This is a genomic window from Brevundimonas sp., from assembly GCF_016463295.1.
Classification (GTDB): Bacteria; Pseudomonadota; Alphaproteobacteria; order Caulobacterales; family Caulobacteraceae; genus Brevundimonas.
On sequence record NZ_JAEMRO010000011.1, the window covers coordinates 1 to 50,762 of the forward strand.

The window sequence follows — 50,762 nt, forward strand, 5'->3', positions numbered from 1 at the left end:
GCCTGAAAGCTTCCCAAGCTTTTCGTGCGGGTTCGATTCCCGCCGCCCGCTCCAACACTTAGCCGGATTTGCCCCTGCGGTTTTGCTTACGGTTTTGCAGAGGCTGTTCCGGCGGCGTTCCGATTTAGCTTCAGGATCATGCCCTGGGCGATGGCCTTGCGACCCACGTATCGGCGAATGATACGGTCGACTCGGGCTTCATCCCAGGCCAACAGTTCGGCGATTTCGCGGTTGGATAGGCCGGTTAGGTGCGCGCGGGTCGCGAAGGTGCCGCGCAGATCATGGAAATGCAGGTCGCGACCCGGCAGGGCCGTTTCTCGGGCGGCGCGGAAGCCGCTGCCGTTCGGGCCGTCCTTCCAGGGTCGGCCTTTTTCGTTCGTCAGGACCGTGGTCGATCGTCGCGGGATTTCCTTCAGAGCGTCGCGCAGGGCGTCATACAGCGGCACGAAGGCAGAGCGCCCGCCTCGGCTCTTGCTGGTCGGGATTGTGATCTCGAACTCGCCGATGTGGTTCCAGGACAGCCGGCGCAGGTCCTCGGCGCGGAAGCCGGTCAGCGAGGCCAACAGGACGCCCCGCCACACCTCGGGCGACGCTTCGGCCTTGAAGGCCGCGAGGTCATCATCGCTCCAGATCGTCTCGGCCCGATCGACTTCATAGAGGCTCTTGATCCCCTCGCAGGGATTGGCGCTGATCCGGTCCAGATCGACAGCGTGGGTCATGACACGCGACAGGACCTGGATGGCATAGTCGGCGCTGCGCGGGCGGTCTGCCCAGGTGTCGCGCCAGCGTTTGATGATGGGCCGGATCTTCTCGGGATGATCGAACAGGCCGACGCGATAGTCGCCGAAGCGCTCGACGACCTTGTCCAGCCATCGCGTCCAGATCTTGCGCGTTGTCGGCGCGAGGCCGGTGAATGCTGGCGAGGCCTTGTAGTGCGCGACCAGCCCCCTGATCTTGCCATCGTCGGCGGTTCGCCGTGAGGCCACGGCGTCGTTGAAGCTGGCGATGAACTCGGCCGATCCGGGTTTCCCTTCCAAGCGCGGACCGCCGCGCCAAGCGTAGTAATAGTTTCGGCCCTTGGCCGTGACCTTGACGACCCCCTTAAGCACGACGCTGACCATGACGTTCCTCTAGCGCGGCGAGTTCGCGATCGACCGCGTCGTCATTAGCCGTGCCAGGAGGTCCGAAGTCAAAAGTGAAGCCGCCATCGACCGCCACGGTCAGACCGCGCACGGCCAGACCGTTCTCGGCGGCAAACCGATAGGCGGTGTCCAGATCGCCCTTGCGCAGGACGTGACGGCGGGAGCGCTTTACGGTCATGTCAGCCTGCCGAGGCGCTCGGATAGGCATCGTGCAGAACGCCGTCGAGTAAGCGGCCGTTCGTTTCCTTGCCGAGACGCTGCATCAGTCGGCAAGGGACGTCATCAGGCAGTTCGGTGACGTGCCTGAACGTCCGACCGTCGGCGCTCAGGAAAGCGCGTTGATCCGCCGGCACCGAATCCAGAAGTCGCTTGGCTGCTTCGCCGCGCGCATCGACGTCATGGACGCTGGGTCCATCTTGATCGTGGCGAAACTCCTTCCAGGTGCCCCACTGTTTAAACAGGAACGGGATGCCCGCTTCTGCGCACTGATCTCTGAGCTGCCGGGCCCAGTCGGGGTGCATGGGGCGAGCGCTAGGGCCGCTTTCGCCCCCGGCTACAACCCAATGCAGGCCCCTCACCCCGTCATATTGCTCAGCCAGAGAACGGGAGCGTTCGGTGCGTCGATCGGCGATCTGACCGGCGTAGTCATGCCACTTGGCCCAGCGTAAGCTGACCGGGGCAAGCAACGGTTCCACCGATAGCCATCGGACGGCGGCCGGGGTTTCCAGCAAGAGCGGAATGCGTTCGTCGGCTCGTGTCTGATCCTCGACCGACACGCCCAGCCATACGTTTGGCAAGGGCCACCACGTTGCGCCTGGTTCAAGATGGGGAAGCGGCCCAACGACCATGTCGCGATCGCCGCGTTCACGCCGCATCCGGATGATGGTGTCGGCGATGCGGCCTAACGCTTTGCCGATATAGATCTTCATCCGCTCCGGACGCTTGGTTAGCACCTGGAAGGTGTGTTGCGGGCAGAGGGCCATGACGGCGAAGATCTGGTCCAGCTGAACGTCCGTGACGCCTTCATGGAAGAGATCGCCATGGGCCGCGACGAAGATGCGGCGGGGTTTCTTCCAGCGCAGGGGTTGCTGCAGCCAATCGGCGTTGAAGCGCACTTGGCCGTTCCAGACGGGCCCGGCCTTGGAAGCGACAGTCAGGCCAGCCCGGCTGGGATGATCGCGCAAGCGGGTGCCAGCCAGCTTCATCGCATAGCAGTTCGTGCATCCCGGAGAGACGACGGCGCATCCGGTGACTACGTTCCAGGTCGCGTCGGTCCATTCGATGTGGGTGTGATCAGCCACGCGACGCCCCTATGCGTTCGAGGACCGCTCCGACCATGACGTCAAGGAAGGCGTTCGCCTGACCTCCGTTCGGCCTGTAGTACAGCATCAGCCCGAACACGACGCTTTCCAGCAAGGCGAAAGCGTTGGCCTCCCCGTCCGTTTCCTCGACTATCTGACGAACGATCGCGGGGGCGAGCCGGTTGTGGATTTGGGCTTGCGTCTCCGAACGAGGAGCGTTGTCCGAGGGCTGGGCGGTGAGGGCTTCAAGCTGCTTGCGCGCTTCCGCATGCGGGTCCCCTTCCCAGTCGGCTTCCTCGGCCGCTGCGACCCATGGCGCGGCGAACAGTCGGATGAGCGGTTCGGTGATTGCGCCGCCGTGCTTGGCCCATGTCAGGCCCGCTTCGAGGCGTTCATGCTCGATGCCGTCCGAGAACCCGATCAGGACGTCTTCGAGGGCGAGGAAGCGGCGCAGCTGCGCCGAGGTGTCGATGCTGGTCATCAGGCCCTCCCGACGCAGGACTGCGGCACATAGGCCTCGCGCGGGCCGACCCAGCCGTTGGCGCGCAGGCGGGCATAGGCACGGCGGGCTTGCAGCGGTGAGCTGTCGCCAATCGGGCCGCTAGCCGTGCGACTGGTGGCGGTCATGCTGGCCCGACGCAGTGCGGCCTTGAGGACTTCCAGGCCACCGCCATTCAGCCACGCCCATCCGAGGCAGCGATCGCGTGACCCGTCCAGCATTGTGGTCCAGACCTGGACGCCACGATCGCGGTTCTCTGCCGGCGGATCGACGTCGGCCCCGCCGCCCTCGGCGCGCCAGAGGAAGTGCAGATCTTCAACCTCGGTCATGTCGAGGCCCTGACCGCCCCGGCTGCGTTCGATGTAGGCCGCGAGGGCATTGGCGTCCGGAAAGACGATCGGCTTGGTGACCGCGTCCAAGCGCGGCAGGATGGCGAAGGGGGCGGATTGCATGGCGTGGCGGCTCCATATGGACGGGCGATAGTTGGGCGGGGGTGGGGAGAAGCCTGCGGCCCCGATCAGGGCTGTGGCTTCGGACCAGGGCGGACGCATCAGCAGGACCCGGCGACGGGGCCGCGAACGGCGTTCGCGTCGATGGCATCTGCACTGTGGCGGGCGTCGGCGAGGGCTTCGGCCTCGGTGCTGCCCAGGCCGCTGACGGCATAGCCCTGGGTGAGCGGGACATAGTCCGGCGATGACACGACCGCGTGAAAGACGGGGCCCTGTTTGCGGACGAGCCAGTTCCAGTGCGGACGCGCACGGGTCAGGGCCATGACCTCGGCGGCGAACCTTGCGGCCCGGTCATAATCGGCCTGGCTGTAGGGTGCGGGGCGGAGGCGGTGAAGAGTTGCGGTCATGGTCATCCCTCCCGCGTCGTAATCGGCAGGGCGGATTCAGGCGTAGCGACGTGCTGGCCGTCTTCGGGCGTGCGGGGCGGCTGGATGCCCGAGGTCGGGGCCGCATGGCGGGCCCGCTGGCATCCGTGGCAATCGCAGCCCAGGCGGTGGGGTGCGGTGAAGCGCAGGGGGTCGCGCGACATCACTGACCTCCCATCACGCGGTTGATGGCGCGCGCGATCAGGATCTCCAGCGCGCGGACCCGCTCGTCCGGAAGCTCGTTGTGTTCGTCGATGGTCAGGGTCGTGATGCCCCGGCCCTCGGAATCGCAGAGGTTGACCCAACCATCGCTATCAACGGCAGCTGAGGCGATACCGAGCGATCGGAAGGATTCCAGATCGCCCAACCCACCCTCGACGAAGCCGTTGGCAACCGAGTCCTCGATCGATTTCAGCAGGGCCTCATCGGCGGTGATCTGTTCCAAGGTGCGGTCCCAAGGGTCCTGGTTCAGATCGCCCTGGATGCGGGCGGGAGGTTCGGCTTGCTCTGGAGCCGGAGAGGCGACATTGCGCAGCCAGTCCGTCGCATAGCCCTTGCCCTCATTGATCTGACCGGCACCACAAGCCCGCTGGGCGTCCGACACGACATAGCCATCAGGCGGCAGGGCGACGTCATTGTCGCCGAACCAGGCGACGCCGGCGGGCGTGAAGATGGCCAGCGGCGGGGTGCCGCCCTTCTGATGGCCGGCTCCGATCAGGCGCAGGCTGGAGAGTTCGTTGAAGGTCTGATCCAGCCAATAGCTGCCGACGCTGCACCCGAAGGCCAGATAGTCGGCGATGCTGTCGCCTATCCATGCCGACGGTTCGGCGGGGTCGCGAGGGCGTTTCTCGGCAGCGACCTTGTGCGCCAGTTCCAGCATGACCAGCCGCTGGCGCTTGGTCAGAGTGGTATCGGATGTGGCGGGGGCAGACGAACCCGATGCGCCTCGGTCGCTTGCGGCAGAGCCGTAGTTCGGCGTCGGACGCTTCTCCAAACCCAGGTTGTACCGTGCTTCCTTAGCACGGCTGGCGTTGAAATAATCGACGCCGTTGACGACGTAGGGCCCGATCGGAGCCTTATCCTCCAGGACGAACAGTTCGTCTTCGCTGGCTTTGAACAGCTTGCGGAACCGAGGCGTGTCGCCTTCCCATTCGACGACGACTTCGTTGATGTAGGACTCGTTCCTCTCCAGCTTGCCGTCATCGATCCGGCGCAGGATCAGCGACCATGCTTTGCAGCCAAGGGTGTCGTGACAACTGGCGCTTTGCACCTCGTAAGGACCTGTCCCGTAGCTGGTTCTGATCTGGGTGCCGGGTTTCAGCAGATCGCCCACGGTCGGACGCGAGGCGTCTTCGATGCGGAACTCGTCTCCGTCACTTGCTGCCTGCGGTTCCGCTGGTGCCGTCTTCTCCGGACGCAGAAGATCAAGCGCCTGGTGCATGGGCAGCGTGCCATTCGCCACGCGGGCCTGATCGTCGGCGGACAGCTTGATCAGTCGCCGATGCTGCTGGACGAACTCGGGCGTGCGGCCCACGGCCTCGGCGATCTCCCGGTTGGAGCGTCCGCCCTGGATGGCCATGCGTTCGAAGGCCTGGCCCATTTCCATGTGATTGAGGTCGGACCGCTGCATGTTCTCGACCACGGCGGTTTCGAAAGCATCAGCTTCGTCGTCAGGTGTCGCGATCCGGACGGGTACGGTGCGATCGTCCGGCCATTCGCCGGCGGCGACGATCTTCATGCAGGCGCGCCAGCGGCGCTCGCCCGCGATGATCATGTGCGCCTCACCGGGATACGCGTCGTCCCTGGGATCGACCTGTGCAGCCGGGCGGGCGAGAATGGGCAGCAGCACGCCCTTGTCCGCGATTGACTGGGCCAAGGCCTCCAGTTCCGCCGGGTCGAATGCCTTGCGGGGCTGGTCCGGATCGGGGCGCAGATGCGTCGGATGCAGATCGACGACGTCGCCGGGGTTTGCTGCGGCCAGTGGAGCCCGCCCTTCGGCCACGTCTAGTCCGGCCAGAACGCGCTGGCCCAAGGGCGTGAGGCCAAGGCCCTCGACCGTGCCTTCCGACTGCATGATCTTGATGGTGCGGCGCGTATTGGAAGGGTCGCGCGACAGTTCGGCTGCCAGGGCGGCGAGTGTCGAGACGGGTGAGGCCGCGTCGCCGAGGCGACGCAGGATGTCGGGATTGGAGAAGCTGACGGCGGTCATTCGCGGTGTCCGGATTGGAGGGTGAGAAGGCTGCGGGCGGTCGCCTCGGCCATGGCCTTGGCGATCAGGGCTCGCTGGCGGGTGGCGGAGTTGTCAGTGGCGCGCGCGGCGAGCCGGGCCTGCTGGGTGGCCTGTCCGCGCGCCCAGGCGATCTGGTTTGCGAGCGTCGGGCGGCGCCGCGGTGAGGTGTGTCCGGTCATCGGCATCAGGCGGCGAGCCCCCCGGCGGACGACATGCGGTCGATGGCGGCGCGAAGGGCCTGGGGGTCGGCGGCATCGTCGCCGCAGGTAAAGCCCAGCCAGTCATGGTCCTGGACGTGCGCTGTCCAGCCGTCCGGCAGTTTGCGAACGGTGGGCTTGACGGCGAAGACAGCGACGACCGGAAACTCTTCCGCTCCATCGCAGCTACATGACTGGGCCAACAGTTCCAGTTTGCGGCCCGGGCGCTGGCGCAGCAGGTGCAGGGCCAGGGCGTCGATCGACGGGAACGGTTGGGGCGCGGCGCGGCCCGAGGCGAGAAGCGAAGGGCCCATGTCAGTGCGTCCCTGCCGATGCCGCGACAGTGGCCAGCACCGTGAGGACCGTGCCGGCGATCATCGCGATCGACAGGGCGCGGAAGGTGAAGGCGACGAAGGTGCGAACCCGCGCCAAAGCGTCGAGCATCGGGCGGGGATGCGGCATCCACACCACGCCAGCCCATGGATCAGGGTAGTGCCACGAACGGCGTTCGTGAGAGGTCGTCGGTTGCGTTTTCATCAGCTCGCTCCGCATAGTGCCAAGGCACCTGTCCGGACGACATTGAGCATAATGTCCTGACACTTTGTCAATACAGAATGTCAGACGGCACCTGAGGCCGGGCGCGTTACGATGGCCCGCGAGCGCATCGAGCTAGGCGGGGATTGGCGATGGTTGACGAGAAGGATCTGGAGATCGCGCGGCTCAAGGGCGCGCTGGAGGCCACTCAGGCGCGCCAGGGATCGGTCGCAGGGGGCACACTGAAGGTCGTCGGCACGCTATTGGCACTCGGTGCCGCCGTGCTGCTGGTTCTGGTGATTCTCGGGAACACGATCGCCAAGCCGAAGCCCTACGCAGAGCAGATCGCGGACTGCGAGACGCAGAATGCGGGCTTTGATCAGCTGGAGCTGGATTGCAAGATCAAGGTCACGGCGGCCGAGATGGACCGGAACCGCTAGCTTCTGCCGACGACGCTATGGATCGATGAAATGTCGCTGAGCAGGACGTCGATGTCCTTTGCCGGGTTCAGCTGGCGCAGCACGATCTTCTCGGCGTCCCTGGTCACATAGCGCTTTAGCAGGCCCTCGCCTTCGATCGTGACCACGACGCAGTCCTGGTCACGGGCCGGCCAGCGGTTCGGTGCCAGATAGACGATCTCGCCCGGCTCATAGCGCGGCGACATGCTGATGTCGTTCACTTCGAGGGCAAAGGCGTCCCGGACGTGCTGCTGGCCGGGATGCATGGCGACGTACCCTCTCAAATCCTGCTCGGCGAGGGTGAGGCGCCCAGCGGACGCGGCACCGACCCAGCCGTAAAGAGGAACCATGTGGGGCATCGGTACGACATTATTGGTCGCACCCTTGGGCGTTTGCCCGAGCCACTCCTCGATCTTCTCCATCTCGTGCCGCTGGATGCGGCGCTTACCGTTGAAGATGCGATTGACCTGAGAACTGTCGAGGCCCAGCAGGCGACCGAGGTCGGCCTGCGTCTTGCCTTGATCCTTCATGAGAGCGCGCACGGCGAGAACGTCAGCATCCATACGGTGGATATCTGACAGAACGTCAAGGCACGGTCGTTGACGTTGTGCGCGAATCAAGTGCGTTACATGTCCTGACAAAATGTCAGGACGATATGTCATGCCTCAAGCCGCCTGTCACGCTGAAGTTTCCACCGAGCCGGTCGCCGATGACGACGCGCCGCCTGCTGATGCCCGCGATCTCGTGATCAGGGTGCTCACAGTGCGCCGCATCGCCGGCTGGTGCTGCGTGTCCGAAGGGGCCGTCCATCAATGGCTTTGCCGGGGTACGGACGATGCTCCGATCCCGGCGAAGCGGGTTCCTGTGATTGCGGCGGGTGCTGCAAAGAGTGGCCTGGACTTCGATGTCGGGATGCTGTGGCCGGCGATGTCCGGAATGCGGGCAAAGGCTTTCGGCGGTCTGCGCGCAGGAGCCGCTCAATGACCCATCGCCACGCCTTCCGGCGCGGCGTCGCGCCCCGGCCATCGGAGAAGGATCTGCGTCTGTGGGGTCGCCTTCTCAAGCGCGCGGAAGCCATCGGCGACTGTGGCGCCGCGCGGGCACAGGCTTTCACCGTGGCGGCGGAGAAGGCCGCAAAGGCCATCGCGCCGATGGGTCATCAGCGGGTTGACAGCGCCTTCGTGCAGCTGGTCCGCGTCGGCCAGGGTTTCCTGCGGTTGTCGGTCGATGACCGGCGCGCGGCTTCATCGCGGATCGCCACCCTGACTGCGGATTGCCGCGCGGTGCTGGACGGCGATGGTCCGGGCCGTCCCGAGCGTCCCGAGCGTAAGGACATCTTCGGATGACCGAGCATGAACGGGGGATGCTGCTGTCGTCCATGTCGGACGACAGCGTTGCCAGGACGCTGGGGCGCTCGCTAGCGTGGGTCAAACGTTGCCGGGCAGCCGTCGCCGAGGCGGTCCCGCCCAAGGCTGTGGAAGCGGTCCAGGCCCGTGTTGCCGTCAAGCGGGAGCGTTGGACGCGGGCGGCGATGTCGGCGCCGGTCAGTCCGAAGCGAGAGGCATCATTGCCGGGAAAGCCCGTGTCGCCGGACATCCTGCGCTGGGCGAGGTGGTTCTTAGATGCCCAATGGCCGCTGACGACGGTGGCGGACCTGTTCGACGTTTCGGCGGCCTCCCTGATCAAGGGGCTGAATGCATGAGTGCGACGCCGCGACGCCACACGGACGGAATCGTTTATAGCCGCCCGGCCATCATGCCGCCGTGCCCAGCGGAGGTCGCGGCCCGATCCTATGAGCGCACCCAGATCGCGCGGGGCATCGGCTGGTTCGCCTTGGCCCAGATGACCGGGCGCACGGTGCATGACCTGCGCCGCGACCACGACGCGGGATACAAGCCGTGCTGACACCTGCGGAGCGCATTCAGCGAAGCTGTATCGAAAAGGTGCGTCAGCCGGACGAGGCGACGGCCCGCGCTCGCGCGATGGGAATGCTGCAACTGGGCATCACCAAATCCAAAAGGGCCTGGGTCTATCCCTGCCGGGAGTGCCGGGGCTGGCACATCACGACGTCGGCGGGTGGCAATCACGCCTTGGCGTCGGTGTCGGCTACGGACCCCTATGTCCCGCCGAGGTGGCAGGCATGAATGCTCCAGCCAATGCCATGGCGGTCATGGCCCATCGCGTCACACCGCAGGCCGACGACGTCGATTTTTTCCCTACGCAGCCTTGGGGTGGTCGGGCCGGTGCGGAGATCATCAAACAGGTTCTGGACCCGTCCGCAGCCATGGCGTGGGAATGCGCTTGCGGGCCGGGGCACATGGTCCATGCCCTGCGCGACTATTTCCCCGCCGTCGTCGCCTCGGACGCCTATCTGTACGACGGCAACCGGATCTATGATTTCACCAGTGACGCACCGCCGCCGTTTGAGGCCGACTGGATCGTAACCAATCCGCCTTTCTCCAATATCGAGGCGTTCATCACCCTGGCGTGCCAGCGGGCCCGGCGCGGGGTGGCGATGTTGTTGCCGGCGCGTTGCCTTGAAGGGGTCGGGCGGCATGGGCTGCTGTACGGCTCGGCCCAGCTGACGGTCGTGGCGCCGTTCAGCGAGCGCCTGCCGATGCACAAGGGCGTCTATGACGCCGATCGGTCGACGGCGGCCTTTTACGCCTGGTTCTTTTTCCTCAAGCCGGTGCTGCGCCCGCGCCGATTCATGGCGCGGATCGGCGGGGATTATCGGCCCGGCGTCCTACCGATCGCGCCCGGAACCAAGACGCGGCTGTTCCGAACGTCGGACCTGAAGTTCGCCGCCGGCGGACAGGCCCGCGAGGTCCTGGCGCGCCTGAGAGCCAACGGCGACACCCTGTCCGGCGGTCATCTGGATGTTCTGGAGGCCGTGGCCATGGATGCGGGTGCGCGAGGCGTGACGCCGCATCCGGTGACCTATCCGGCGGGCTTGCTGGCCTCGCTGCGCATGTTCGGCCTGCTGGAGCATGCACCCGAACTCAAGGGCGACTTCGGCGACCGGCGGTTCCGCCTGGCCGACGACGGGCGGGCGCTGCTGATCGCGGTGGGGCGGCTCTGATGGGCCGTCCGCTAGTCTTTTGCGCACAGGGCTTTGAAGTCACCGAAGGCGCGCTTGTATCCATTGTAGAGGTCTGCCGCGTCTTCGACGTCCTGGCTGGTCACCTTGCCTCTCTGCGCAGCGGATACAGCAGTATGGGCAAATCCTTTGCCGTGAAGACCGGCGGTACGGCATGCGAGAACGGCTTTCCAAGAACCAACGGATTGGACGTTCACGGCCAGCAGTTCGTCGCCGAAGATGTCGTTCGAATCTCTGCCCAGTCGGCTCCGCAGCTTGGCACCTTCAGCTTCTGCCGTTCTGAGAGTGATAAGGGTTCGGCTAAGCTCAATCAGTCCCTGGTCCATCATGGCCGCCAGATAGAGGCGTGCCTCACGTTGCTCTTGGCGTCGGTGCCTGTGGCTAAGGGCGTTAGAGGCCGCAACATACAGGAACCCAGCCGCCACGGCGATGATAGTCCCCCAAGCCTGAACCCAATCTGGATCACTGAGCGCGCCCCAGTCAGGAGGGTGCGAAGCCATCCATGGGATCAACATGATGGCGCAGAGGATCAGGACTGTGCGGACGATCGGGCTCATGCGCCGCTAATTAGCATACTGACGAACGCCGTTTGCCCCCTGCTGAGGGCTGTCGATGTTTGATCGCTCTCTCTTTGAAGCCGCGCGTGGTGCCATGTCGGTGGAAGGCTTGGCGGCGCAAGAAACGGACCTGCGCCGGGCCGGGTCGGAGCAACGCGGCCAGTGTCCGCTGTGCGGTGCCGGCAGCAAGAAGTCGGCTTCGGCACCCTTTGCGGTCCATCCCGGCAAGCAGACCTGGAAATGCTATGTCTGCGACCCGCGCGGGGGCGACGTCGTCGATCTGGAGCGCGCTCTGCGCGGCGGCTCGCCGGTCGAGGCGGCGCGTCGTCTGGCCGGGTCGGGGCCGTTGCCGGTCCGGACGGCCAAACCGGTCGCCAGGGCCGCTGCGCCATCCGGCCCCTCGGTGTCGGACAAGGTCGCCCTGGAACTGTGGCGCGAGGCCCGCCCGATCGCCGGGACGCTGGCCGAGCGGTATCTGAGATTCCGTGGGATCGCCGCCGAAGTCATCCAGGCCGCGTCGTCCGCCCTGCGTTTTCACCCGTTCGCCAAATGGGGCTGGGACGAAGGCGCGCGGGAATGGATCAAGGCTCCGGCCATCCTGATTCAGATCGTCGTGCCGGATGGGGACGGCCTGCCGCTGCCCACGGGCGGGGTGCATTGCACCTACCTGGCCCGCGACGGGCGCGGGAAGGCCCCGCTCGACCCGGCCAAGCGGATGTGGGGTCCGCAACAGGTCGATGGCCGCGTCGGCTTGGCCTGGCTGACCGGCGACAGCCGTCCCGCGCGGGACCGCACCCTGACGACGGGTGAGGGACTGGAAACCGTCCTGTCGGTCCTGACGATGATGCTGCGGGGGACCCGAGGCGTCGTGGGCCCGTCCTGCGCCGCCCTGTCGCTTGATCGCCTCCAGGGCGGGCTTTTGCGCGACAACGAGGGTCGGATCGATCCGTATGATCCTAAGGCCAATCCGGAGCGGCCCGCCGTGGTCTGGCCGGGCCCGTGGGGCGAGGTGACGATCGCCGTCGATCGGGACATGTCGCCGCTGAAGGTCAAGGCGCGGACGCCGCGCGGAAAGACCTGCGATTTCACCTTCGAGCCGGAAGCGAGGGCGCGGCTGTGCGCGCGTCTGGCCGCTGCGGCGTGGAAGGCGGCGGGAGCCATCCGGACCCGCGCCATCGCGCCCTCGCCGGGGTGCGATTTCAACGATGAACTGCGCCGCTACCAGGCGCGCCAGACGACCGACAAGGGTGGTGTTGCGTGAGTATCGAAGAGCCTATCGATGTGCTGAGCGAGGCCGATCCCGATACCGAGCGGCGGCTGGGGGCGTTCCCCAATCCGTCGCTGGCGGAATGCCCGGTCGTGCCCCTGGGGTTCGACGGGGGCAAGGTGATCTTCGCCATGCCGGAGGGTGAAATCCGGGTCGAGATGGCGTCCAAGATCGCGGGCATGCTGCGCCCCGACATTTTCTGCTGTCAGGCGGGGCAGTCGTTCCTGGGCTATTGGCGCGACAGCGAGGATAAGTTTCAGCGCGACCTGGCCACGGTCTGGTTCAATCGGAAGTGCCGCGAGGCGGGCAAATGGGATGCCAATCGGCCGCAACGGTCGCTGGGCGTCTGGCCCGGCGAGGGCGGGACAATCGTGCTGCACAAGGGCGACGAGATCTGGCGCTATCCGCTGGAAGGCGAGGTCGAGAAGCTGTCGATCGCCGATGCCCTGAGGGAGAAGCGGGGCGCGCTGTATCGCCTGCGCCCCCCGGCCCCCGCGCCGGGCAAGCCCGCATCGTCTGCGGACGGGGCGTGGCTGCGGGACCAGCTGGACATGTGGCGGTTCGAGGCGATCGGGGACGACGGCTTGACCGGCGGCGACGTCGTGGCCGGGTGGCTGATGGCGGCGCTGCTGGGCGCGGTCGCGCCGTTTCGGGGGCATCTGCTGATCCATGCCCTGGCCGGATCGGGCAAGACGACGTTCCTGATGCTGATCGAGGCCGCGCTGTCGGCCCTGGCCGGGGAGATCATCAACAGCTTCTCGGAGGCGGGTTTCCGAGCAGACATATCGGGCATGGCGCGCCCCGCCGTGGTCGATGAGGCGGAGTCGTCGGGAGGCGACAACGGGCCGGGCCCGGTGGAACAGGTCCTCAATCTGCTGCGCCTGATGGCCACCGGTGCCGGGGCCAATCGCAAGATGGGCGATGTCGGCGGAGGGGCGATAGCGCAGACTGCCGTCGGCTCAGTCCTGATGGCGGCGGTCCTGCCGCCGAAGATGGATTCCGCGCTGGCCACGCGGGTGGCGGAAATCCGGATGCTGCCGCTGAATGGGTCGGACCTCGATGTGGATGAGGTGCGACCCGCCCTCGCCACCGATCCGACGATCAAGGCGGCGATCGGGAAGGCGCGCGAGCTGGCCCCCGCGCTGCTGGGGCGGGCTCTGACGCAGGCGCATCGATACCGCGCCGATGCGGCGGCGGTGAAGGAGGCGCTGATCGCGGGCAATGAGGCCCCTCGCACGGCGGACCTGATCGCCATGCTGGCGGCGGGGCGGCGGTTGCTGATGTTCGACACCCCCTTGACCCCCCAGGAGGCCACCGAGGAGGTGGCGTTCTGGCGTCCGCTGCTGGATCAGCGTGCGGCGTCAGAGGCCGTGTCCAACCCCGGTGCGGATGCCCTGGCGCACTGGATGAACTGGCCGTCCGGCAAGCATATCCGCGACCGTCAGGAAACGCTGGGCGAGATCGTGGCCCGGCAGTGCGGGACGGAGCGGGAGTACGACGCCCTGCTGAAGGCGCATGGTGCCAAGGTCTATGCCGGCGCGGGCAAGGATGGGCGCGAGGGGCCGTGGCTGCTGATCGCCAATCACCACCCCGTGCTGGACCGCATCTTCGGACGGACCCAGTGGAAGGATTACCGCAAGACCTTGGCCTATCTGGACGCCATCGGGCCGGAGCATCGGACCTGGGCGACCGTGCCTCAGACCTTTGGCGTGGGCGTCAAGCAGCGCGCCATCGCCATCCCCCTCACCCCCTGGTTGGAGAAAGCCAGTCGGGGCGTTCCGGGGAGCGTTCCCTCTAGCGTTCCGGGGGAAGGCCATGAGTTCTAAGCGGAAATCGCCCACCGGAACGGTCGGAACGGTCGGAACGGTCATATGGCCCAGATGCGGGCGCAGGCGCCTGGGGGCGCACGACGCCACAGGTGCGTTCCGTGCGTTCCGACCGTTCCGCTGTCTCTATTTCTATAACAGTTTCAATAAGAAGGACTGGAACGCTGGCCGGAACGCCAGCGGAACGGTCGTTGCGGAGGCCTTTCGATGACCGAGATCGCCCATTTCATCGAGCGCGGTAAGGACGAGCCGCTCGCCATGCACCTGCACCGCAATGCTGACGTCCTCGGTGCCAGCCGTGACCAGCGCGCCCGCCTGCGCCGCGCCGCTGCCCTGACCGGTGGCGGCACGGAAGATCGGATCGAGGCCGGACTGATCGCCGCCTCGGTGCGGGATGAGTTGAAGGTGGCGATCGACGAAGTGATCTATGCCGCCCAGGCGCGGGGCGAGGCTGTGTCGGATTACAACACCGACGGTGCCAAGCGGATCAAGGGTCGTGACGGACTGTGGTCGCTGGCCGACAGCGGCGGGCTGAGCGAGGCCCAGTTCAACACCGGCCTGATGTACCGTGGCCTGTATGAGCGGGTGATGGTCGGCGGGATCGGATCGCAGATGTCGTCGGTCGGAGAGCTGCGTGCGACCAAGGCCAGCACGGCGGGACAGATCGGGCAGGGCCTGCACCGCGCCTATGCCGGGGTCAGGCTGACTGCGGCGGAGACCTCGGTCCGGTGTGCGGAGAAGGTGGCCTTGCTCCGCGCCGTGGCTGGCGAGGGCCGCACCATCGGGTCGCTGTCGTCCAGCGGGCACCGGCGCAAGGTGCTGATCACCAGCCTCGGCATCGCCCTGGATGTGGTGCGCATCTCGCTAGGCCAGACCGGGGGCTTGCGAATCACAGGCAGTTAACTTCATAAGAAGCGCAGTCGCTGAACTTGTGACACCAGCCCGCCCGACACCCGTCGCGGCGGGTTTTTCGTGTCCGATCAACGGCTTGGCAGGCCGTGGGTCCCTACCAGCCGGGGGTGCCCGTATACGGTGGGGCTGAGCGCGACTTCGCGTTAGTGGCGGTTTCCGAAACATTCTGAACTCGGTGAAGTCATGCCCCTGCTGATGAAGAAGGACTTCGCGGCACGGCATGGGGTTGGGGCCTCGGCGGTTTCGGGCTGGGCCAAGCGGGGATTGCTGGTTTACGCGCCGGACCCGGCGCGCCCAGGCAAGGTCCTGATCGATGCCGAAAAGTCGGACCTGCTGGTTCGCGGCACGATCGATCAGACACGGGGCCGACCACGCACGGCGGAGGCTGCGCCTTCATCTGGCGATGCGCCGGTTGCGGCAGAGGCTCCGACGACTCGGGTGCAACAGATGTCCGGCCCCGAGGCGGTGCGGATGGAAGAGGCCCGCGAGCGGATCATCGGGCGTCGCCTGGAGAATGAGAAGAACGCTGGACGGCTGGTCGCCATCGATGTGATCGAGCGGCAGGCGGCTGAACGCGGGCGCATGATCCGCGAACGCGTCGCCGCCGTCGTCCGGTCGCAGCAGGAGAGGCTCGCGGCTGAAACCGACCCTCGCGTCATCGGCTCGCTGCTGATCACCGAGTTCGATGCCGTCTTCGAACGGATCGCCGATGAGATTGAAGCCGAGGCGAGGGCCGAGGCGGATGTGGACGCCGTGCTGAGCACGATCCCTGAAACTGATGGGGAGGCAGACGAGGAAGCGGAGGCTGCATGATGGAGCCCGCCCGTTTCGAAGGCGTCACCGCCGACATCCTGGCTGCGAACGCCGTTCGTGCCGACAGGGCTTTGGCACAGGGTCTCAGGCCTCCGCCCAGGATCAGCGTTTCGGACTGGTCCGAGCGGCATCGCTGCTTTGCCGACGACGCCCCGCATCCCGGTCCGTTCAAGAACGACAAGGCCCCGTATCTGATCGAGCCGATGGACAGGCTGTCGCCGCACGATCCCTGTGCGGAGGTGCCGATCATCAAATGTGGTCAGTCGGGCGGATCGGTGACCGGTGAAAACTGGATCGGCTATGTCGCGGACATCGCGCCTGGTCCGATGATGTACGTCGGCCCGACGATCACGGCGGCGAAGGATTGGCTGGCTGAAAAGTTCTGGCCGATGGTCGAGGCATCGCCTCGGCTGAACCCGAACCGCCGCGACGGCATCGTGCAGCCCAAGCGGTCACGCGACGGGAACGGCACGACGGCGCTGCGCGTCCGGTTCCGCAAGGGCGGCTGGATGCTGATCGCCGGGGCCAACTCGGCGGCGACGCTTCGGCAGCACTCGATCCGCTATGCGATCGAGGACGATCTGGATCAGTTTCCCGACGACCTGGATAACCAGGGCTCGCCGGAGACGATGGTCGATACCCGCCTGACCGTCTTCACCCGACAGGGGACGGCCAAGCGGCTGAAGATTTCGACACCGACGAACAAGGGATCGTCCAAGATCGGTCGGGCGTATGCCGCCAGCGATATGCGGCGTTACTACCTCAAGTGCCGGCACTGCGGCGACCGGTTCGACCCCATCTTCTCGGATCTGCGGTGGCCCGAGGGCCAGCCCGACCGCGCCGAGCTGATCGCGCCATGCTGTGGCTCGCCGATCGCTCACTGGGAAAAGGCGGAGATGTCCCTGCCGGACGGCTGGTTGCCGACGGCCGAGATCGACGGCGAAAAGCCGACGCGGGTTCTGAGCGAGGAAGCATTTCAGACAGCGCGGCAACGCGATGTCCGGGGACGCAATCCCGGCTATCACATCACCGGGATCATCTCGGCCTTCCTGACCTGGTCGGATCTCTGCACCAAGTTCATCGCCGCCCAGGGCGACGTCAACAAACTGCGCGGCTGGACAAATCTGCAGCTGGGCGAAGAGTTCGTCCTGAAGGGCGACGCGCCGCCGGCAGCCTCGCTGGCGATCCTGAAGGAACAGGACTGGGGAAAGGGCCAACTGCCGTGGGGCCCGCTGATCTTCACCCTCGGGTGCGACGTGCAGGGCGACGGCATCTATGTCGAAGCCCTGGGCTGGGCACATGGCCTCGAAAACTGGAGCCTCGATCACAGGTTTCTGCCAGGCAAGACAGACATTCCCGGCCAGGGGGCCTGGGCTTTGCTGGAAGGTTACGCATCGCAAACCTTCACCCTGCCCGGCGGCAAGACGTTCGGTTTCGACATGATCTGCGTCGATGCCGGTTACAACACCGATGCGGCCAAGGCCTTCGCGAGGAAGTCGTCGAAGCGGCTACCGGTTTTCGGACGCTCGGGCTGGACGCTGCCGATCCTCGGTCGCGGTCAGGCCATCCATTTCCAACCGGGCAATGGCCCGCGCGGAAAGCGCCGCAAGGTCGCGGGCGAGGAAGCGCACCTGGTCGGGACCTATGGCGCGAAGCTCAGCTGGTTCGGATTTCTGAAGGCGTCGATCCAGCAGGCCGAGGCCGAGGCCAGAGGCGAACGACCTGACGCCATCAAGGGGCGCGTGCACTTCAGCCGGGATGCGACGGACGACTATTTCGACATGCTGACCAGCGAAAGTGTCGTGGTTCGCATGAAATCGGGCCAACCCACGCGGGTCTGGGAAGTCGAGACGGGACGGGAGAACCACTGGCTCGACTGCCGCATCTACAACCGCGCTGCCGCCGAGGCGCTGGCGCTGGACCTCCAATCCGAAGCGGACTGGCGCAAGGTCGCCGAGTTCCGCAACGCCGCCGCCAACCCGGTCCAGGGCGATCTGATCGCGCTGGCCAATCGCCCTGTTCCGGACACCGGGTCTGCGCCTGCGGGCGGGACGGTGTCGGAAGGGTCCGCGCCTGCCACGCCCGTTGCGCAGTCAGGCGCGGACAACCCACCTGCCGCACCAGCTGACAGCTGGATCGGCGAAACCGAGGGATGGTTCGACCGATGAGCAGTCCCGACTATTCGACGAAGATCGCCGCGCTCGAAGCCGCCCTGGCGTCGGGCGAACTGACCGTCGAATCCGACGGCGACCGGGTCACCTATCGATCGGTGAAGGATCTTACGGACGCCTTGTCCTACTTCCGGTCACGGCAGGATGCCCTCGCCAGTCCCCTGGGTGCGCAAGCGCCGTTCGGCTTCTCAGCCGCCAGCTTCTGTCGGGAGTGAGACATGGTCGATCGCCCGACAGACCTGACCACGCGTTTCATCGACGGACTGATCGAGCGCCTGTCACCCCAGGCGGCTCGCCGACGCATGGCCGAACGCCTCGCGCTGAATGAAATGCGCCAGTACGACGCGGCGGGGCATGGTCGCCGGACGTCGGGATGGCGTCGCTCCGGCGGCAGTGCCGAGCGGGAAGTGCGTTCAGGCCTGATCGGGCTGCGGAACGGCGCCCGCGAGCTGGTCCGGAACAACAAATATGCCGCCGCTGCCCTGCGTCAGATGACGGCCAACGTCGTTGGCGACGGCATCACGGCCCGCATGACGCACGCGGACGAGAAGATCGCCAAGCGCGCCCAGGAGGAATGGGACCGCTGGGCCGAAAGTCGGGTCGATGGTCGCGAAGATCATTATGGTCAGCAGAAGCTGCTGTTCCGATCGGTGGCGGAGGGCGGGGAAGGTCTGGCCATCTGGTCGCCCCGCAATGGAGAGCCGGACAGCCGCTGCGACATCGTCGAGGGCGATCTGCTGGACCATACGAAAGAGTTCGAGGGGACTGACAAACGGATCGTCCAGGGCGTCGAGTTCGACCGTCAGGGCGATCGGGCGGGTTACTGGCTGTTCGACAGCCATCCCGGCGACTTCCGTGGCTTTCGCGGGACCAGCCGTCGCTATTCTGCCGAACACGTCGATCACGTCTTCGAGGCGCTTCGGCCCGGTCAGCCGCGCGGCGTGTCCTGGTTCGCGCCGGTCGCCATGACGCTGCGGGATCTGGCGGATTATGAGGAAGCCATCCTCATGAAACGCAAGGTCGAGGCCTGCCTCGCCCTGATCCTGACGCCACCCGACACCGCCACCACACCGACGCCTTTCGCGGAAGCGGGCGTCGGCGGCGAGGGCGGAGAAGGCCAGACGGCAGGCGGGCCGACGAACCGTCAGCGCGGTGGCGACATGCTCCGCCCGGCGATGATCATGCGGGCCCGCCCCGGCGAAACCGCGACACAGGTCAATCCATCCTCCGGCGGCGACGGCGTCGAGTTCGCCCGCCAGCAGCTCATGGGCATATCTGCGAACCTCGCCCCGTACTTTCTGATCAGCGGCGATCCCAGCCGCACCAACTATTCCAGCCAGCGCGCCCTGATGCTGGCCTTCTGGTCCAACCTCGACGACTGGCAGCAAAACATGATGCTGCCGCAGTTCTGCATGCGAGCGACCGAGCGACGTAACCGCTGGCTGGCCGTGAAGACGGGAGACCGTCGATTCCTCGAGGTCAAGCCGCAGTTCGCCATGCCGCAGCGCCGCCTGCTCGATCCGGGTCGCGACATGGAAGGGCTGGAGCGTGAGTTGCGTCTCGGTGCGACCAGCTATCCTGCGATGCTGTCGAGTCGGGGCATCAACCCGGACAGCCACCTGGCCGAAATCGCTGCCTTCTACGAGAAGGCCGACAAGCTGGGCCTCGTTCTCGACGGCGATCCGCGCCGCACCGCCCGCTCCGGCAGCCTCCAACCTGCCACCGGCTACGTCCGTCCTCGCGACGACGACTGAGGGACCTCGACATGACGAACACGATTCAAACCCGGCGCGCGCCGGACCATCAAACGCGCCGGGATGCCCGCATGCCCGTCGCGCGCCTGGCGGTGACGCCGCGCAGCTACGACGCCGAGGCGCACACCGTCGAGCTGGTCGCCGCGACGGGCTACCCGGTCCGTCGCTATGACTGGGAGGCAGGGACTTACTATTTCGAGCGGCTCGAAATCTCGACCGAAGCCATTAATGGCGAGCGAGTCGAGAAGGGCGTTGCCCCTCTGCTGGACGCGCATTCGTCGTGGGCCATCGCCGACCAGCTGGGCCGAATCGAAGAGCAATGGGTCGAAGGCGGCGAACTGATCACCAAGGTGAAGTTCGGCACTTCGACGCGTGCGGTCGAGGCCGAAGGCGAAGTTGCTGCCGGCACCTGGCGCGGCGTGAGCATCGGCTATCGCCGCGACGAAATCCGCAAGGAACTGGCCACGGCCACGACCCTTCCGACCTACACCGTCACCCGCTGGACGCTTCTCGAAGTGTCGATGGTTCCCATTCCTGCCGACCCGGACGCAGGGGTCCGGTCGGAGGAGAGTTTCCACCCCTGTTCCATCATCGAAACCCGAGAGGTGACCGACGCCGTCGGCACCGTCACCCCCCAAGAGGACGAAAACATGAACCGCTCCCGCCTGATGGGTGGCATTGCCGCCGCCGCCTTCGAAGCCCCCGCCGATCGCGGTGCCGCGCCTGCTGCGCCTGTCATCGAAAACCGGTCGGAGCCTTCCGCACCGGCAGCACCTGCCGTGGCAGCCGAGCAAGAGCGAGCGGCCCCCGCCGCGAACGGCGTTCGCCTCTCGGCAGTGGAGGCCATCGACTTTGTCGAGCAGGCCCGCTCGTTCGGCATCCCCGCGACCGATGCCCGTGGCTGGGTCGAGACGCTGACGCCCGACGCGGCCCGCTCGCAACTGCTGGCCCGTGCCGCCGAAAACCAGAGCCGCGACGCGCCGCGCCAGGCGGGTCAGTCGACGGCGCGGATCGTCACGGACGAACGGGACACGCACCGCTCGGCCATGGCCAATGCGCTGGAGCATCGCCACAATCCCTCGGTCGAGCTGACCGACGCGGGTCGCCAGTATCGCGGCATGACCCTGATGGAGATGGCCCGCGCCAACCTGGAGCGGAACGGCGAGCGGGTCGGTGGCCTCGGCAAGCGCGAGGTCGCCGATCTGGCCCTGCGCCAGCACTCGACGTCCGACTTTCCGAACGTGCTGTCCAATGTGACTCGCGCAACCCTGCGCCGGGGCTATGAGGAGGACGCCCAGACCTTCAAGCGCTGGATGCGCCGCGCCAGCGTGCCGGACTTCCGTCAGGTCTCGCGCCTGCAGATGGGGGCCGCGCCGTCGTTCCTGCTGGTTCCCGAAGGTGGCGAGTTCAAGATGGGCTCGATCGGCGACGGCAAGGAGGTCTATTCGCTGGCGACCTATGGCCGCCGCTTCTCGATCACGCGCCAGACGATCATCAACGACGACGTCGATGCCTTCACTCGCGTGCCCCAGATGATGGGCGCTGCCGCCGCCCGCTTCGAATCCGACGCAGCCTATGCACCCCTGCTGGCCAACCCGAACATGTCGGACGGCAATGCCCTGTTCAGCGCCGCGCACGGCAATCTGGCCGGGTCCGGCGGCGTCCCCTCGGAGGCGACGGTCAACGCCGCCGAGATCGCCATGGGCAAGCAGACGGGCCTGTCGGGCGAGATCCTCAACATCACGCCGAAGTACGTCATCGTCGCCCGCAAGGATGGCCTGGCAGTTCGCAAGTTGCTGACGGCGGTCCAGGCGACGCAGACTTCCGGCGTCAACGTCTATGCCGGAGAGTTCGAGCCGATCGTCGAGTCGCGGCTGAACCGCGCGGCCGGTGCCACGCCCTGGTTCATGGCGGCTGATCCCAACCAGGTCGATACGATCGAATATGCCTATCTGGAAGGCGACGACGGCGTGTTCCTGGATGAGCGCGTCGGTTTCGAGGTGGACGGCATCGAGTACAAGGCCCGTCTGGACTTCGCGACCAAGGCGATCGACTGGCGCGGCCTCTACATGGACCCCGGCGTCTAAGTCTCTTCCAGCACCGGCAACCTCCGAAGGGCGCTCTCGATCAGAGCGCCCTTCGGCTTTCCGCCGCAGGCTGGCCGACGCATCGCCCGATCGATGCGCCGCCCTGCCTTCGCCGGGCATGTCCGCACGGCTCAAACCAGCAGAGGAACCTGCACCATGAAGACCAAGATTTCGTCTGGCGATGTCATCGACATCACCGCTCCCGCCGGTGGCACCACGTCCGGTGTCGGCGTCAAGATCGGCTCCCTGTTCGTGATCCCGGTCACGTCCAATGTGGCCGGCGATACTGTCGCCGGGCATCGCACCGGCGTCTTTGACCACACCGCTGAAGGTGCCGGTTCCGGTCAGGCTTGGGCTGTCGGCGACGACATCTACTGGGACGACACGGCCAAGCGCCTGACCAAGACCACGACCAGCAACACCAAGGTCGGCGTCGCCGTCGCGGCAAAGACCACGACCGCCACGCTCGGTCGGATCGTTCTGGTCCCCGGTCTCTGATCGGGCATTTGCACACGCATCCTGGGCGGGAGCGGCGACGCTCCCGCCTGTCGGGCGATCACATCAAAGCGCCGGTCCGATGCGGGCGGACGCTCTGATGTCTTCGCCGGAGACACCCCCGGCGGCCGGTCGCGTTCGCGTGAACCTGAGCGGCTCAAACCAGCAGAGGAACCTGCATCATGACCAAGACGACCCTTCTGATGTGCGCTGCCGCCCATGCGTTGGCATTCGCTTCTCCGGATACCGGCTCCGGCACAGGCGCAGCTCCCGGCGGTGCCGATCCCATCGACAAGGCCGATCCGGCACCCGCTCCGCAGGATGCGACCACGACCGCGCCGGCAGAACCCCACGCCGATCCCAAGGCCGCGCCCGTCGGCAATGCCAAGGGCGCTGATGTCAGCCCGCCGAACACGTCGGCGACCGCGAACAAGGTCGGCAAGCGCGTCTATATGGTCTGGGTGCAGCCCGGCCATGAAACCCTGGGCGTCGGCCAGCTGATCGCGGTGCCCAAGGATTCGGGCGAAAGCCTGCGGACGGCGGGACGGGCACGTTTCGCCTCCGACGCCGAGGTGAAGGCCGCGAAGGCGGGCGAGGCCGATACTCCGGGCCTGATCCTGACCCTGGACGGGGTTTGAGCCATGGGTTTCGCCGGGGTGCGCGATCGGCAGCAGGCGGCTGTGTTCGCGCGCCTCGGCGAGCCTGCCGAGTGGAGCGGCTATGCCGAGCCGGTTCCGGTCCGCTTCGCCGAAGAGGATGAGGTCGCCGGTTTCGGGGACGGGTCGCGCCTGATCATGGGGGCGTTGATGCTCAAGGTTCGGAGGTCGAATATTGCGACGCCCGCGATCAATGACACGGTGCATCTGATCGACACAGGACGACGTTTCCGCATCACGTCCGATGCCCAGCTGAACCGGAACGGGGCGTGGCTGTGCCCAGTCGAAGAGATCTCGGGCTGAGATGCGCCATTCGGTGTCGGGATCGTCGGACCTGGACGGCCTGGTCAAGGGGACCGAGGACGACATAGCGCGGTTCGTGACGGGTGCGATCGCCGAAGGTGCCGAGGCGCTGAAGGCGGATTGGCGGGATCAGATCGAGGCTGCGAAACTAGGGCCGCGGCTGGCCCGGACCATCCGGTCCCGCGTCTACCCGTCAGGGCAGACCAGCGTCGATGCGGCGGGTCTCGTCTGGACGAAGGCTCCGCGCATTCTGGACTCCTACGCTCGCGGTGCCACGATCGTTGCCCGCAACGGGGGCCGCTTTCTCGCCATTCCGACGCAGGACGTGCCGCGCAAACGTCAAGGCAATGCGCTGACGCCAGCAGAGGTCGAGGCGCGGTTTGGGCGGCCCTTGCAGTTCATCAGCCCATCGGATCGCGGCTTTTCCACTCCGAGCATTCGGCGCAACGGCGTGGCGTTTCTAGTTTTGAAGGGGCTGCGCATCCGCAAGGCGACAGGGCGGTGGCGGAACGCCTCGGCCAGCGAGATCAAGCGCCGCAAGGAAATGAGCGCGGTCGTGATGTTCATCCTGGTGCCGAGGGTCAGGGTATCCAAACGCCTGGACCTGAACGCCTTAGCGCTGGCCGCTGAGGCCCGTCACCCGGGGCTGCTCAGCAAGAACTGGAGATAGGATGGCCAGTCTTCGCGAGCGCGTCATCCTGGCCGTGGTGGCTATGGTCGAGGCTGCGCTTCCCTATGCGACCGTGAGGCGGAACATCGACACACCGGATCGTCCGGAGGCCGGGGGACTGGTGATCGTCCGGGACGGCGATCCGGGCGAGCCGGAACTGTCCTTTTCGCCGCTGCTCTACACCTACAATCACGCCGTCCGTCTTGAAGTGGTCGCGCCTGCCGCGACCGAGGCGCGCTCGGAGGTCCTGGACACCATGCTGTCCGCCATCGGCCTTCGCATCGAACTGGACAGGACGCTGGGCGGTCTTTGCGACTGGCTGGAGCCGACCGCGCCGGACACCGACGACATCAATCCGACGCACACCCAGCCGGTGCGCTGGGCCGCGCTGGACGTCGTCGCCGTCTACGTCACCTCGAACCCGCTGATCTGATCAGCATCCACCTGCCTCTGTCCTGGTCGTTGGCCCCTCGGGACCCTTCGAACCTGTACGGCCTGCCCTTCAACGGAGAACGATCATGTCTCGCGCACGCGGTGCCAACGCCCTGATGGCGATTGCCTTCGAGCCTTCCTATGGCATCCCCCCGACGTCGGGCTTTTTCGGCATGCCCTTCGTCAGCTCCAACCTCGGCGAGGAACAGGGACTGATCGAGAGCGACGTGCTGGGCTTCGGGCGCATGCCCCAGGAGCCGGGCCGAGGCGAAGCCAACGACGTCGGCGATGCCGCCGTGCCTCTGTGCGCGCGCAACATCGGCCTGTGGCTGACGGCGTTGATGGGGCCTCCGACCACAACGCCCGGTCTGGCCGCGACGGGTTCCTTGGCCTTCAGCGCCCAGCCCGCCAACAACTCCACCGTCACTCTCGCCGGACAGGCCTTCACCTTCGTGACGGGCACCCCGACGGCCAATCAGATCAAGATTGGCGCGACCCTTGGGGCGACGATCGCGAACGCCGTTCGTGCCTTCAACGGCAGCGCCGTCCCGGCCGTCACGGCGGCGCTGTTCTGGGCCGACGTCAACGGCACGACCATCCGGATCGCGCACAAGGCCCTCGGCACCACGGGCAACAGCTATGCCCTGGCCGCGTCCGCCGTCGCGGTGACTCCTTCCGGCGCAACCCTGACCGGCGGCGCTGCATCGGGCGGCTATCGCCATGAATGGAGCGCCGGGGCGCTGACATTGCCGTCACTCGCCATAGAGATCGGGCATCCGGAGGTGCCCAGCTATTCGATGAACTATGGGGTGAAGGCCAATACCCTCGGCATCCCGCTTCAGCGCAGCGGCAATCTGAACGCCACCATCGGCCTGATCGCCCAGGGCGAACTGCCGGCATCCGCCGGGACGGCGGCGGGCACGCCGACCAAGCTGGCTGTGCGCAAGTTCTCCAGCTTCTCCGGCCTCGCGCGCCGCGACGGTGTGCCCTTCGGCGCGGATCTGGTCAGCGGACAGACCAACCTGACCAATGGGCTGGACCCGGTCCCCACAGTCGGTCGCGGCGATGGTCGGGTCGGCGGCGTCGATGAAGGCATGGTCGGCTGCAACGTCGCTATCGGCCTGCGCTACAGCAGCACCGAAATGCAGGCGCTGGGCGAGAATGGCCAGCCGACCGAACTGACCTTCGCCTGGTCGATTCCGTCCAGCATCTTCTCGCTGCGCCAGACGCTGCATGCCGTCTATCTGCCGCGCGCCAAGCGTCCGATCAGCGGGCCCGGTGCCGTGCAGGCCGACTATCAGTGCCAGGCCGCGCAGGACCCCGTCACCGGTCGCGTCAGCACCTTCGTGCTGGACAACGACGTCGCCAGCTACGCTGTCGCCTGATGTTCCAGCTCACCCCCGCTCCCGAGCCCGCATGGATCGTCGTTGGCGACGGCATCCGCTTCTATGTCCGGTATGGACCGACCGAGGCGCTCAATGCCGCTCGCCGTGGGTCGCGCCTGGCCAATCTCGACGTCACCCAGACCGATCCCGAGTTCGCCTTCGTCCTCGGTGCCGCGATCTGGGGCGTCACCGGATGGGAGGGCGTCGGCGATGCCGACGGCGAGCCGGCGCCGCTGACCCGCGAGAACCTCACGCTGCTGCTGTCGCAACGTCCCGACGTCTATGACGCCTTCGCCGATCAGTACGTTGACCCTCTGATGGGATTGTTGGCGGAAAAAAAAGGATCAGCGCCCTCACCGAGTGGCACTTCGGCGACGGGCCCCGATTCTGCGAAGCCTGCCCGCCGGACTGCGCGGAGTGCCCCTACCGACTGAATGCGCCTTTGACGGACGACGGACAACGGATCTGGTCGGCGATCGAGGGCTGCACGGGCCAGCTTAGGATGGCCGCGACGGGCCCGTTGGGGCTGGACTTCAATGCCGTGATCAGTCTGGCGGCGCTGGGCGGACCGATGACGGCGATGGGCGGGGCCCTGTTCGCCCTGGCGCTTCCGGAGGCCGACGCCCTGGCCTCCATGGGCCTTAGACGCAGGAGCGAGGAATGACCGTTCGCCAGATCGCCTATCGTCTGAAGTCCGAGGGCAAGGCCGAGGTCATTCGCGATGCCAATGAGGTCGCTTCGGCCTATCGCGCCAGCTATGCGCAGGCGGAGGCGGGAGCCAATGCTGCCTCGTCTGCAGCGGAACGTCAGGAGCAACGCTATCGACGCCTGGCCGTGGCCGCGAGGGAAGCCGAGCGCGCCGAGGCCACGCAGGGGCGGTACAATGCGGCGCTGGGCGTCAGCCGTTCGGACGCTCCGTCCGCCCGCGAGTCGGCGGCGGTCTTCATGGCGCAGGCCGATGCCATGGATGATGTCGAAAAGCGTGCGCGGGCGCTGCGTGCGATCATCGATCCGCTCGGCTCGGCTCAGGACCGCCTGAACGACGAACTGGCCGAATACAATCGCCTGGCGGCTGCGGGCCAGATCAGTACGAAGGAGTTGGCGCAGGCACAGTTGATGGCGCGTCAGCGGTTTGACGAATCCGCCCTCGCGATCGACCGCAACAGTCGCGGCCTCACGCGACTGCAGGTGGCGAGCCGCCTCAACCTCGGTCGCCAGGCAGCGGATGTCGTCGTGACAGCCGGCATGGGGATGAACCCCGCCATGATCGCCCTGCAACAGGGGCCACAGATCATGGACGCGCTCGCCACGAGCGGGTTCAAGGCGCGGGCTTCCATGTTGCTGCTGGGCGGCGCCCTTGGCATCGCCGCCGGTGCGGGCATCGCGGCTTTCGCGGCGTGGCAAGATGCCGAGGGGCAGGCGCTGCGCCTTGAACGGGTCACGAGTGGCCTGGGCAGGACGGCAGGGCTTCAGGCCGCCGAGGTCGAAGCCTTCGCCCAGGCCTCGGCGGAGGCTTCGGGGATATCCGTTCGGTCCGCCCGCGAGATCGCAGCGGCCTATCTGTCGACTGGTCGGATCGGCGGGGAGGTGCTGGGTGATCTGATCGCCATGACGAAGGACTATGCGTCCTTCACGGGTCAGGATGCCGAGGCCGCGACGCAGGACCTGGCGAAAGCCATGGTCGCGCCCGACAAATCCGCGCGAGACATGACGCGGTCGTTCGGTCTGATGGATCAGGCGACGCTGGACACCATCGACAGCCTGATGAAGCAGGGCGATCAGCTGGGCGCGCAAAAGCTGCTGATCGAAGCGCTGGACGGCGCGGTCAGCGGCCATGCTTCCCGCGTCGGGGAAATCGAAAGCGCCTGGGATGGCGTCGCGCGTGCGGCGTCGAACGCCTGGGACTGGATCGGAAAGGCCCTTTATCAGACCCGCGACGAGCAGATCGCGACTTTGGAGCAGCGGCTCCAGCGGAACTCCGGTGCCGGGGCGAATATTGGGCTGCGTCAGCAGGATGAACGCACACTCCGACGTCTGGTGCTGGCCCGTGGCATTGATGAGCTGCTGGAGTCCGGTCGCGGCGACGGTGCTGCTGAGAATCAGGCGGCGCAGCTTGAAGAGGATCGCAAGGACAAACCGCCCCGGCGACGAGCGCCAGATCGCTCAGCTGAGCGGGAGGCGCGCGAGCGGCTGCAAAGGGAGCGTCGCGAGGAAGACCGCGATTTCATGCTCGATCTGGAAGTTGCGCGGGCTTCCGGCAACGTCGAATACATCCGGGGGCTGGAAGACGCGAACGCGGTTTTGGCTCGTCAGCGGCAGCTGATCGACGACGGGATGGAGGCCGAAAAAGCGCGAACGCAGGCCCTGGAAGAGCAGGATCGCCTGACCGCCGCGCGAGAGGAAAGGGACCAGCGCGGGCTTGATGCCCTGACGCGAAGCCTGGAACTAGAGGATGCACGGGAGCGGGGCGATCTGGCGACCGTCCAGGCACTGGAAGACAAAGAACGGCTGACGGCCTCGATCGAGACCTATCAGAACCTCGGCATGGGCCATTCGCTCGCGACGCTGGCGGCGGAGATCGAACTGGCCAGCGTCACGACCCGCCGGGCCGAACTGATGGACCGGATCGTCAAGTCGTCGGACGACGAACGGCGTTTGCGGCTGGCGCAGTTGGCGGGTCGAACGGAAGAGGCGGCGATCCTTGAGCGCGAAGCTCGCGTCGAGCGCCGGGCGCGGGAGATCGAGGATCGCGAGAAAATGGATCGTGGCCAGGGCGACGTGCGCGCCCGCCGCGAGATCAATGAGGAACTGGCGGCCGAGGCCGAGGGCGTGCGTCGTCAGTGGATCAGGGGCTTCGTTGACGACGTGCGGCAGAGCGGCTGGGCGGACGCGATCGCCAACCAGCTGGAAGACGCGACCGACCGGTGGCTCGACAAGCTGATCGACAGTCTGATGGATGTGGACTGGTCATCGATCTTCAATGGCGGCGGTGGCGGAGGCGGCGGCTTCGGCAGCGTCCTGTCGCAGCTCGGGTCTTCGCTGTTCGGCGGTCAGGGCATCGGGCGCAACGCCGCCGGCACCGACTTCTGGCGCGGGGGCCTGACTTGGGTCGGGGAGGCCGGCAAGGAACTGATCGATTTGCCGCGTGGCTCGCGCGTGCTGGAGCATGGGCGGTCGATGCAGCTGGCCACGGCCAGCGCCGCATCGGCTCCACCGATGTCGTTCACCTGGGCCCCGGTCATCCATGCCGAAGGGGCCGGACCGCGCGAGGTCGAGGCGCTGGATCGCAAGATCGACGAACTGGGGGAGAGCCTGCGTCAGCAGGTTCCGGCACTGATGCGCGAGGCCTTGTCCCGTCGCTCACTCTGATAGGGGCTGACCTTGGCGATCACCGTACCCATCCAGCCGCCCGGCGGGGTGCTGGGCCCAGCATCCGAGCATTTCGAGATCGAACGGGTGGACTATCTGTCTCCGACCGCCGGCGGCAGGGTGTCCGGCGTAACGGCGGGTTTCCCGCTGTGGCGCGGGCGCTGGACTCTGAGCGGGTCCCTGTCCCGCGAAGGGTCTGAGGCCTGGCGCGGGTTCGTGGCCTCGCTGCGCGGCCAGCAACGGGCGTTCTTCGGCTTTGACTATGGCCGTCCCTATCCGCTGTTCGCGCCGAACGGCTTTGCGGGCTTCACGCGTGCGGGCGGCGGGGCCTTTGATGGCTCCGCCCTGTCCTGGTCGGTCAATGCCACGCGAGACGTCGTGACCCTGACCGGCCTGCCGGCGTCACAACGTCTGCGTATCGGCGACTATGTCATGTGGCGCTGGACGGGTGCGGATATCGCTGGGGCCGGAACCGCGCGAAGAGCGCTGTGCCGCGTCGTCGAGGCGGCGGACATCAGCGCCGGTGGCGTCGTCAGCGTCAGCGTCGAGCCGCCACTGCCGTCGCTGGTACCCGGCGGCGCGGTCGCAGATCTGGCGCGACCCTGTTGCGTGATGCGGCTGGACACCGGCGAAAGCCAGATCGGCGAAAAGGGTCGGATGCTCCGCGTCAGCGGGACGATCTCCGGCCTGCAGGATCTCCGACCCTAAAGCCGGGAGGCCGCGATGCGCGCATACAGCGAGGAGGCGCTTGCCGCGCTCCGGGCGGGCAACGCCCTGGTCACCGGGGCCGTCTGGTTCGCCATCCCCGGCGATGCCGTCGGTTTCTGGGGCGGGTACGGCAATCTGTCGATCGGCGCATACGATTTCGTGGGGCTGGGCGATCGCGGCATCGTCAAGACGTCGTCGGGCACACTGGGCGGTGCGGAAGAGGTCGCGCTGCTGGAACTGTCGGGCGTCGATCCCGACGTTGCTGCCGAACTGGATCTGATGTCGCTGCGCGGCGTGCCGGTGATCATCTGGCGGCTGCTGTTCAACGGAGCGGGCACACAGTTGCTGCAGGCGTCCGTCCATCGACGGGGGCGCGTGGATTCGGCTCCGATCGAGGAAACGCCGGCAGGGACCTCGATCATCAAGATCGGTGTCGAGGGTGCCGCGCGAGGCCTTGGACGGCGTTCGGAACGCATGCGCTCCGACGCCGATCAGCGGCTGATCTCGGCGACGGACGGGGGTTTTCGCCGCGTCGGTTTCGCGGGCGAGAAGACGATCTATTGGGGCGGAAAGCCGCCCGAACGTGCCGGGACAGCCCTGGGCGGGACGTCCGCCGGGTCGAGCACCAGCGGCTACACCGGCAGCGGCTACGGTGGCGGCGGTGGCATCATGAGGGAGCAGTTCTGATGCGCCGTCCCGAGGCTCTGGCCGATTTCCTCGATGACAGAGCGGACTGGACCTTCGGCTATGGCCGGGGTCCGAAAGTCCACGACTGCGCCCGCTTCGTCAGCGCAGGGCACGCCTTCGTGACCGGCTATGACCCGGTCAAGGCCTTGGGCGCAACCTGGTCTTCGGAGCTGGGCGCGGCCCGTGTGCTGCGTCGGCGGGGCGGACTGGCGAAGGCCGTCGGTTCGGTCATGACCGCGATTGCCGCCACGATGGCCCAGCGTGGCGACATCGGCATGACGCAGGACGGTGCGCTGGTCTTGATAGAGGGCGAAACCATCGCGGGACTGGACGAGCGTGGGCTGTACCGCCTGCCACGGTCCGCCCTCTGCGACGCCTGGACAAGCGGCTGATGTCCAAGGTCGCGAAGTGGATCTTCCCGGCTGCCGGTGGCAAGGACGGGATCATTGGCACGGTCAAAGCCGCTGTCGGTTTCATCACCGGCAACGGCAGCCTGATTGCGGCCGGCATCGCCCAGGTCGCCGGGCTGGGCAAGCGCAAGGATGCCGGTCAGGACCGGCAGGCCAGCGTCACGAATATGTCGGTCGGCGAGGTGCCCCGCGAGGCGCTGTTGGGCCGCGTCTGCACGGGTGGTTCTCTGATCGACGCCTTCAATCACGGCGGTCAGTACGGCACCGACAAGGTCACGCGCTGCATTGCGCTCTGCGATCACGCCATCGATGCGATCGAGGGATTCTATGTCGGCGACGTCTACTATGCCTGGGCGGGCAATGGGGCGCAGTCGGCATTCTCCAACAAGCTGACCCTCGATTTTCGGAACGCTACCGCCACCGGCTATGCCCCGCCCTCCTACGCTGTCTCGGGCGGCGGCTGGGTCGCAACTGATCGACTGTGCAGTGTCACCCATATCTGGGTCACCACGGACATCGACGACAAGGTCTGGACGCAGGGTCATCCCCAGTTCCGCTGGGTGCTGCGCGGGCTGAAGGTCTACGACCCCCGGTTCGATCCGGCGCTCGGCTATGCGGGAGCCTCGCCGCAGACCTGGGAGAACCGGGCCAGCCATACTTTCAGCGAGAACGCCGAGCTTCTGCGCTATGCCTACAATCGCGGCATCTATGCCGAGGGCCACCACGGCGACCCGGCCTATCTGCTGATCGGGCGTGGCCTGACGGCGGAAGAAGCCCCGCCCTCGCGCGTGATCGCCTCGGCCAATCTCTGTGCCGAGATCGTGTCGGGCAAGATGCGATATGCCGCGAGCGCCGTTGTGCGTGCCGCAGACGAGTTCATCCAGGTCGAGGAAATGTTCGCCGCCGCCATGGCCGGCGACATCGTCCAGCGCGAGGGCGGCATTCAGGTCGAGCCGGGTCAGGCCAAGAGCCCGATCTATACGATCACCGATGCGGACCTGGTGCTGGGCGAGCCGGTCAGCTTTTCGCGTTTCCTGCCCGACGGCAGCGAGGGGCGGCGCAATACGGTCGTGCCCAGCTATGTCGAACCGGCCCAAGGCTGGAAAGACCACGCAGGGCCCGTGCGGCGGTCGATCAGTGACATCCTGGCCGATGGCGGGCCGCGCGAACTGCCTCTGTCCCTGCCCTTCGTGAACGAAGGGGCGCAGGCGGACCGCAATGCCGAGATCGCGCGGCGGCTGTCGCGGCTGGAACGCCGCGCCGCCATCGTCCTGCCGCCGGATTATTCGCCCCTGGAAGAGGGGGACTGGATCGCCTGGCAGAGCGACCGCTACCACGGCGGCGCGACGGTGCGGTACCGGATCGATCGCTGGGGCCAGAACGAAAAGTGGCGCATGGCGCTGACGCTGCGCGAGATCGCATCGTCGGTGTATGGCGTGCCCGATCCGGTGTCCGATGCCTCCGACCCGCCCCCGGCCCCTCCCGTCGTGGCGGCCCTGGCCCTCTCGGGTGTATCAGGCGTGGCCATCCAGCTGGGCGAAGGTTCGGAACTGCCGGGCCTGCGCGTGGCCTGGGCTACGCCGGACCCGGCGGTGCGCGCCATTCTGGTCGAGGTCCGTGAAGAGGGCGGTGGCGTCGCGGCTCCCACTCGGATCGATGACGTCACGGCCCTGACCAAGGATGTGACGAACGGCGTTCGTGCCGGCACCGATCTGGAGTTCCGCCTGACTCCGATCACGGACCCCACGCGGGCGGTGACCCCGACGGCCTGGCTGCCGGTGACGGCGGGCGACATCGTCATCGCGCCGGGCGATCCCTTGCCGTCCGTGTCGGGGACGCCGACGATCGCCATCAGCACGGCCATCGCGGGCGACGGGACCGAGGTCAGCACTCTATCGGGCACATGGACGGCGGTCGCGACGGCCTCGGCCTATGACGTCGAAATCGACGACGGCGTTGCGCCGTGGGTCGAGAGCATGCCGACGGCGGCGATCAAGAACTTTCGGATCGCGACGGGGCGGACTTACCGCTATCGCGTGAAGGCTGTGAACCGGGACGGGGTCCGTCCGTCGGATTGGTCGGCGTGGTCGGCCAGCGAGGCGGCGGGGGGCGATACGACGGCCCCTGGCGTGGTGTCAGCCCCCGTCATCACGCCTCTGGCGCGACGTGTGGTGCTGAGCTGGACGAACCCGACCGACGCAGATTTCTCGCACCTTCGCATCTACCGCAACATTACCGGCGCCGCCCATACGGAAGGCGACCTGTATGCTGCGCGTGTCGAGGGATCGACCTTCACGGACACCAATGTCCAGGCTGGCGTCGTCTATTACTACGCCTCAAAATCCGTTGATCGGTCGGACAACCGCAGCGCCTTCCGATACATGCTGGCCGGGACACCGAGTTTCGTCAGCACCGGCGGCGGAGACGTCGCGCCGAGCGATCCGGTGCTGGTGACGTCATTTGGCGTTGCCGCTCTGGTCGCCGGTCAGGGGCCGCTGACCACCCTTGGCATCCCGAGCTATGCGAATGACGCGGCGGCAATCGCGGCTGGTCGGACGGCGGGCTTCGTCTATCTGAACACCACGACCGGCCAACAGCAGGCCATCCCCGATACCGGTGTGACCGGCCCAACAGCAGGCGTGAAGGCAACGATTGTCCCGTTCTCGACCTCGATCTCGACCAGCTACACTCAAGTGGCCGTCGCTGATGTGTCGGGGCAGGTGCCCTCCCGGATCAATGTCACCTTTGAGCGGGATAGCGGCGGCCGGGTCGCCGGTTCGACCGATGTCGTGGTGGGGACCGTGCGGATCTCCGAATGCGATATCACCGGCGCGACGGTTTCGCAGGTGGTTCTGGAGGAGTCCTTCGCCTTCACCAGCACCGGGCTGGGGGTGCCGGGCGGCTATACAGTCGATGTGCTGTTCCCCGCGATCAGCAAATCGACAGTCCGGACCGGATCGGTCCGCTACAAGGTCGAGATCAAGCGGGAGATCGGTTCGCCCGATCTGAACCTGGCGCTGGACGCCACCCTCTATATCGCCATCACCCCCAAGCTCTGAGGACAGACCATGTTCCCGAACGATGGACCGGTCGCAGCGCATAACGCCGTCCGCAACTATGTGGCCCGCGTGGGGCTGAGTGCGTTTCCCGAAGACTATCGAGAGGCGTTCGAAAGCCTGCTGTCGATGCCCCTGTTTGAGGCCCTGACATCAGGCGTGGAGCGCATGTACGCCGCCGTGAGGCAGTTGGCCGATCTGCCGGATCGGGATGGTGCCCTGCTGGCATTGGGCGAAGCGGCACAGGCGTCGGCCATTGCGGCCCTAGAGGGTCAAGCCGAGCGGCGCTGGGCCATTCAGGCCTGGACGCTCGCCGAGATCACCGAACCGGGGGTGGAGAACCCGCTGGCACCCGCGCCGGACGTAGAGGCCCGTTTCGCCTTCTTCCAGACCGCCGCTGACCTGCCCGGGCCTGCGCCCGAAGCCGATCCGGCCTGATCGCCCCCGCCGACCTGTAGCCCTTGGAGTGAGCATGCCCGGTCAGACATTGGAAGTGACCGCACTGCTCAGTGGTGGCGGGGTCTTGGGCGCGGCGGCCCTGAAACTCGCGGAGATCTATCTCGCCAAGAGAGCCGCCGCACCGTCCAAGACGAAAGACGGTGCCGATCTGGTCACGGCAGCGGCGGCATTCCAGGTCGCGATGAATGCCGCGGCTCAGGGCGTCATCGGTGATCTGCGAGCGAACCAGGAGCGCCTTGAAGCGGAAATCGAGGACCTGAAGCGCGAGAACGAACAGTGCCGGCAGGAGGGTGAGGCCTTGCGACAGGCCGCGCGTCAGCTGGAGCAGAAACTCGACAGCCTGATGCGGCAACTCCGCGATCCAGCATCGACCCGACCCGGCGGCTCGCTTTCGACGGCGGTGATCGAACTGGCGGATGGGGACATCACGGTGACGAAGACCGGAGGGACGGACCATGAGTGAAGCGAATGCCGCGCTGGAAACGGCCGCCGCAGCCGTGACGGGTGAAGGGTCGCCGGACAACGCCTCGGTCCAGCGCCCCGCGTCGGGAGCGGTCATCGCCCTGGCCTGCGCCCTGCTGACCGCCTGCGTCTTCGGCGCGGTTATCATCGCTGTCCTGGCCTGGATGGACTGGCCCGAGACTGTGGCACCGCTCCGCATCCATTTCCTCGGCTGGATGGGGCTGATGTCGATCGGATGCATCCCGCTCGTCGTCGCCGCTTTCGCCACCCCCTGGATCGGTCGGATTAGCGCCAGCGCTGGATCAAACTCCTTTAGTGTCGAGGCGCGCCAATGATGGTCGAACAGGTCAAGATCAAACGCGGCACCACCTATCGCCGTCTGTTGCTGATCCGGTCGGGCGACGCCTCTGCGGCCAGCTGCCGGATGGTGCTGAAAAGGGCGGCGAGCAACGCGGCGCCCGGAGATGAGGCCCCGGCCGCCGCCGAGTTCGTCTGTGTCTATGTGACGAACAGCGATCCGGCGGACCTGACTTCCCCGCCTGCCTTCGTCTGCACCCTGGCGGCCTCGGCGACCGAGGACCTGGCGGTGGGAACCTACAAGACCGATGCCCGCATAGAGATCGCTGGCGACGTAATCGCGACCGCGACCGAGACGATCGAGGTGATTGAACGGGTCACCGAAGATGGCTGACCCGATCATCCTGCAATGGGCCCCGGCCCCGCCGCTCCTGGTCCTGCAATGGGCGACGCCGGATCGGGCCCTGCCGCCGCTGAGTCCGGATGCGCCGCTGCCGACGGTAATCACGGTCGTGGGGCCGCAGGGCGGTCGGGGGCCGGCGGGCGGTGAGGCGTTCGAGCATATCCAGTCCAGCCCTTCCGCTGAATGGATTGTGAATCACAACCTCGGCTTTAGGCCCTCGGTCACCGTCCTGTCGCCCGGCGGCGTCGAGGTCGGGGCGAACCCGGTTCACCAGAGCACCAATCAGCTCCGCATCTATTTCGCCGCGCCTCAATCCGGCACGGCCCACTGCATCTGATCCCGAAAGGACACGACCATGGGTAAGCCCGTTCTCTCCGACCTGGACTTCGCCGGTGGCGCGAAGATCACCGGCCTGCCGCAGGCCACGGCCAACGGCCAGCCGCTGACGTTCGAACAGCTAGGCGCGGCGCTGGAGGGTCTGGCCTGGAAGGACGATGTCCGCGCCGCCTCGACGGCCAACATCAACCTCGCCTCGCCCGGTGCCTCGATCGATGGCGTCACCATGGTCGCGAATGATCGCTTCCTGGCCAAGAACCAGACGGCGGGTGCCGAGAACGGGATCTATGTCTGGAATGGCGCGGCGGTTGCTGCGACCCGTGCGTCGGACATGAACGTCTCGGCTGAGTTCAACAGCGCCACGGTCCCGGTCGTGTCGGGCACCACGAACGCGGGCACGACCTGGCGGCAGACGACAGCCAGCCCCGTGGTCGGCACCACGTCGGTCGTCTTCACCAGCTTCAACGCCGGTGCCGGCGCGGCGTCCGAAACCTCGGCAGGCATCGCGGAGATCGCCACGCAGGCCGAGGCGGACACGGGCACGGATGATGTGCGGTTCGTCACGCCGCTGAAGCTGGCCAACTATTCCGGCAGGGCGCGTCGCTATGCGACCGACATTGGTGACGGGTCCAACACCGCGATCACCGTGACCCACAACCTGACCACCCGCGACGTGCAGGTGGTCGTGCGGCGCAACAGCGGCTCCTATGAAGAAATCCTGGTCGACTGGGGCGCGACCACGGTGAACACCATCACCCTGACATTCGCCGCCGCGCCCGGCGCCGCCCAGTACCGCGTCATCGTGATCGCCTGATGCTGTACGCTGGACCGAAGCTGGAGAACCCGGCGGGCACGGACGCTTTCGAGGCGGGCGGCGGCGGGGGCGGGTCATCAGACCCCCTGGTACTGGCCGACAATGCAGTGGCCCCATCAGCTCCGGCCAGCGGCATCAAGCTCTATGCCATCGATAAGGCAGACCGGCGTCGTCCTGGCTGGGTAGGTCCGTCTGGCATTGACACCTCCATTCAGGAGTTCATCGGAGCCAACAAGATCGGCTTCTGGTCCGCTGGCGGGAACAGCACGACTGGATTCAACAACGCCACCCCTGGCATCATGCTGTGGAATTTCGGGCATACGACTCAGGGCACCGTTACGGCCCGCAACGTCGCGGCCTCGGCGGGTGCGGGGCGCATCTTTAACAGCACCCGTCGTCTGGGGTTCGCCCAAGGCGCTGCAACGTCGGCGGGGACGCGCCACGGCCTGTCTCAGTTCGCTCTGCTGAACGGCTTTGAATACATCGCTCGGTTCGGCATTTCGGGCCTGCCGTCCTCTGGCAGCGCTGGATATTGGGCTGGTTTACAGACCGGGACAAATGCGCTGACCAGCACCTTCATGCTGAACGGCGCGGCGGGCGGCGTCGGGGCGTACCTCTCGACAGCAGGCGGCTTCCAGATCGTTCACGCGGTCAGCAGCGGCTCGGGCTACACGGTCCACAAGACCCTGAACGCGACGACCTTCCCATCAAGCACGGCGTCGATCGATCTCTACGAGCTGCGGCTATTCTGCCCCCCTGGTGCCACCACGATGGCATGGCGGGTCGAGCGTCTGAATACGGGCGACTATGACGAAGGCCTGATCACTGCGGACCTGCCCGCCAGCACGGCCCTTCTGATGCCTCAAATCGCCTGCGCTGGCAGCGCGGTCAGCCTCGGCGTCGCCATCGACGTCGTCAGTCAATACATCGTGACGGACTTCTGACATGCCAGGGACCACCATCGTCCATGCCGACGGCACCAGAGAGTACATCGCAGACCCACGATCCATCGAGGAACAGCGCGCCGCCGCCAAATCCGAGATGCGCCAGCATGCTACCGCTGCGCTACTGGCTGTATGGCCGTCCTGGAAACAGACGAATGCGGCCTTGGGTGTGTATGGCGAAGAGGGGCGTTTGGCCTGTCAGGCTGCCATCATGGCCGTGCGCGCTGAAACAGACGTGCTGGACGCTGCAATCGACGCCTCTGACGCACTCGGCCTCGATGTCCTGAACCTCAATCCCTGGGGCTAGCGCCCCTCGACCGCGCTGACCGGAAACCAGCTGGTCGCGCAGATACCCAGGATGATCAGGGCCACGAAGACGATGGCGACCCGCGACAGGACGGCATTCAGCCACTGACGCGTCGTCATCGGTGGCGGCATCGGGTCGGGCAGGTCTGACCAGGGCATAGCCGCCTCCTGAACGAAGAGCGGCCCGGCGTTCCGACTGGTGGGTCTGGAGGGTGCCGAGCCGCCTGACTGTCTCGCGTAAGACGGTCGCCAGCAGAGAACCCGCGAACGCCGTTCGCGTCAAGGCGACACAATCCGGCGCGCCCCGCGCCACTTTCTGGCACGTCCCGTGCCGCTTCGTGACATTGGAGAGACACCATGCCCTACGCCCTGGGTGCGCAGTCCCGCGCGCGTTTGAAGGGGGTGCATCCCCAGCTGGTTCGCGTCGTCGAGCGCGCGATCGAGATCAGCCCCCAAGACTTCCTCGTGCTGGAAGGCGTGCGGACACCCCAGCGTCAACGGCAGCTGTATGGTCAGGGTCGGACGCGGCAGGAACTGGCCAGGGCCGGGGTGGATGTCAGCCTGGCCAAGCCGTCCGAAGGCAAGGTCACCTGGACGCTGATCTCCAATCACTTCGTCAAGGCCGACGGCTATGGTCATGCGGTGGATCTCGCCCCCTACCCAGTCGACTGGGAGGGTCCGACCCGCTTCCCGAAGTTCGATGCGATCGCAAAGGCCATGTTCCAGGCCGCGCGGGAACTGGGGATCGGCCTGCGCTGGGGTGCCGACTGGGACCGTGACGGCAAGCCCCGCGAGCGCGGCGAAACCGACAGCCCTCACTTCGAACTCGCCGCCTGAGCGCGGTTCGCAAACCCTTTCAATCGGAGCCCCGTCATGCCTTATCGCCTGCAGAACGCCCTGTTCTATGCCGTCATCGTCATCCTGTTCCTGATCGTCGCGGCCCTGCCTTTCCTCGCTGTCCTGAACTGGGGCGTCGCTTGGGGCATCCTGGCGACCATCGCCCTGGCCTGCGCTCTGCTGGTCCTGTTCAATCGACTGGCTGACGGCGATCCCGGCGCGGCAATGGTCGGAGGCCTCGGCTTCGCCGGCGCAGGTTTCGCCCTGGTGATCGGTCTGGTCGCGGGCCTGATCTGGATCATCGGCAGGGCGCTGATATGAGCCGTCTCTTGTCCGCCGTCGCCGGGTGGAAGGGCTATGCCTTGGTCCTGGCGATCGGCATCGCGCTCGGCACCGGCGGCACCTGGAAGGTCAGGGACTGGATGGCGGCCGAGGCCGCGCTGAAGGTCGCGAAATCCGACCTGCGCGCCGCGCGGATCGTGGTCGATCGCACCCAGGGCGCGGCCCAGATCACGCAGGACGTCAGCGCCACGGTCGATCAACGGCAGGCCCAGACCCGAACCGTCTATCGCACTATTACCGAAAGGATCCCCGTCTATGTCCCGCCTGAGATCGATCGCGCCTATCCTGTGCCTTACGGCTTTGTCCGCCTGCATGACGCCGCCGCCGTCGGTGCCGCGCCAGCCCTTCCCGACGGCACCGGGCAACCTGATGACGCCCCCTCAGGCGTTGCGCTCTCTGCCGTCGCCGGGACCGTCATCGACAACTACGGCCAATGCTACGCCTGGCGCGACCAGCTGATCGGATGGCAGGACTGGTATCGCCAGCAGCAGGCGGCGTGGGAGGCGCCTATGAGGTAGCGTTCCTATGAGTCTGGTCCAGCCCCGACCCGTTTGCCAAGTCCCTGCACTTAGTGTCCATACGGCTGACTAAGGGCAAGTTGCTGGGGGCTATGTGCAACATTCAAAAGTCACCGTCATCATTCGCATAGCCAAAGGGCTTGGAAAGGCGTTACGCCGACCCTGGCGCGTCTGGCTGTGGACTTTGGCACTGGGGGTTCTTCTCTTATTAACGCGCAAACTAGCGCCCGACGGCAAGTCGCTCGAATACATCGGCGCTGCACTGCAGATTGTCGGACTAGGCATGGTGCTTCGGCAGCTATTCCAGACTGCTGCAGAGTTTTCTGTAAAGCCGTTCAAGGGGGTACTGGACTGGTTTGATGAAATCTATCGGCTGTTCCGACCGCGCTCACATTCGATAGTAGCAGAAGCAGGTGCTTTTATTGTTTCTGGTGGGGACGTGCTTGCGGGCACGGCAAGTAGTTACGATCCGAAGGATGTGAACTCTCGCCTCGATCACATCGAGCGCGTCATCGAGGCCCATAAGGCGGAAGAAACTGCGCGCCGTGCTGAGATATGGAAGGGTATCGAAGGCCTGCAGGCCGAGATGAAGGCGCTCATCGCCGAGCAGCAGGCGAAGGCTGAAGCCATTGCTCACACTGTGCGGACCCAATCTGTTGGTAGCCTTGATACGTCGATTATCGGCGTATTCTTGACGATTGTGGGAACAGCTCTTTCGTCGATCTAGGAACCTGATCGGGTGAAAGCTGTTTCAGACCCGGAGCCAGCCGGTGCGCGGGGTGGCCTGGCAATATGCGCCCCGCCGTTCCTCCCCATGATGATCCTTAGCCCCTCGGTGCCTCGCGCATCGGGGGGCTTTGTCGTTTCAGCTGTCCGTTTTCCAGTCGTCGGTGCCGATCCGCTTCATGAAGCTTTTCTCGGGCGGTTTCCCGCTGCGGTCCGCGCCTGGTGCCAGGCCGTCCTGTGTCACGCCGCTGTCAGGATAGGACCATCCCGCCAGTATGGTCGCCCCGCTTAGATCAGCCCAGCATGCTCGCAAGGTGGCCGTCGCCGCCATCAGGGGAATGTGCTGCGGCGAGGCGTGATTCAGGTTCGAGTGGATGCGCTGGATGCGGCGGTAGCAATCGGCGATCACAGCCAGATCCTCCGCTGAGACCGCATTCGCGGTGGCCATGCCCTTGTGCGTTGTCATTTGCCGCTCCGGTATTTCCGCTCCCACTCCAGCCGATGCTCATGCTCCGACATGACGCGGAAGCGGCCCAGGCCCATGGCGATGATCCCGGTTAGGATGCGCGCGTTCTCAGCAGGGCTGACGGGCAGCGCGTTCGATCCGGGGTGGTGTGGGCCGTAGGGTTCATCGTTCATCGTCTCTTTCCTCCCATTCCGTCTCACGTCCGAGGCGGGATCGGCGCGCTGCAACGCGCCGATCTGCGGGCACGACCCCGCACGACTGGACCGATCGGCCAACCGGCTGGTCGCCGCCCCGCTCTCGCGAGAGGGGTCGTTCATAACCGTGCGACAGGCTTACCCGCAATGAAAAGTTCTACTTTTGTTCCGGTTTCCAACCGGACTGCCGCCGCGCTCCGTTGCCGGGCGTGTGCGAAGCTCCTGGCGCTAGCCAGTGAGACGTTCCGTGGCCCCCTCGACATAAAATGCGGGCGGTGTAAGACGGACAACAGGTTCACCGAGCGCCCGCGAGCGCCTTCCCATCCGGAGGGCGCATGTCAGAACGCAAAGCCTCGGCTCCCGCCTATCTGATCGATCAGCTGGCCCTGTTCGGTGCCGCGCCCGTCATTGGCTTTGGCTCGCCTGAGTTCCAGGTGCGCGAGATCCATCGCGATCGGGCCAATGCGATCATCCGGCGGCACCACTACAGCCACAAGATCGTCAACAACGCCTATGTCCACCTCGGTGTCTTCATCGATGGCGACTGCTACGGGGTGCTCCAGTTCGGTTACGCCATGAACCCGGCCTCGGCCGGCAGCGTCGTCGAGGCGACCGGCAATGACGAATATCTTGAGCTGAACCGGATGTGGCTAGACGACTTCGCGCCTCGCAACAGCGAGAGCAGGGCCGTCAGCTACGCCATCCGATACATTCGCCGCGCCTGGCCCAAGGTGCGGTGGATTCAGTCGTTCGCCGATGAGCGCTGCGGTCTGAACGGGACCGTCTATCAGGCCTGCAACTTCGACTTCGCCGGCGGGCATGTCTCGACGTTCTGGGAACTGGACGGCGAGATGTTCCACAACATCGCAGCGACAACGACCGGCGAGAAGGGCGGGCCCAGGTCGCGCTGGCTGAGAGACAACCTGCATCGCGCCACGCGGCACGACCTGCGCCAGTTCCGGTACCTGTTTTTCCTCAAGCCGCGATTTCGGAAAGGTCTGCGCCTGACCCTTCAACCCTACCCCAAGGCGATCCGTCCAGGGGACGCCCCCGCGACCAGCGGGTGCGAGCCGAGTTCGACCCTCGGGGATCGCTCCAATCACTCAGATGGTTTTGCGCCCGCCCGCTAACCCATTGAAACGTCTAGGCCCCGGAATGAGCAGTTTTTGAGCCAAGGGCTTGGAAAGCTGCAACAAAGTCCAGCTTCCCAAGCTTTTCGTGCGGGTTCGATTCCCGCCGCCCGCTCCAGCTATCGCCGCCGTAGGGTCAGGGGTATAACGACGGCCACCAGATTGGCCAGACCGATCGCTCCCCATAGCACCGCCGAGCTGACGTCGGCTTCGTAAAGGTAGACCCCGACCACGCCCGCGAAGACGAGGGTCAGTCCGAGGGCGGCACCCAGGACCGCGGCGCGGCCCCGGGATTTGTTGTGACACGTCGATCCGCTCACAGCCGCTCGGCCGCGACGCCGCGGTCCTCCAGGATTTCCTGCACGCTGTCGTCACCGGCCAGATGGGCGGCGCCGACAGCGATGAAGACGGTGCCCGACCCGGCCAGCAGGGTCTGAATCTGGTTGGCCCAGTCCTGATTGCGGCGAACCAGCAAGGCTTCATAGACCTGAGGTGTCTCGGTCTGCATCTCATCGACCATGACGCGCTCAAGCCCGGCAACATCGCCCGTCGACCAGGAGGTGACCATGCCGTCCAGCATGGTGGCCGCCTGATCGTAGTCTTCCAGTGTCGAACGCAGGAAGCCCAGCTGCACGTCCTCGGGCATGTCGGCCAGGATGCGGATCTGCTGGTCCAGGGTCTCGAACCCCTTCACCGGCTTGCCGGCGGTCTTGGCGCGGGCCAGCAGGATGCTTTCGACGCCCGACTGCGGATCGTAGCCGGCCTTGGTCAGGGGCGCGAGCGACAGCTGCAGCGCGGCCAGCCAGGGGCGGAAAGCATCGAGTTGAGCTCCCGACGCACCGATGGTCTTGGCCGCCTCGTCGAACTTGGCGAACTCTTCGGCCGTCAGGCGGCTGGACAGGGGATTGGCCGGATCCAGTCCGTGCTGCTGGATGATGGGGATCAGAGCCGCCTGATCGTCGGGGTTGGAGATTTCCAGATAGATTTCATCCGCGCTGTCGAAGGCAGCATCGACCCGGGCCGTGCCCCAGGCCGTGGTGGGACGCAGGACGTGGACCGTGCCGAACAGATAGATGGTCGAGTCCGCATCGCGGATGACCCACAGTGCGGGGCCTTGCCCCTGAGCCTGGGGGACGGCGCGTAGGGCCATCGCAGCGGCGGGCGCTTCGGCGACGGGCACCGGCGCGGCTTGGGCCAGGGCCTGGGCAGGCGCACCGACGATCGCGGCGACCAGGCCGAGACCGAGGGCGGCCCCGAGGGCCAGACGGCTGACGGCGGTGGTCGTGGACTTCAGGCGGGAGACGAAGGTCATGGTCGATGTCCTTTGGGAGAGGGGGTTGAAAGCGGAGGGTGTCAGGTCAGGCCGCGACGCAGGGCCGCGATCATGGAGGCGAAGAAGTACAGGGCCATCAGAATGCCCATCAGGCCCCAGGCGCTGACGGTGCCGACGAGGCCCAAGCGCTCGGCGGCGGCATAGACGAACAGGGCCATCTGCCCCGCCCAGAAGGCGATGGCACCGGTCTCCATCATCACCCGCCGAAGCATCTCGTCGGCGCGCCGCCACAGCATCACGTTGGCGATGGTCTGTACGGCGGCCAGGGCGACGACGGCGACGAAGACCATGTCTGCGTCGATCCAGCGGGTGGCGAAGATCGGCAGGATGAACAGCACCCCGGCCAGGCCCATGACCGCGATCTGCAGCAGGCCACAGCCCTTGGGAACACTGGCCGGACGACGCGCCATGGTGATCGCGCCGATGATGCCTGTGGCGATCAGGGTCACAGCCATCAGCAGGGCCAGGGCATCGGGCCAGGGCAGTTCGCGGGTCCGGGTGACGTATGAGGCGGCATAACCGACCGCGCCGCCAGAACCGGCCAGCAGGATGATGACGGCGATCTTGCGAAGAAGCGAAGGCTTGTGTTCGACGACAACTGTCATGATCAGTCCTCCAGGAAGATGGCTTCGATGGCCTGGTCGAAGACCCGGGCGATCTTGAAGGCGAGGGGCAGGGACGGGTCGTAGCGACCGGTTTCCAGGGCGTTGACGGTCTGGCGCGAGACGCCCAGCCGCTCGGCCAGTTCGGCCTGGGACCAGTTGCGCTCGGCGCGCAGCACCTTGAGGCGATTATTCATGCTGTCCCCCTACCGATGCCGTAGCCACCACGCCGCCCAGGCGATCAGATAGCCGGCCAGCATGAGGCCCAGCGTCAGGGCCGATCCCGACAGCAGCATACCGTCCGGTCCGTCGCCATAAGGCGGTATGTTGAGGGTGATCAAATCCCATCCGGACAAGACGAACAGGGCGACCACGACGGCAATGCCCGCCGATCCGCCCCAGTACCAGGCCCATTTGTGGGCCTCGCGTACGGCTTCGTCCGCATCCCGCCACCAGCGGATACTGATCAGCAGTCCCAGCAAGACGCCGATACCGAGCACCGATGCCTGAAGCGCCTTGGTTCCACTGCCGCCCAAGGTTTCGATCAGGCCTGAGATAAATCCGACAGCCAGGCCGATGACGAGGGTCAAGCCAACGATGGTCAGCAGACCAAAGCGGCGACGGCGTTTCGGTGGGCTGGCATTCATGACAACTGTCCCTGTCGTTTAGACAAAGGTGTTTTACATCACGCCGTGATGCTGTCAAGCGGCCTTGTCATACCATTTCAGATCAATGTGCGGGTGCCTTCGGGCGCGATCAGCTCCGGGCGGCTCAGGCTGCGCGGCGACTGATCGACGACGCCCAGCTCGGGCAGGGCCTTGCCTTCGTGATCGACCTGCAGGTCCTCGAACCGCTTGGCTTGAACCATCACCTGCGTCTCCAGCGAACCGACGAACTGGTTGTATTTCGCCACGGCCCGACTTAGCGCGTTGCCTACATCGGCCGCATGCGCCCCCATGACTGACAGGCGCTTGTAAAGTTCCTTGCCCAGTTTCGCGACCTCGTCGGCATTGCGCGACTGCTCCTCGGCGCGCCAGCCGTAGGCGACCGCCTTGCACAGGGCGAACAGGGTGGTCGGCGTCACGATGACGACCCGCGACGCCATGGCCTGGGTCATCAGTTCAGGCTCATGATCCAAGGCGGCGGCCAGGAAGGCGTCGCCGGGCACGAACATGACGACGAAATCCGGGCTGGGCTTGAACTGGTCCTGATAGGCCTTGGACGACAGCTGGCGCACATGGGTCTTCATGCTGGTGGCGGTGCGCAGGGAGGCCGCACGGGCCTGGGCCTCCTCGTCGCCGTCCGAGGCGTCGCCGAAGGCCAGCGACACCTTGGCGTCGATCACGAACATGCCGCCGCCGGGCAGGCGCACGATGAAGTCGGGCCGCGACTGGCGACCTTCCTCATTGGCCTCGGACGTCTGTTCCTGAAAGTCGAACCGCCCGGCCATGCCGGCGGCCTCCAGCACATTGCGGCAGGTCTGCTCGCCCCAGCGCCCGCGCCGGCCGGTATTGCCCTTCAGGGCCTCGGTCAGGCGCCGCGCCTCGTCGCGCGTGGCGGTCGAGGCCGTCATAAGCAGGGCCAGTTGTTCCTTCAGCCCGCCGGTCTCTTCAGCCCGGACCTTTTCCAGGGCGGTGACGTGTTCCTGGAACCTGGCCAGGGTCTCGCTGACGGGCTTCAGTTGAGCCTCCATCCGCTCGCGGGCCAGCAGGTCCTGCTGGCGGAATGTCTCGGTCGCCCGACTGACCATGTGGTCCGCCACAACCTGGGCCGATTGCGCTGCCTGGGCCTTCAGCAGGTCGGCCATGGTGATGCGGCTGTCCTCGACCAGGGCGATGCGATCCTCTGCGCTGGTCAGTTGCGCCCTTGTCTTCTGCCAGCCGGTGAAGGCCCAGAGGAAGGCCGCGCCAAGGGCGACGCAGACTACGGCGAGGATCAGGACGGACATGTTCATGCTCCGTTCCTAGACCGGTTCGCGCTGGCCGAAAAGCGGGGAGAGCCCGATATGAAAACGCCGCCGTGGAGCGATCCCCACGGCGGCGTGAAACTGAGGGGTCGTGTGGCCTAGAACAGGTAGCCCCGCGGATTGTCGATCGGGCGATTGTCCATCAATTTGATGAGGCCGAGCACCAGACGCGCACCATACCATACGGCCAGGGCGAGAAAGCCGAGCCATAGAATCAGAGCGCCGATAAGGATGATCAGCAGCAGCGTTCCGATGATCGTGATCGCGATGCTGGCGACAATGGCCCAGATGTTGGTCCAGACGATGTAATCGAAATGACTTCCGTAAACCGTGCCGCGCACTTCGTTCTGCTTCACCAACGCAATCACCAGTGCGATGATGGAGGTTACACCTGCGGTCACAAAGCCCGCCAGCGACAGCACATAGAGGATGATTGTCAGCGTCCTGTTGCTGTCTGAAGAAGCCGGTGCGGGGCCGGGGTCATAGGTCATCTCTGCGGGTCCTTCTGGAAGAGCAGCGACATTTCACCACAGGCGAGCCCCGAACGCCAGCGGTGACGCTTTACGCCTTGGGGTCAGGCCGGTCGCCGCTGCCTCAGCGCCTGGATGATGGTGCCGTCGTCCAGCCAGTCCAGCTCGCCGCCGACCGGTACACCGCGCGCCAGCGAACTGATCTCTACGCCCGACCCGTTCAGCCGCTCGGCGATGTAGTGCGCCGTGGTCTGGCCATCGACGGTGGCGGGCAGGGCCAGCACGACCTCCCTGGCCTCGCCCCCGCGCACCCGCCCCACCAGCTCTGCGACCCTCAGCGCATCGGGCCCAACCCCGTCCAGCGCCGAAAGCAAGCCGCCCAGCACATGATACTTGCCGCGAAACGCACCGGACCGCTCCATGGCCCACAGGGCACCGGCCTCCTCGACCACACAGATCAGGGCGTTGTCGCGCGCCGGGTCCGAGCAAATCGAGCAGGGTTCGCGCGTGTCGGGCGCGCCGCACACGCTGCACGACGTCACCTTCTCCGCCGTCTCGGCCAGGGATGCCGCCAACGGCACCAGCAGTTGCTCCCGCTTCTTCAGCAGGGCCAGGGCCGCCCGACGAGCCGAACGTGGACCCATGCCGGGCAGTTTCGCCAGCAGCGAAATCAGCCGCTCGATCTCGGGTCCTGCGGAAGCCGCCAAGTCAGAACAGCTTGGGCATGCCGGGGATATTCATCCCGGCCATGGGCCCGGCGGCCTCGCGCATCAGGGCGCTGTTGACCTCGTCCAGCTTGCGCTTGGCATCGGCATGGGCCGCCACGATCAGATCGGCCAGGATTTCACCTTCGCCAGGTACCAGCAGGCTGTCGTCGATGACCACGCGCGTGATCTCGCCGGGACCCTTCAGGGCGATGGTGACGAGACCTCCGCCGGAGGTGCCCTCTGCACTGGTTTCAGCCATTTTCGCCTGGGCGTCCTGCAGCTTCTGCTGCATCGCCTGGGCCTGTTTCATGAGTGCATTGAGATCTGCCATGCGCGATAGATAGGATGGGATCGCGCGAACGGACAGCCCCCTCGTTTCAGTCCAGTCGGCTTTCCCTCAATCCGCCGCCGAACGGTACTGGGCCGGCGTCATCACAAACTCGGCCTCGGGCAGGATGGTCGCCAGGCGGCGCTGGTAGTCCGAGATGTAGGCGTTGACGTCGTCAGCCGACTCAACACGAACCGGCGCACCCTCGGCGGCGACCAGCACGATATGCCGGGTCAGCCTGTCCGCAACTTTCAGCATAGAGCCGTATTTTTCCATGCCCATGGCGTCAGAGATGTCTGGCCGGTTCTCGATCTCGATCTCGGTCACATAGCGGATCCACAGCTCATTCGTCGGTGTGACCGCGACGCTGTCGGACTGCAGTTTCCAGAGGCCTTCGCGCGTTCGCTGAATCGTCACGCACTGATGCCCGCGCACGTCGCCGGTCCGGAGCGGACGAAAGAATGAGGTGCTGTCATAGGGTGTGTCCGGCCCACACTGGCTGGCTTGGGTGAAGACCGTATACTCGTGGCTGGCCTCGGTTCTGGGCTTGCGAGGATCGCGCCCCCTGGCCTGGACGTAGATGTTCATGCGGCCAACGTCCTCGGCCTGATCCGGCGCGGGGATGGCGGCCCGGATCATCTCCACGTCGAGAGGCGGGACGGCCCTGGATCATCTCGCCGGGATATGACGTAGCGTTCGGCCGCTCCAGAGCGGCAGCGGGAAGGGCGAAGGCGCTGACGGCCACGGCGAGCGCAAGCCGGCGGAACAGATGTGAGCACTTCATAAGTTGCTTCTCGAACAGGCCGGCGCGGCATGACAAGGCCGCGGCACCGATCCGTCGGATTTCGTCAGGGCTGACGTCAGACCTCCTCGTCGCCCTCATCCGGAATGACCGGCAGTTCGACCGGGGCCGCGATGGTCTTCACCTCGCCGATGACGGCGCCCGGAAAGGCGGCCATGACGGCGGTGACGAAGGGGTCGGCCTCGATCTCGGCGCGTTCCTGACTGCGCCTGCGGCGGTCGATCTCGATCATCGTCTCGCCGCCGCCCTGGCCGTTGGCGGCGATCAGCCAGGTCCGGCCGGTCCAGTCCCTCAGGCGTGATGAGAGCTTGCGGGCCAGATCGACAGGGGCGCCCGGCGCGCTCTCATAGGTGATGGCTCCGGGCTTGAAGGCGACGGGCTTCACATAGCGCTGCACATCCATCTGCAGGCCGACCTCGCGCTTCTCGCCAATCAGGGCGACGACCTGTTCGAAGGTCTGCGGGTCAGGAAAGGCAGGGGCCGCGACAGGTCGCGCCGCCAGTTGCGCAGAGGCACCACCACCGCCGCCGCCGCCGCCTCTGGGTGCTTGTCCGCCCGGCATCGGCTCGCCGTCGCCCAGGGCCTTCAGCGCCTCTTCCGGTCCAGGCAGGTCGGCGGCATAGGCTAAACGGACGATGGCCATTTCGACGGCGTCGGCGGGGCTGGGCGCGCGCCGCACCTCGTCCAGCGCCTTCAGCAGCATCTGCCAGACGCGCGCCAGCGTGCCCGCCGACAGCACGGCCCCCAGCGCGGTCAGGGCCTGGGCCTGATCGTTGGGCAGGCGCGTCGCCTGTGGCCCCAGCATCTTGGCGACCGAGGCCGCGTGGCAGTGTTCCAGCAGGTCGTTGGTCACCTGGACGGGGTCCGCGCCATAGCCATAGAGGGTGCGGAACAACTCCAGCGCCTCGGGCGTGCGGCCAGCCATGATGGCCTCGAACAGGGCGATGGTCTGGGTCCGGTCGGCCAGGCCCAGCATGTCGCGCACGGTGGTGGTCTGGACCGTCTCGCCGCGCTCGCCCTGCACGAGGGCCTGATCCAGCAACGACAGGCCGTCGCGAACGGAGCCTTCGGCGGCGCGGGCGATCAGGGCCAGGGCGTCCTGCTCGATCCGCATGCCTTCGCGCTCTGCGATCCGGGCCAGATGTTCAACCAGGATTTCAGGCTCGACGCGGCGCAGGTCGAAGCGCTGGCAGCGGCTCAGGATCGTCACCGGAACCTTGCGGATCTCGGTGGTGGCGAAGATGAATTTGGCGTGGGGCGGCGGCTCTTCCAGCGTCTTCAGCAGGGCGTTGAACGCCTGGTTCGACAGCATGTGCACTTCGTCGAGGACGTAGACCTTGTAGCGGGCCTCGACCGGCGCGTAACGGACGCTCTCCAGGATATCCCGGATGTCGTTGACGCCCGTGTGGCTGGCGGCGTCCATTTCCATGACGTCCATGTGCTGGCCCGCCATGATGGCCGCGTCGTGCCGTCCGTGCGCGGTGAGGGCCAGCGACGGCCGATCAATGACGTCGGTCTCGTTGTTCAGGGCGCGGGCCAGCAAACGGGCCGTTGTCGTCTTGCCGACACCCCGCACGCCGGTCAGCATGAAGGCATGGGCGATCCGGCCGGTGGCAAAGGCGTTGGTCAGGGTCCGGACCATGGCCTCCTGGCCGATCAGGTCCTCGAACGTCCGCGGCCGGTATTTGCGGGCCAGGACGGTATAGGCCTCGCCGTCATCGACGTGGGCCGCCGGGCCATTGTCCTGCACGGGCTGCGCCACCGGCTCAGCCACCACGGGAATGGCGGCCGCCTCCGCCTCGCGCATGCCGGCCGGCTCGGGCGAGCCGAACATGTCGTGCGTATTGGGATCGCGCTCCTCGACGTCGGGCGCGTCTTCGTCCCATGGGGGACCATCCAGATTCGGGTCGGCGTCGCTCATGGCGACAGTCTTATCGTGGTCGAGGGGACCTGCGCACCCCCTCACCGCATCGCCGGCGAAATCAGTCCGTCATGTCGCGGATCTGGCCACCGTTGTCCTTGATCTTCTGGATGACCTGCTTGTGCAGCCAGACATTCATCGTGGCCGTGTCGGAAGTGTCGCCGGTATAGCCCAGCTCGCCCGCCAGTTCCTTGCGCTCGGCCAGGGAGCTGTCCATGCCGGTCAGCTTCATCAGATCGACGATGGAGATGCGCCAGTTCAGCTTCTGGTCCCGCTGCTCGTTCATGAAGTCCAGGATGCCGTCGACATCGACGGGTTGAGGCTGCGGGGCCGTGGCAGCGGCGTTGGAGACAGGTGCTGCGGCGGCGGCCGGCGCGGGAGCTGTAGGTGCAGGCGCTGCGGGTGCCTGTGCCTCGGGCTTGCGCTTGAAGATGCTGCCCATGATCTTGCCGAGAATGCTCATCTGATCGCTCCCTTGAGGTGAAGCTGGAGAAGCGGCTGAGCCG

69 protein-coding genes are annotated in these 50,762 nt (G+C 66.3%); 41 read left to right on the forward strand and 28 right to left on the reverse strand.

Features of this window, described 5'->3' with window-relative positions; genetic code table 11:
• Positions 1-86: 86 nt before the first annotated feature.
• From JHC81_RS04715 to JHC81_RS04765, 11 genes are read right to left on the reverse strand one after another with little or no spacing between them, the layout of a single operon-like run.
• Positions 87-1,121, reverse strand: a complete 1,035-nt coding sequence (locus JHC81_RS04715; RefSeq protein WP_292171316.1) for a tyrosine-type recombinase/integrase — start codon at positions 1,119-1,121, stop codon at positions 87-89.
• Entirely contained in the window at positions 1,102-1,320 is a 219-nt protein-coding gene (locus JHC81_RS04720) for a hypothetical protein (protein WP_292171319.1), read from the reverse strand. The genes JHC81_RS04715 and JHC81_RS04720 overlap by 20 nt, the downstream gene beginning before the upstream one ends.
• Position 1,321: 1 nt before the next feature.
• Entirely contained in the window at positions 1,322-2,443 is a 1,122-nt protein-coding gene (locus JHC81_RS04725; protein ID WP_292171321.1) for a phage Gp37/Gp68 family protein, read from the reverse strand.
• Entirely contained in the window at positions 2,436-2,924 is a 489-nt protein-coding gene (locus JHC81_RS04730) for a hypothetical protein (RefSeq protein WP_292171324.1), read from the reverse strand. Before JHC81_RS04730 ends, JHC81_RS04725 begins: the two co-directional genes overlap by 8 nt.
• Complete coding sequence (locus JHC81_RS04735) at positions 2,924-3,493, reverse strand: hypothetical protein (RefSeq protein WP_292171327.1); 570 nt, start codon at positions 3,491-3,493, stop codon at positions 2,924-2,926. The genes JHC81_RS04730 and JHC81_RS04735 overlap by 1 nt, the downstream gene beginning before the upstream one ends.
• Positions 3,493-3,798, reverse strand: coding sequence for a hypothetical protein (locus JHC81_RS04740; protein ID WP_292171329.1), 306 nt, complete (start codon positions 3,796-3,798; stop codon positions 3,493-3,495). Before JHC81_RS04740 ends, JHC81_RS04735 begins: the two co-directional genes overlap by 1 nt.
• Positions 3,799-3,800: 2 nt before the next feature.
• Positions 3,801-3,980 carry a hypothetical protein gene (locus JHC81_RS04745; RefSeq protein WP_292171331.1) on the reverse strand — a complete coding sequence of 60 codons (180 nt, stop codon included), beginning with the start codon at positions 3,978-3,980 and terminating at the stop codon, positions 3,801-3,803.
• On the reverse strand, positions 3,980-6,025 hold the full coding sequence (locus JHC81_RS04750; protein ID WP_292171334.1) for a ParB/RepB/Spo0J family partition protein: 2,046 nt from the start codon (positions 6,023-6,025) through the stop codon (positions 3,980-3,982). Before JHC81_RS04750 ends, JHC81_RS04745 begins: the two co-directional genes overlap by 1 nt.
• On the reverse strand, positions 6,022-6,225 hold the full coding sequence (locus tag JHC81_RS04755; protein WP_292171336.1) for a hypothetical protein: 204 nt from the start codon (positions 6,223-6,225) through the stop codon (positions 6,022-6,024). The genes JHC81_RS04750 and JHC81_RS04755 overlap by 4 nt, the downstream gene beginning before the upstream one ends.
• A gap of 5 nt (positions 6,226-6,230) precedes the next feature.
• The gene (locus tag JHC81_RS04760) at positions 6,231-6,557 is read right to left on the reverse strand and encodes a hypothetical protein (protein ID WP_292171339.1); all 327 of its coding nucleotides are present in this window, start codon (positions 6,555-6,557) and stop codon (positions 6,231-6,233) included.
• A gap of 1 nt (position 6,558) precedes the next feature.
• Positions 6,559-6,780, reverse strand: coding sequence for a hypothetical protein (locus JHC81_RS04765; RefSeq protein WP_292171341.1), 222 nt, complete (start codon positions 6,778-6,780; stop codon positions 6,559-6,561).
• A 149-nt stretch (positions 6,781-6,929) separates the two neighbouring features.
• Here JHC81_RS04765 and JHC81_RS04770 point away from each other — a divergent pair, with 149 nt between their 5' ends.
• A complete protein-coding gene (locus JHC81_RS04770; protein WP_292171343.1) occupies positions 6,930-7,217 on the forward strand; it encodes a hypothetical protein in 288 nt (95 codons plus the stop codon).
• Here the strand turns inward: JHC81_RS04770 and JHC81_RS04775 are convergent.
• Complete coding sequence (locus tag JHC81_RS04775) at positions 7,214-7,798, reverse strand: LexA family transcriptional regulator (protein WP_292171345.1); 585 nt, start codon at positions 7,796-7,798, stop codon at positions 7,214-7,216. The two genes, JHC81_RS04770 and JHC81_RS04775, sit on opposite strands and share 4 nt — an antisense overlap.
• A 97-nt stretch (positions 7,799-7,895) precedes the next feature.
• Here JHC81_RS04775 and JHC81_RS04780 point away from each other — a divergent pair, with 97 nt between their 5' ends.
• The 6 genes from JHC81_RS04780 to JHC81_RS04805 are packed head-to-tail and all read left to right on the forward strand — an operon-like array spanning position 7,896 to position 10,317.
• Entirely contained in the window at positions 7,896-8,219 is a 324-nt protein-coding gene (locus JHC81_RS04780; protein WP_292171348.1) for a hypothetical protein, read from the forward strand.
• Complete coding sequence (locus JHC81_RS04785; protein ID WP_292171350.1) at positions 8,216-8,581, forward strand: hypothetical protein; 366 nt, start codon at positions 8,216-8,218, stop codon at positions 8,579-8,581. The genes JHC81_RS04780 and JHC81_RS04785 overlap by 4 nt, the downstream gene beginning before the upstream one ends.
• Positions 8,578-8,937: a hypothetical protein gene (locus tag JHC81_RS04790; protein WP_292171353.1), complete on the forward strand. Its 360-nt coding sequence runs from the start codon at positions 8,578-8,580 to the stop codon at positions 8,935-8,937. The genes JHC81_RS04785 and JHC81_RS04790 overlap by 4 nt, the downstream gene beginning before the upstream one ends.
• Complete coding sequence (locus JHC81_RS04795; RefSeq protein WP_292171363.1) at positions 8,934-9,140, forward strand: hypothetical protein; 207 nt, start codon at positions 8,934-8,936, stop codon at positions 9,138-9,140. The genes JHC81_RS04790 and JHC81_RS04795 overlap by 4 nt, the downstream gene beginning before the upstream one ends.
• Positions 9,134-9,379 carry a hypothetical protein gene (locus tag JHC81_RS04800; protein WP_292171366.1) on the forward strand — a complete coding sequence of 82 codons (246 nt, stop codon included), beginning with the start codon at positions 9,134-9,136 and terminating at the stop codon, positions 9,377-9,379. The genes JHC81_RS04795 and JHC81_RS04800 overlap by 7 nt, the downstream gene beginning before the upstream one ends.
• Positions 9,376-10,317 carry a hypothetical protein gene (locus JHC81_RS04805; protein ID WP_292171370.1) on the forward strand — a complete coding sequence of 314 codons (942 nt, stop codon included), beginning with the start codon at positions 9,376-9,378 and terminating at the stop codon, positions 10,315-10,317. The genes JHC81_RS04800 and JHC81_RS04805 overlap by 4 nt, the downstream gene beginning before the upstream one ends.
• A gap of 11 nt (positions 10,318-10,328) precedes the next feature.
• Here the strand turns inward: JHC81_RS04805 and JHC81_RS04810 are convergent, their stop codons facing one another.
• On the reverse strand, positions 10,329-10,892 hold the full coding sequence (locus tag JHC81_RS04810; RefSeq protein WP_292171374.1) for a hypothetical protein: 564 nt from the start codon (positions 10,890-10,892) through the stop codon (positions 10,329-10,331).
• Positions 10,893-10,947: 55 nt separating this feature from the next.
• On the opposite strand from JHC81_RS04810, the gene JHC81_RS04815 reads away from it, so the two are divergent.
• From JHC81_RS04815 to JHC81_RS04955, 29 genes are all read left to right on the forward strand, one after another.
• A complete protein-coding gene (locus tag JHC81_RS04815) occupies positions 10,948-12,153 on the forward strand; it encodes a CHC2 zinc finger domain-containing protein (RefSeq protein ID WP_292171379.1) in 1,206 nt (401 codons plus the stop codon).
• A complete protein-coding gene (locus tag JHC81_RS04820) occupies positions 12,150-13,985 on the forward strand; it encodes a hypothetical protein (protein ID WP_292171382.1) in 1,836 nt (611 codons plus the stop codon). The genes JHC81_RS04815 and JHC81_RS04820 overlap by 4 nt, the downstream gene beginning before the upstream one ends.
• Positions 13,986-14,192: 207 nt before the next feature.
• On the forward strand, positions 14,193-14,888 hold the full coding sequence (locus tag JHC81_RS04825; RefSeq protein ID WP_292171385.1) for a hypothetical protein: 696 nt from the start codon (positions 14,193-14,195) through the stop codon (positions 14,886-14,888).
• A gap of 192 nt (positions 14,889-15,080) precedes the next feature.
• Positions 15,081-15,710: a hypothetical protein gene (locus JHC81_RS04830; protein WP_292171388.1), complete on the forward strand. Its 630-nt coding sequence runs from the start codon at positions 15,081-15,083 to the stop codon at positions 15,708-15,710.
• Complete coding sequence (locus tag JHC81_RS04835) at positions 15,707-17,878, forward strand: terminase gpA endonuclease subunit (RefSeq protein WP_292171390.1); 2,172 nt, start codon at positions 15,707-15,709, stop codon at positions 17,876-17,878. Before JHC81_RS04830 ends, JHC81_RS04835 begins: the two co-directional genes overlap by 4 nt.
• Positions 17,875-18,096 carry a hypothetical protein gene (locus JHC81_RS04840; protein ID WP_292171394.1) on the forward strand — a complete coding sequence of 74 codons (222 nt, stop codon included), beginning with the start codon at positions 17,875-17,877 and terminating at the stop codon, positions 18,094-18,096. The genes JHC81_RS04835 and JHC81_RS04840 overlap by 4 nt, the downstream gene beginning before the upstream one ends.
• Positions 18,097-18,099: 3 nt before the next feature.
• Positions 18,100-19,635: a phage portal protein gene (locus JHC81_RS04845; RefSeq protein WP_292171397.1), complete on the forward strand. Its 1,536-nt coding sequence runs from the start codon at positions 18,100-18,102 to the stop codon at positions 19,633-19,635.
• Between the two features lie 71 nt (positions 19,636-19,706).
• Complete coding sequence (locus tag JHC81_RS04850; RefSeq protein ID WP_292171399.1) at positions 19,707-21,722, forward strand: prohead protease/major capsid protein fusion protein; 2,016 nt, start codon at positions 19,707-19,709, stop codon at positions 21,720-21,722.
• A gap of 156 nt (positions 21,723-21,878) precedes the next feature.
• On the forward strand, positions 21,879-22,220 hold the full coding sequence (locus JHC81_RS04855) for a DUF2190 family protein (protein ID WP_292171401.1): 342 nt from the start codon (positions 21,879-21,881) through the stop codon (positions 22,218-22,220).
• A gap of 179 nt (positions 22,221-22,399) precedes the next feature.
• Positions 22,400-22,855, forward strand: coding sequence for a hypothetical protein (locus JHC81_RS04860; RefSeq protein WP_292171404.1), 456 nt, complete (start codon positions 22,400-22,402; stop codon positions 22,853-22,855).
• 3 nt (positions 22,856-22,858) lie between these two features.
• Complete coding sequence (locus JHC81_RS04865; protein WP_292171407.1) at positions 22,859-23,176, forward strand: hypothetical protein; 318 nt, start codon at positions 22,859-22,861, stop codon at positions 23,174-23,176.
• Between the two features lies 1 nt (position 23,177).
• Positions 23,178-23,846, forward strand: coding sequence for a DUF6441 family protein (locus JHC81_RS04870; protein ID WP_292171410.1), 669 nt, complete (start codon positions 23,178-23,180; stop codon positions 23,844-23,846).
• 1 nt (position 23,847) lies between these two features.
• Positions 23,848-24,279 (forward strand): hypothetical protein, encoded by a 432-nt coding sequence (locus JHC81_RS04875; protein WP_292171413.1) that lies wholly within the window; start codon positions 23,848-23,850, stop codon positions 24,277-24,279.
• 85 nt (positions 24,280-24,364) lie between these two features.
• Complete coding sequence (locus JHC81_RS04880) at positions 24,365-25,663, forward strand: phage tail tube protein (protein ID WP_292171416.1); 1,299 nt, start codon at positions 24,365-24,367, stop codon at positions 25,661-25,663.
• Positions 25,663-26,097: a hypothetical protein gene (locus tag JHC81_RS04885; protein WP_292171419.1), complete on the forward strand. Its 435-nt coding sequence runs from the start codon at positions 25,663-25,665 to the stop codon at positions 26,095-26,097. The genes JHC81_RS04880 and JHC81_RS04885 overlap by 1 nt, the downstream gene beginning before the upstream one ends.
• A 68-nt stretch (positions 26,098-26,165) precedes the next feature.
• Complete coding sequence (locus tag JHC81_RS04890) at positions 26,166-26,327, forward strand: hypothetical protein (RefSeq protein WP_292171422.1); 162 nt, start codon at positions 26,166-26,168, stop codon at positions 26,325-26,327.
• Positions 26,324-29,032 carry a phage tail length tape measure family protein gene (locus JHC81_RS04895; protein WP_292171424.1) on the forward strand — a complete coding sequence of 903 codons (2,709 nt, stop codon included), beginning with the start codon at positions 26,324-26,326 and terminating at the stop codon, positions 29,030-29,032. Before JHC81_RS04890 ends, JHC81_RS04895 begins: the two co-directional genes overlap by 4 nt.
• Positions 29,033-29,044: 12 nt before the next feature.
• Entirely contained in the window at positions 29,045-29,740 is a 696-nt protein-coding gene (locus JHC81_RS04900; protein WP_292171427.1) for a hypothetical protein, read from the forward strand.
• Between the two features lie 15 nt (positions 29,741-29,755).
• The gene (locus JHC81_RS04905; RefSeq protein WP_292171429.1) at positions 29,756-30,427 is read left to right on the forward strand and encodes a hypothetical protein; all 672 of its coding nucleotides are present in this window, start codon (positions 29,756-29,758) and stop codon (positions 30,425-30,427) included.
• Entirely contained in the window at positions 30,427-30,819 is a 393-nt protein-coding gene (locus tag JHC81_RS04910; protein WP_292171432.1) for a hypothetical protein, read from the forward strand. The genes JHC81_RS04905 and JHC81_RS04910 overlap by 1 nt, the downstream gene beginning before the upstream one ends.
• On the forward strand, positions 30,819-33,896 hold the full coding sequence (locus JHC81_RS04915; protein ID WP_292171435.1) for a phage tail protein: 3,078 nt from the start codon (positions 30,819-30,821) through the stop codon (positions 33,894-33,896). Before JHC81_RS04910 ends, JHC81_RS04915 begins: the two co-directional genes overlap by 1 nt.
• 9 nt (positions 33,897-33,905) lie before the next feature.
• A complete protein-coding gene (locus JHC81_RS04920; RefSeq protein ID WP_292171438.1) occupies positions 33,906-34,331 on the forward strand; it encodes a hypothetical protein in 426 nt (141 codons plus the stop codon).
• Between the two features lie 55 nt (positions 34,332-34,386).
• A complete protein-coding gene (locus tag JHC81_RS04925; RefSeq protein WP_292171440.1) occupies positions 34,387-34,815 on the forward strand; it encodes a hypothetical protein in 429 nt (142 codons plus the stop codon).
• Positions 34,808-35,149, forward strand: a complete 342-nt coding sequence (locus JHC81_RS04930) for a hypothetical protein (protein WP_292171442.1) — start codon at positions 34,808-34,810, stop codon at positions 35,147-35,149. Before JHC81_RS04925 ends, JHC81_RS04930 begins: the two co-directional genes overlap by 8 nt.
• The gene (locus JHC81_RS04935; RefSeq protein WP_292171445.1) at positions 35,146-35,505 is read left to right on the forward strand and encodes a hypothetical protein; all 360 of its coding nucleotides are present in this window, start codon (positions 35,146-35,148) and stop codon (positions 35,503-35,505) included. The genes JHC81_RS04930 and JHC81_RS04935 overlap by 4 nt, the downstream gene beginning before the upstream one ends.
• Complete coding sequence (locus JHC81_RS04940) at positions 35,498-35,851, forward strand: hypothetical protein (RefSeq protein ID WP_292171448.1); 354 nt, start codon at positions 35,498-35,500, stop codon at positions 35,849-35,851. Before JHC81_RS04935 ends, JHC81_RS04940 begins: the two co-directional genes overlap by 8 nt.
• Before the next feature lie 18 nt (positions 35,852-35,869).
• A complete protein-coding gene (locus JHC81_RS04945; RefSeq protein ID WP_292171450.1) occupies positions 35,870-36,664 on the forward strand; it encodes a hypothetical protein in 795 nt (264 codons plus the stop codon).
• A complete protein-coding gene (locus JHC81_RS04950; RefSeq protein WP_292171451.1) occupies positions 36,664-37,608 on the forward strand; it encodes a hypothetical protein in 945 nt (314 codons plus the stop codon). Before JHC81_RS04945 ends, JHC81_RS04950 begins: the two co-directional genes overlap by 1 nt.
• Before the next feature lies 1 nt (position 37,609).
• Positions 37,610-37,915, forward strand: coding sequence for a hypothetical protein (locus JHC81_RS04955; protein WP_292171454.1), 306 nt, complete (start codon positions 37,610-37,612; stop codon positions 37,913-37,915).
• On the opposite strand, the gene JHC81_RS04960 is transcribed toward JHC81_RS04955, so the two are convergent.
• Positions 37,912-38,073 carry a hypothetical protein gene (locus tag JHC81_RS04960; RefSeq protein WP_292171457.1) on the reverse strand — a complete coding sequence of 54 codons (162 nt, stop codon included), beginning with the start codon at positions 38,071-38,073 and terminating at the stop codon, positions 37,912-37,914. The two genes, JHC81_RS04955 and JHC81_RS04960, sit on opposite strands and share 4 nt — an antisense overlap.
• 198 nt (positions 38,074-38,271) lie before the next feature.
• Between JHC81_RS04960 and JHC81_RS04965 the strand changes: the two genes are divergently transcribed.
• The 4 genes from JHC81_RS04965 to JHC81_RS04980 all read left to right on the forward strand — a co-directional run bounded on the left by JHC81_RS04965 (position 38,272) and on the right by JHC81_RS04980 (position 40,338).
• Positions 38,272-38,751, forward strand: a complete 480-nt coding sequence (locus JHC81_RS04965; RefSeq protein WP_292171460.1) for a M15 family metallopeptidase — start codon at positions 38,272-38,274, stop codon at positions 38,749-38,751.
• 36 nt (positions 38,752-38,787) lie between these two features.
• Positions 38,788-39,072 carry a hypothetical protein gene (locus tag JHC81_RS04970; protein WP_292171463.1) on the forward strand — a complete coding sequence of 95 codons (285 nt, stop codon included), beginning with the start codon at positions 38,788-38,790 and terminating at the stop codon, positions 39,070-39,072.
• Positions 39,069-39,611 carry a hypothetical protein gene (locus tag JHC81_RS04975; protein WP_292171466.1) on the forward strand — a complete coding sequence of 181 codons (543 nt, stop codon included), beginning with the start codon at positions 39,069-39,071 and terminating at the stop codon, positions 39,609-39,611. The genes JHC81_RS04970 and JHC81_RS04975 overlap by 4 nt, the downstream gene beginning before the upstream one ends.
• Positions 39,612-39,705: 94 nt before the next feature.
• Complete coding sequence (locus JHC81_RS04980; RefSeq protein ID WP_292171469.1) at positions 39,706-40,338, forward strand: hypothetical protein; 633 nt, start codon at positions 39,706-39,708, stop codon at positions 40,336-40,338.
• Between the two features lie 138 nt (positions 40,339-40,476).
• Here the strand turns inward: JHC81_RS04980 and JHC81_RS04985 are convergent, their stop codons facing one another.
• Together JHC81_RS04985 and JHC81_RS04990 are read right to left on the reverse strand one after the other, a co-directional pair.
• A complete protein-coding gene (locus tag JHC81_RS04985; RefSeq protein ID WP_292171471.1) occupies positions 40,477-40,803 on the reverse strand; it encodes a hypothetical protein in 327 nt (108 codons plus the stop codon).
• Positions 40,800-40,976 (reverse strand): hypothetical protein, encoded by a 177-nt coding sequence (locus tag JHC81_RS04990; RefSeq protein WP_292171474.1) that lies wholly within the window; start codon positions 40,974-40,976, stop codon positions 40,800-40,802. The genes JHC81_RS04985 and JHC81_RS04990 overlap by 4 nt, the downstream gene beginning before the upstream one ends.
• Positions 40,977-41,332: 356 nt before the next feature.
• Between JHC81_RS04990 and JHC81_RS04995 the strand changes: the two genes are divergently transcribed.
• Positions 41,333-42,127 carry a hypothetical protein gene (locus tag JHC81_RS04995; RefSeq protein ID WP_292171477.1) on the forward strand — a complete coding sequence of 265 codons (795 nt, stop codon included), beginning with the start codon at positions 41,333-41,335 and terminating at the stop codon, positions 42,125-42,127.
• A gap of 119 nt (positions 42,128-42,246) precedes the next feature.
• Here JHC81_RS04995 and JHC81_RS05000 read toward each other — a convergent pair whose 3' ends face one another.
• From JHC81_RS05000 to JHC81_RS05055, 12 genes are all read right to left on the reverse strand, one after another.
• Complete coding sequence (locus JHC81_RS05000) at positions 42,247-42,447, reverse strand: hypothetical protein (RefSeq protein ID WP_292171480.1); 201 nt, start codon at positions 42,445-42,447, stop codon at positions 42,247-42,249.
• Entirely contained in the window at positions 42,444-43,439 is a 996-nt protein-coding gene (locus JHC81_RS05005; protein WP_292171482.1) for a TraB/GumN family protein, read from the reverse strand. Before JHC81_RS05005 ends, JHC81_RS05000 begins: the two co-directional genes overlap by 4 nt.
• A 41-nt stretch (positions 43,440-43,480) precedes the next feature.
• On the reverse strand, positions 43,481-44,065 hold the full coding sequence (locus JHC81_RS05010) for a hypothetical protein (protein ID WP_292171486.1): 585 nt from the start codon (positions 44,063-44,065) through the stop codon (positions 43,481-43,483).
• 2 nt (positions 44,066-44,067) lie between these two features.
• Positions 44,068-44,259 (reverse strand): helix-turn-helix transcriptional regulator, encoded by a 192-nt coding sequence (locus JHC81_RS05015; protein WP_292171488.1) that lies wholly within the window; start codon positions 44,257-44,259, stop codon positions 44,068-44,070.
• A gap of 9 nt (positions 44,260-44,268) precedes the next feature.
• Positions 44,269-44,709 carry a hypothetical protein gene (locus JHC81_RS05020; protein ID WP_292171491.1) on the reverse strand — a complete coding sequence of 147 codons (441 nt, stop codon included), beginning with the start codon at positions 44,707-44,709 and terminating at the stop codon, positions 44,269-44,271.
• A gap of 77 nt (positions 44,710-44,786) precedes the next feature.
• A complete protein-coding gene (locus JHC81_RS05025) occupies positions 44,787-46,016 on the reverse strand; it encodes a DNA recombination protein RmuC (protein ID WP_292171493.1) in 1,230 nt (409 codons plus the stop codon).
• A gap of 110 nt (positions 46,017-46,126) precedes the next feature.
• Positions 46,127-46,519: a hypothetical protein gene (locus JHC81_RS05030; protein ID WP_292171495.1), complete on the reverse strand. Its 393-nt coding sequence runs from the start codon at positions 46,517-46,519 to the stop codon at positions 46,127-46,129.
• Between the two features lie 83 nt (positions 46,520-46,602).
• Positions 46,603-47,205 carry a recombination mediator RecR gene (gene recR / locus JHC81_RS05035; RefSeq protein ID WP_292171498.1) on the reverse strand — a complete coding sequence of 201 codons (603 nt, stop codon included), beginning with the start codon at positions 47,203-47,205 and terminating at the stop codon, positions 46,603-46,605.
• Position 47,206: 1 nt separating this feature from the next.
• Entirely contained in the window at positions 47,207-47,536 is a 330-nt protein-coding gene (locus JHC81_RS05040) for a YbaB/EbfC family nucleoid-associated protein (protein WP_292171501.1), read from the reverse strand.
• 66 nt (positions 47,537-47,602) lie between these two features.
• Complete coding sequence (locus tag JHC81_RS05045; RefSeq protein WP_292171503.1) at positions 47,603-48,172, reverse strand: hypothetical protein; 570 nt, start codon at positions 48,170-48,172, stop codon at positions 47,603-47,605.
• Positions 48,173-48,393: 221 nt separating this feature from the next.
• Entirely contained in the window at positions 48,394-50,256 is a 1,863-nt protein-coding gene (locus JHC81_RS05050) for a DNA polymerase III subunit gamma/tau (RefSeq protein ID WP_292171505.1), read from the reverse strand.
• Positions 50,257-50,317: 61 nt separating this feature from the next.
• Positions 50,318-50,719: a DUF3597 domain-containing protein gene (locus JHC81_RS05055; RefSeq protein ID WP_292171508.1), complete on the reverse strand. Its 402-nt coding sequence runs from the start codon at positions 50,717-50,719 to the stop codon at positions 50,318-50,320.
• Between the last annotated feature and the right edge of the window lie 43 nt (positions 50,720-50,762).

What these genes read in the sequence shown, in the direction of transcription:
- JHC81_RS04715 (WP_292171316.1), bottom strand. Translation starts at nt 1,121, where the DNA reads ATGGTCAGCGTCGTGCTTAAGGGGGTCGTCAAGGTCACGGCCAAGGGC.
- JHC81_RS04720 (WP_292171319.1), bottom strand. Translation starts at nt 1,320, where the DNA reads ATGACCGTAAAGCGCTCCCGCCGTCACGTCCTGCGCAAGGGCGATCTG.
- JHC81_RS04730 (WP_292171324.1), bottom strand. Translation starts at nt 2,924, where the DNA reads ATGACCAGCATCGACACCTCGGCGCAGCTGCGCCGCTTCCTCGCCCTC.
- JHC81_RS04735 (WP_292171327.1), bottom strand. Translation starts at nt 3,493, where the DNA reads ATGCGTCCGCCCTGGTCCGAAGCCACAGCCCTGATCGGGGCCGCAGGC.
- JHC81_RS04740 (WP_292171329.1), bottom strand. Translation starts at nt 3,798, where the DNA reads ATGACCGCAACTCTTCACCGCCTCCGCCCCGCACCCTACAGCCAGGCC.
- JHC81_RS04745 (WP_292171331.1), bottom strand. Translation starts at nt 3,980, where the DNA reads ATGTCGCGCGACCCCCTGCGCTTCACCGCACCCCACCGCCTGGGCTGC.
- JHC81_RS04750 (WP_292171334.1), bottom strand. Translation starts at nt 6,025, where the DNA reads ATGACCGCCGTCAGCTTCTCCAATCCCGACATCCTGCGTCGCCTCGGC.
- JHC81_RS04755 (WP_292171336.1), bottom strand. Translation starts at nt 6,225, where the DNA reads ATGACCGGACACACCTCACCGCGGCGCCGCCCGACGCTCGCAAACCAG.
- JHC81_RS04760 (WP_292171339.1), bottom strand. Translation starts at nt 6,557, where the DNA reads ATGGGCCCTTCGCTTCTCGCCTCGGGCCGCGCCGCGCCCCAACCGTTC.
- JHC81_RS04765 (WP_292171341.1), bottom strand. Translation starts at nt 6,780, where the DNA reads ATGAAAACGCAACCGACGACCTCTCACGAACGCCGTTCGTGGCACTAC.
- JHC81_RS04770 (WP_292171343.1), top strand. Translation starts at nt 6,930, where the DNA reads ATGGTTGACGAGAAGGATCTGGAGATCGCGCGGCTCAAGGGCGCGCTG.
- JHC81_RS04775 (WP_292171345.1), bottom strand. Translation starts at nt 7,798, where the DNA reads ATGGATGCTGACGTTCTCGCCGTGCGCGCTCTCATGAAGGATCAAGGC.
- JHC81_RS04780 (WP_292171348.1), top strand. Translation starts at nt 7,896, where the DNA reads ATGCCTCAAGCCGCCTGTCACGCTGAAGTTTCCACCGAGCCGGTCGCC.
- JHC81_RS04785 (WP_292171350.1), top strand. Translation starts at nt 8,216, where the DNA reads ATGACCCATCGCCACGCCTTCCGGCGCGGCGTCGCGCCCCGGCCATCG.
- JHC81_RS04790 (WP_292171353.1), top strand. Translation starts at nt 8,578, where the DNA reads ATGACCGAGCATGAACGGGGGATGCTGCTGTCGTCCATGTCGGACGAC.
- JHC81_RS04795 (WP_292171363.1), top strand. Translation starts at nt 8,934, where the DNA reads ATGAGTGCGACGCCGCGACGCCACACGGACGGAATCGTTTATAGCCGC.
- JHC81_RS04805 (WP_292171370.1), top strand. Translation starts at nt 9,376, where the DNA reads ATGAATGCTCCAGCCAATGCCATGGCGGTCATGGCCCATCGCGTCACA.
- JHC81_RS04810 (WP_292171374.1), bottom strand. Translation starts at nt 10,892, where the DNA reads ATGAGCCCGATCGTCCGCACAGTCCTGATCCTCTGCGCCATCATGTTG.
- JHC81_RS04815 (WP_292171379.1), top strand. Translation starts at nt 10,948, where the DNA reads ATGTTTGATCGCTCTCTCTTTGAAGCCGCGCGTGGTGCCATGTCGGTG.
- JHC81_RS04825 (WP_292171385.1), top strand. Translation starts at nt 14,193, where the DNA reads ATGACCGAGATCGCCCATTTCATCGAGCGCGGTAAGGACGAGCCGCTC.
- JHC81_RS04830 (WP_292171388.1), top strand. Translation starts at nt 15,081, where the DNA reads ATGCCCCTGCTGATGAAGAAGGACTTCGCGGCACGGCATGGGGTTGGG.
- JHC81_RS04835 (WP_292171390.1), top strand. Translation starts at nt 15,707, where the DNA reads ATGATGGAGCCCGCCCGTTTCGAAGGCGTCACCGCCGACATCCTGGCT.
- JHC81_RS04840 (WP_292171394.1), top strand. Translation starts at nt 17,875, where the DNA reads ATGAGCAGTCCCGACTATTCGACGAAGATCGCCGCGCTCGAAGCCGCC.
- JHC81_RS04845 (WP_292171397.1), top strand. Translation starts at nt 18,100, where the DNA reads ATGGTCGATCGCCCGACAGACCTGACCACGCGTTTCATCGACGGACTG.
- JHC81_RS04850 (WP_292171399.1), top strand. Translation starts at nt 19,707, where the DNA reads ATGCCCGTCGCGCGCCTGGCGGTGACGCCGCGCAGCTACGACGCCGAG.
- JHC81_RS04855 (WP_292171401.1), top strand. Translation starts at nt 21,879, where the DNA reads ATGAAGACCAAGATTTCGTCTGGCGATGTCATCGACATCACCGCTCCC.
- JHC81_RS04860 (WP_292171404.1), top strand. Translation starts at nt 22,400, where the DNA reads ATGACCAAGACGACCCTTCTGATGTGCGCTGCCGCCCATGCGTTGGCA.
- JHC81_RS04865 (WP_292171407.1), top strand. Translation starts at nt 22,859, where the DNA reads ATGGGTTTCGCCGGGGTGCGCGATCGGCAGCAGGCGGCTGTGTTCGCG.
- JHC81_RS04870 (WP_292171410.1), top strand. Translation starts at nt 23,178, where the DNA reads ATGCGCCATTCGGTGTCGGGATCGTCGGACCTGGACGGCCTGGTCAAG.
- JHC81_RS04875 (WP_292171413.1), top strand. Translation starts at nt 23,848, where the DNA reads ATGGCCAGTCTTCGCGAGCGCGTCATCCTGGCCGTGGTGGCTATGGTC.
- JHC81_RS04880 (WP_292171416.1), top strand. Translation starts at nt 24,365, where the DNA reads ATGTCTCGCGCACGCGGTGCCAACGCCCTGATGGCGATTGCCTTCGAG.
- JHC81_RS04885 (WP_292171419.1), top strand. Translation starts at nt 25,663, where the DNA reads ATGTTCCAGCTCACCCCCGCTCCCGAGCCCGCATGGATCGTCGTTGGC.
- JHC81_RS04890 (WP_292171422.1), top strand. Translation starts at nt 26,166, where the DNA reads ATGGCCGCGACGGGCCCGTTGGGGCTGGACTTCAATGCCGTGATCAGT.
- JHC81_RS04895 (WP_292171424.1), top strand. Translation starts at nt 26,324, where the DNA reads ATGACCGTTCGCCAGATCGCCTATCGTCTGAAGTCCGAGGGCAAGGCC.
- JHC81_RS04905 (WP_292171429.1), top strand. Translation starts at nt 29,756, where the DNA reads ATGCGCGCATACAGCGAGGAGGCGCTTGCCGCGCTCCGGGCGGGCAAC.
- JHC81_RS04910 (WP_292171432.1), top strand. Translation starts at nt 30,427, where the DNA reads ATGCGCCGTCCCGAGGCTCTGGCCGATTTCCTCGATGACAGAGCGGAC.
- JHC81_RS04915 (WP_292171435.1), top strand. Translation starts at nt 30,819, where the DNA reads ATGTCCAAGGTCGCGAAGTGGATCTTCCCGGCTGCCGGTGGCAAGGAC.
- JHC81_RS04920 (WP_292171438.1), top strand. Translation starts at nt 33,906, where the DNA reads ATGTTCCCGAACGATGGACCGGTCGCAGCGCATAACGCCGTCCGCAAC.
- JHC81_RS04930 (WP_292171442.1), top strand. Translation starts at nt 34,808, where the DNA reads ATGAGTGAAGCGAATGCCGCGCTGGAAACGGCCGCCGCAGCCGTGACG.
- JHC81_RS04935 (WP_292171445.1), top strand. Translation starts at nt 35,146, where the DNA reads ATGATGGTCGAACAGGTCAAGATCAAACGCGGCACCACCTATCGCCGT.
- JHC81_RS04940 (WP_292171448.1), top strand. Translation starts at nt 35,498, where the DNA reads ATGGCTGACCCGATCATCCTGCAATGGGCCCCGGCCCCGCCGCTCCTG.
- JHC81_RS04945 (WP_292171450.1), top strand. Translation starts at nt 35,870, where the DNA reads ATGGGTAAGCCCGTTCTCTCCGACCTGGACTTCGCCGGTGGCGCGAAG.
- JHC81_RS04950 (WP_292171451.1), top strand. Translation starts at nt 36,664, where the DNA reads ATGCTGTACGCTGGACCGAAGCTGGAGAACCCGGCGGGCACGGACGCT.
- JHC81_RS04955 (WP_292171454.1), top strand. Translation starts at nt 37,610, where the DNA reads ATGCCAGGGACCACCATCGTCCATGCCGACGGCACCAGAGAGTACATC.
- JHC81_RS04960 (WP_292171457.1), bottom strand. Translation starts at nt 38,073, where the DNA reads ATGCCCTGGTCAGACCTGCCCGACCCGATGCCGCCACCGATGACGACG.
- JHC81_RS04965 (WP_292171460.1), top strand. Translation starts at nt 38,272, where the DNA reads ATGCCCTACGCCCTGGGTGCGCAGTCCCGCGCGCGTTTGAAGGGGGTG.
- JHC81_RS04970 (WP_292171463.1), top strand. Translation starts at nt 38,788, where the DNA reads ATGCCTTATCGCCTGCAGAACGCCCTGTTCTATGCCGTCATCGTCATC.
- JHC81_RS04975 (WP_292171466.1), top strand. Translation starts at nt 39,069, where the DNA reads ATGAGCCGTCTCTTGTCCGCCGTCGCCGGGTGGAAGGGCTATGCCTTG.
- JHC81_RS04985 (WP_292171471.1), bottom strand. Translation starts at nt 40,803, where the DNA reads ATGACAACGCACAAGGGCATGGCCACCGCGAATGCGGTCTCAGCGGAG.
- JHC81_RS04990 (WP_292171474.1), bottom strand. Translation starts at nt 40,976, where the DNA reads ATGAACGATGAACCCTACGGCCCACACCACCCCGGATCGAACGCGCTG.
- JHC81_RS04995 (WP_292171477.1), top strand. Translation starts at nt 41,333, where the DNA reads ATGTCAGAACGCAAAGCCTCGGCTCCCGCCTATCTGATCGATCAGCTG.
- JHC81_RS05005 (WP_292171482.1), bottom strand. Translation starts at nt 43,439, where the DNA reads ATGACCTTCGTCTCCCGCCTGAAGTCCACGACCACCGCCGTCAGCCGT.
- JHC81_RS05010 (WP_292171486.1), bottom strand. Translation starts at nt 44,065, where the DNA reads ATGACAGTTGTCGTCGAACACAAGCCTTCGCTTCTTCGCAAGATCGCC.
- JHC81_RS05015 (WP_292171488.1), bottom strand. Translation starts at nt 44,259, where the DNA reads ATGAATAATCGCCTCAAGGTGCTGCGCGCCGAGCGCAACTGGTCCCAG.
- JHC81_RS05020 (WP_292171491.1), bottom strand. Translation starts at nt 44,709, where the DNA reads ATGAATGCCAGCCCACCGAAACGCCGTCGCCGCTTTGGTCTGCTGACC.
- JHC81_RS05025 (WP_292171493.1), bottom strand. Translation starts at nt 46,016, where the DNA reads ATGAACATGTCCGTCCTGATCCTCGCCGTAGTCTGCGTCGCCCTTGGC.
- JHC81_RS05030 (WP_292171495.1), bottom strand. Translation starts at nt 46,519, where the DNA reads ATGACCTATGACCCCGGCCCCGCACCGGCTTCTTCAGACAGCAACAGG.
- JHC81_RS05040 (WP_292171501.1), bottom strand. Translation starts at nt 47,536, where the DNA reads ATGGCAGATCTCAATGCACTCATGAAACAGGCCCAGGCGATGCAGCAG.
- JHC81_RS05045 (WP_292171503.1), bottom strand. Translation starts at nt 48,172, where the DNA reads ATGATCCGGGCCGCCATCCCCGCGCCGGATCAGGCCGAGGACGTTGGC.
- JHC81_RS05050 (WP_292171505.1), bottom strand. Translation starts at nt 50,256, where the DNA reads ATGAGCGACGCCGACCCGAATCTGGATGGTCCCCCATGGGACGAAGAC.
- JHC81_RS05055 (WP_292171508.1), bottom strand. Translation starts at nt 50,719, where the DNA reads ATGAGCATTCTCGGCAAGATCATGGGCAGCATCTTCAAGCGCAAGCCC.